Below are 52,500 nucleotides of genomic sequence, written 5' to 3'. Positions count from 1 at the left end.
GTCGTGGAGGTATCGGAAGTGCGAATGCAGACATGAGTAGCGATAAAGAGGGTGAGATGCCCTCTCGCCGAAAGACCAAGGGTTCCTGCGCAAGGCTAATCCGCGCAGGGTGAGCCGGCCCCTAAGACGAGCCCGAAGGGGGTAGTCGATGGGAATGCGGTTAATATTCCGCAGCCTGGTGGTGTGTGACGGATGGTGTGTGTTGTCTGACCTTAACGGATTGGTCAGGCTTCGAAACTGTCCCGGGAAATAGCCCCACCGTATAGACCGTACCCGAAACCGACACAGGTGGTCTGGTAGAGTATACCAAGGCGCTTGAGAGAAGTGTCCTGAAGGAACTCGGCAAATTGCCTCCGTACCTTCGGAAGAAGGAGGCCCCATGTCAGCGCAAGCTCTCATGGGGGGCACAGGCCAGGGGGTAGCGACTGTTTAGCAAAAACACAGGGCTCTGCTAAGTCGGCTTCAAGACGACGTATAGGGCCTGACGCCTGCCCGGTGCCTGAAGGTTAAGTGGAGGGGTGCAAGCTCTGAAATGAAGCCCAGGTAAACGGCGGCCGTAACTATAACGGTCCTAAGGTAGCGAAATTCCTTGTCGGGTAAGTTCCGACCTGCACGAATGGCGTAACGACTTCCCCACTGTCTCCAGGACATGCTCAGCGAAATTGAATTCTCCGTGAAGATGCGGAGTACCCGCGGTTAGACGGAAAGACCCCGTGCACCTTTACTGCAGCTTCAGAGTGGCAGTGGACAAGAACTGTGTAGCATAGGTGGGAGGCTTTGAAGCATTGGCGCCAGCCGGTGTGGAGCCATAGGTGAAATACCACCCTGTTGTTGTCTATTGTCTAACCTCGATCCATGAAACTGGATCAGGGACCCTCTGTGGCGGGTAGTTTGACTGGGGCGGTCGCCTCCTAAAGAGTAACGGAGGCGCGCGAAGGTGGGCTCAGGCCGGTTGGAAACCGGCTGTTAGAGTGCAATGGCATAAGCCCGCCTGACTGCGAGACTGACAAGTCGAGCAGAGACGAAAGTCGGTCATAGTGATCCGGTGGTCCCTCGTGGAAGGGCCATCGCTCAACGGATAAAAGGTACGCCGGGGATAACAGGCTGATAACCCCCAAGAGCTCATATCGACGGGGTTGTTTGGCACCTCGATGTCGGCTCATCACATCCTGGGGCTGGAGCAGGTCCCAAGGGTTTGGCTGTTCGCCAATTAAAGTGGTACGTGAGCTGGGTTCAGAACGTCGCGAGACAGTTTGGTCCCTATCTGCCGTGGGCGTCGAAATTTGAGAGGAGTTGACCCTAGTACGAGAGGACCGGGTTGAACGTACCTCTGGTGTACCTGTCGTCGTGCCAACGGCGCAGCAGGGTAGCTATGTACGGACGGGATAACCGCTGAAAGCATCTAAGCGGGAAGCCTCCCTCGAGATAAGATTTCTCAGGACGGTCGAAGACCACGACCTTGATAGATCGGATGTGGAAGCGCGGTAACGCGTGAAGCTAACCGATACTAATCGTCCTATTCGCGCTTGAGAGCACACACCCCCAACAACAGCGTTGGAACAGGTGATCGACCCTCAACCAGATAACAGTGCATCGATTTGAACCCGTCTCCCCCGCCTTACCCGGCCGGGGAAGACACATGTGCAGGCTCCATTGCCTGGTGGCCATAGCGTCGGTGAACCACCCGATCCCATCCCGAACTCGGACGTGAAACCCCTCTGCGCCAATGGTACTATCGCTCAAGCGATGGAAGAGTAGGTCGCCGCCAGGCATTGCAGCTTCGCACATCCCATGAACCCATTCACTCACTCACCTCGGCGCGGGGTGGAGCAGCCCGGTAGCTCGTCAGGCTCATAACCTGAAGGTCACAGGTTCAAATCCTGTCCCCGCAACCATCTATACCACGACAGCCCCGTCTCCCATGAGACGGGGCTGTCGTGCGTTGCCGCGCCGGCGCCGTGCCATCGAGGCAGGCACGTCAGGCACAAACATCGGTATCGAGGCCGGCACGGCTTACCCGTACACATCGTCGCGCGGCCGAAAGCCGGCACGCCGGACTTGCCGATCACCGACATCGCGCGCATCCTTGTGACGGCTGTCTGATCGGCGAAGTGTCGCGACAGGCGCTAGCCTACCGCCGGCTCAGCCTATCGAGCGCGCCCGCTACGATAGCGGTCGAACCATGCGAGGATCGCTGATGCCTTCGCCGCCGATTGCGAAGGACGCGCGGTGAAGCCGCCATGGCTGGCGCCGGGCACTTTGACCAGCGCCGTCGGCACGCCGCGGATTTGCAGCGCGGCGTAATATTGCTCCGACTCGCTGACCGGCGTGCGATAATCCTCGCTCCCGACCACCACCAGCGTCGGCGTCTTCACGTTGCCGACGAGGCTGAGCGGGGACCGGTTCCAATAGCTCATCGGATCTTCCCATGGCAGCTTGGAGAACCAGTAGCGCGATGTGAACAGCGTCGCATCCATGGTCAGCGCTTCGCTGATCCAGTTGATGACCGGCTTCTGCGTCGCCGCCGCCTTGAAGCGATCGGTCTTGCCGACGATCCATGCGGTCAGCACCCCGCCGCCCGATCCGCCAGTGACGAACAGATTCTCCGGATCGGCGGCGCCATCGGCGATCGCGGCATCGACCGCCGCGATCAGATCGTCATAATCGGCGGACGGATAGTTCTTGTCGATCAGATTGGCGAATTCGGCACCGTACGAGGTCGAGCCGCGCGGGTTGGTCCATAGTACGGCATAGCCGGCAGCGGCATAGAGCTGCACGTCGGTAGCGAAGCTGGGGCCATAAGCGCTGTTCGGCCCGCCATGGATCTCGAGGATCAGCGGCGCGCGGGTGCCCGGCGCGAGCCCAGGCGGCGTCGCCAGCCACGCGTCGATCGCGCGTCCGTCAGGCGCCTTCACCGCGATCTTGCGCACCGGAGCGAGCGCCTTGGCCGCAGTCATCACCGCGTTGAGTTGCGTCAGCCGGCGCGGCTTGCCGCCGCTGCACACCCACACGTCGGCCGGGGCGGACGCGTCGCCGCCGGTATAGGCGATCGTCCCATTCTTCGCGACCGAGAAGTCGCCGCCGGTATAGGGGCGATCGATCCCGCCGCCCTCGACATTGTCGATCAGCGGCTGGACGCGCCCGTCCAGCCCGATCCGCGCGATGCGACGCTGCCCGCGATCGTCGTAGCTAGCGTACAGGCTCCGACCGTCGGCGGCCCAGATCGCGTCCTCGATCCCCCGATCGAGCGGCGCGGTCAGTGAACGTGGGTTCGCTGCGTTGCGATCACCGATGTAAAGCTGCGTATTTTCATAGCTGCGGCGCTTGTCGTCGAACCCCAGCCAGGCAACGCGCGTGCCGTCCGGCGCAACGCGCGGCTGCGCATCGGGGCCGTCGCGGGTCGTGAGCGTCCGCAAGGCGCCGCTGTTCACGTCGACCGCGATCACGTCGGAATTCATGACCTGCCGCTCGGCCTCCGGGCCGCGGATCGCGGCGAAGACGATCTCGCGCCCGTCCGGGGTCCATGACAGCGGTCCGCCATCATCGAACGCGCCGAACGTCAACTGCCGCGCCGCGCCGCCATCGGCCGCGACGACGAACAGGTGGTCGCGGCCGGGTTTGACGTAGCCGGGGCCGTCGTTGCGATAGTTCACGCGGTCGATGACGGTCAGCGGCGGCGCCCATTTCGCGCCCTCCGGCTTGGCCGGCGCCTTGCCCAGCGTCGCCCCGTCGCCTGCGACGGTCGCGACATAGGCGAGGCGGGTGCCATCCGGTGACCATGCCAGCGCCTGCGGATCGCCGGGGAAGCTGGTAACGCGCGCGCTGGCGCCGCTGGCGAGCCAGCGCACGAAGAGCTGCGACCCGTCACCATCGCCCGCGACATAGGCGATCCGCGTGCCGTCGGGCGACCAGCGCGGGCTCGATCCCTGCGTCGCAAACGGCGACTGCCGTCCGCTCGCGACGTCGATCAGCCAGAGTGAGGATTGCATCCGGTCGGTCATGATATCGGCCGAGCGGCGGACATAGACGATCGTGCGCCCGTCAGGGCTGATTTGCGGATCGGCGGCGATCGACAGGCCGAACAGGTCGCCGCCGGTAAAGGCGCGGGTCGGGGCGTCGGCGGGTGCAGCGTTCGGCTGCTGCTGTGCGGCGGAAACGGGTGCCGCGGCGAGCAAGGCGAGGGCAAGGGACAGGCGCAACGGTGATCCTTCCGGATAGCTGTTAGTTGGCGGTTTTCACGATCGTGCCGCGGTGCATGACGAAGTCGACGTGCTCCAGCCGTGTCACGTCATCCAGCGGCGACCCGCGCACCGCGATGATGTCGGCGGTCTTGCCCGGCGCGAGCGTTCCGATATCGTCGCGGCCGAGCAGATCGGCGGCGCCGGTCGTCGCGGCGGCGATCGCCTGTGCCGGCGTCAGTCCGTTCTTCACGAGCAGCGCGAATTCGGTGGCATTGTCGCCGTGTTTCGACACGCCGGTATCGGTGCCGAAGGCGACCTTGACCCCGGCGGCATAGGCGCGGCGGTGGTTCGCAGCCATTGCGGCGGCCGCCTGTTCCGCCTTGGCGATCGTGGCGGGGGGCAGCGCGCCACCGCGCGCCTGCGCCAGCGCAGCGACAGGCGCGATCTCGGTCGGGACCAGATACGCGCCCTTGGCCTTGAACAGCCGGATCGTGTCGTCGTCGAGGAACGTGCCGTGCTCGATCGAATCGACGCCCGCTTCCAGCGCCGCCTTCGTGCCCTCCGCGGCATGGCTGTGCGCGGCGACCTTGCGGCCCAGTGCATGCGCGGTGTCGATGATTGCACGCATCTCCTCGGGTGTCATCGCGCGGCCGAGCCCGCCGCTGACGTTCGACAGCACACCGCCGGTCGCCGCGAACTTGATGACCTTCGCACCCAAACCGACCTGCGCGCGAACCGCGCGGCGGCAATCATCCGGGCCATCGCACAAATTGACCTCATGCGCGTGCACCGCATCGGCAAATTCCTCCGCCAGTCCATTGCCGCCATCGCCATGCCCACCGGTGACGGAGATCATCTCCCCGGCATTGGTGATCGTCGGCCCTTCGACGATGCCGGCGTCGATCGCGTCGCGCAGCGCGCGGATGCCGCGCGGGTCGCCGCCCAGATCGCGGACCGAAGTGAAACCGGCGTCGAGCGTCGTGCGGGCATTGGCGACCGCGGTCATCTCGTCGTCGAAGCGGTCGCGGGTCAGCGCGCCGAGCCGCGCCTTCATCGGATCGCCGCCGATCCCCCACAGATGGACATGCATGTCGACCAGCCCGGGCAGAACGAAGGCGTTGCGCAGGTCCACGAGGCGCGCGCCGGCCTCGGGAGCCACGAAGCCGTCGCGCAGCGCCGCGACCCTGCCATCGCGCACCACGATCGTCGTCGCCCCACGGGGTGCCTGACCGGGGCGATCGAGCAAGGCGCCCGCCTGTATGTAGACCGGCGCGTTCTGCGATTGTTGCGCCACTGCCGGCACCGCCACCGCCACCGCAGCGGCAAGGCCGACGATCAAAGCCTTCGACATGTCCCTGCTCCCCCGTTTGCACGCATCGTCGCGGACAAGCCGCATCAAGGCAAGCGGATTGCAGGAGCACGCCGAGGTCGGGCTATGCGGCCGACAGGACGATTGAATGTCGCGTCGGATCAGGCCTTTGTCGTCGTCAGATGATGCAGGACGATCCCAGAGGTGGTCGCGACGTTCAGCGAGTCGAAGTCTGCCGCCATCGCGATACGCAGGCTGTGCGTCCGTCCGATCAGTTCGCGGGAAAGGCCGGGGCCTTCGGCGCCGAGCAGCATCGCGTTGCGCCGCGCCGGACGCCAGTCGCCAAGCAGTGTCGTGCCGGCGGGACTGAGCGACACCGGCGCGAAGGCGTGGCGATCAAGCAACGCGAGCGCGTCCTCGCCATGACCGAGCCGTGCCGAGGGTACGAGCAACGTGGCGCCGACCGACACGCGAATCGCTTTGCGGTAAAGCGGATCGCAACAATCCGTATCGAGCAGCACGGCGGCCACGCCGAACGCCGCGGCGTTGCGGAAGATGCCGCCGATATTGTCGTGGTTGGCAATGCCGGAAAGCAGCAGGATGTCGTCGTCTTCGTTCAGCCGCGCGAGCAGCGTGTCGGCATCGGTGATCTCCGATCGCGCGCCGATCGCCAGAATGCCGCGATGCATGGCAAAGCCGGCAATCGCATCGAGAACCTTCTGGTCGGCGACGAAGACGGGGACGTCATCCGGTAGCCGGGCGAGCAGCGTGCCGAGCGCTGCGACCCGCTTGGCGGCGATGAGCAGCGAACGTGGTCGAAACAGCGTACTGCCGATCAGTTTTTCGACGACGACCTTGCCCTCGGCGACGAACAGCCCGGCGCGCCCGACGAGATCGCGTTCGCGAATGTCGCGATAGGGTTCGATCCGGAGATCGCCCTCGTCGTGGATCTCGATGAGCAGCGGCATAAGCCTTTGACGGCCCGGCTTTACGGCTGCGGCGGTGCGTCCTGCCGCGGCGCAGTGTCGCCGGTTTGCGCGCGGTTCATGCTTTCCACCTCGGCGGCTGTCTTGAAGTCGAGCAACTCGACCTGGAAGACCAGATCGGCGTTGGCCGGGATCGGCCCTGACGCGCGAGCGCCGTAGCCCAAAGCAGCAGGGATGCAGAAGCGCGCGACCGCGCCGCGCGCCATCGTCTGCAGGCCTTGCGAAAACCCCGGGATCACACCGTCGACCGGCAATGGCGATTGCATCCCCTGGTCGAAAACCGCCCCGGTCTGCGTGAGATAGCCGATATAGTTCACCAGCACGACATCGCCGGCGGTCGGCTTCGCACCGGTGCCGGCACGCAGCGTCGTCGAGCCCAGACCGGCCGCAGACATGGTCGAACACAGCCGCTGTCCGGCGGGAACGACCGGGTTCAGCGGCAACGGGATGATCGCATTGTCGGCCCGCACGGGAGCCGCTGGCGCGGATCGTGGCTTTGGCTGCGGAGGTGTGGCCGCGGTGGCGGAGATCGGCATTGCGAGCACCGGAAGGATCGCAGCGAGGAAAAGATGAGGCGCGTTGCGCGAATGAGGTGACATGCCGCCGCTATAGGCAAGGCGCGCGATCGGCGCCACGTCGTTCGTTGCGTCGGTCGCGCCGCCGGCTCAGGCGGGCCGATGCCCCATCGTCTCCCCCAACCGCACCTGCCGCTCGGGTCGCCAGTCGTCGTTGAACACGATCGCGTCCGGTTGCCACAGCATCACGACGGTCGATCCGAGGAGGAAGCGACCCATTTCATCGCCTTTTTTCAAAGCGATGTTTTCGCTCTCGTACGTCCACTCGGACGGCCGGCCGGTGCGCCGCGGATTGACGACGCCATGCCAGACGGTCGCCATGCTGCCGACGATCGTCGCGCCGACCAGCACCATGACGAACGGGCCATGTTCCTCGGACTCGAAGACGCACACCACGCGTTCGTTGCGCGCGAACAAGTTCGGCACGCCGCGCGCGGTGACCGGGTTCACCGAGAAAAGCTTCCCGGGCACGTAGATCATGCGCGTCAACCGGCCATCGCAGGGCATGTGCAGGCGGTGGTAATCGCTTGGCGACAAATACAAATTGGCGAAGCTGCCATGGCGGAACCGCGCGGCCAGCGTCGCATCGCCGCCCAGCAATTGCGTGGTGGTGAAACGATGGCCCTTGGCTTGCAGCAGGTGATGATCGTCGATCGCGCCGAACTGGCTGATCGTGCCATCCACGGGGCAGACGAAGTCGGCGCGCGCGATCGGACGCAGGCCGGACTTAAGAGGGCGCGTGAAAAAATCGTTGAACGTCTTATAGTTGGCGATGTCCGGCTCGGCGGCTTCGTTCATGTCGACGGCGTAGCGAGCGACGAACCAGCGGATCAGTCGTGTCGTCGCCGCACCGCCTTTCGCTTGCGCGACCCGCCCGGCGAAGGTGGTAAGGCGCTGCTTTGGCAGCAGATATTGGGCCAGAACCTTCAGGCGATCGGACATCGGCACCTCGAAACGACGACGCGCCGTTGTAATGTGATCGCAACCTGTGTCGACCTCACAGACCTCAGCGCTGATATCGCAGCGTTTTATCAAAGCCATCGTTGGTTTTCGTCATCTTGGCGATCTTGCGGAGTTGCGCGCGGACGCTCCGTTCGAAACGACGATCGTCGTTGATGCCGGTCACCCGATGTTCCTCCTGCCCGAGCAACGCCTTGATATGCGAGGCGAAAAGAGCTTTATCGCCGGCGTTTCCGCCCGACAGCAGCGCGCGGCAGACCCATTCCTCGGCCGCCGCGTCGTCATAATCGCCTTGCGCTTCGTAGCCGCGCCGGTCCGCGGCGGCCTGGTCGAGCCGCGCAGCGGCGGCGCGACGTTCGAGCCACGTCCGGACCCGATCGGGGTCCCATGGTGCCGCCGTCACGCTCATCGGTACATCCTTGCCGCCCAAAATAGCGGCCATTATTGCCAGCTGGTCGCGCGCCGGACCGCAGCATCGACGGGAACGTCGTGCAATTGTCGGTAGCGTGCCTCAATGAGGCTGAACAGCCCGAAGGCGAACAGGCCGACACCGACGATCAGGTCGAACGGGCTGGTCAGCCACGACAGCACCCGCGCCATGCCGCCGGCCTCGCTCGCCTGTTCCGCGACGCCGGCGCGCGCGAGCAGATAGCCGCTGATGAGGAACACCAGACCGCGTGCCGCATAGCCGGCGCGGCCGCTCCACTGCACCCACGGATGGCGCGCGACCGACGGGGCGAGGTAGCGCAGGAACGAGCCTTTGACTGCCTTGGTGAGCTGAACGATCCCCAGCACGCCGAGCACCGCCGCGCCGATCAGCACCAGCGCCCAGCCGCCGGGGAGTTGCATGGCGGTGCGGGCGCTTTCCTGCGTGCCGTCGCCCGACAGCGCCGCGCCGCGTATCAGCTGGACCGACTGCCACGCGAGCAGCAGGTGGATCGCGCCGCTGACCCCGGCGCCGACCCGCTCGGCGACGCCTTTGCGGTCGGTGCCGTGACGCTCGATATCGAGCGCTGCGTCGGCCAGACGCCAGATGCCATAAGCGAGCAACCCGGCCGCGATGATGCCGAGCAGGACCTGCCCGCCGCCTCGCCCGAGATATTCGATGGCGCCACTGGGATCCTCGGCCCGCCCGGTGCGCAGGATCAGCAGGGCGATCACGATATAGAGCAGGCCGCGCGTCGCGAAGCCGATGCGGGTCAAGGCCGTCAGGCGCGCGCTGGCGTTCATGCAATCTCCCTTACGTCAGGAGAACAATGACCAGCCGATGTCGTTCCAGCATAGCAACGGCTTGACGGCGTTTGCCCGTTACGGGCGGCGCATCGGCGGCGCGGTGGACTCGCGCTCGATCAGCCGGTGCGCCAGCACCCGCGACCGCTCGCTGCCGGGAAGCGGCGCGCCGGCCCGCATCTCGCGGATCAGCAATTGCAACGCCTCGGCGGCGAGTTGCTGGACGGGCTGGCGGATCGTGGTCAGCGGCGGCCATAAAGTGACTGCCGCGGTCGTGTCGTCGAAGCCGGTGACCGTCAGGTCACCCGGCACGTCGAGGTGTCGGCGATGCGCGACCGAGACGATCGCCGCCGCCATATCGTCGTTGCTCGCGAAGATCGCGGTCGGCGGGGCCGGGCCGTCGAGCAATCGCTCTCCGGCCAGCAGGCCGGAGGCATAGCTGAAGTCGCCCGGCACGACCTGCGCCTCGACACCGCCGGCCGCGTCGATCGCCGCATGGAAGCCGTCGAGCCGGGCGGTGCTGGCCTGTTGGTCGGTATTGCCGACGACGAACCCCAATCGGCGATGCCCCAGACCGATCAGGTGGCGGGTCATGTCATAGGCCGCCTGTCGATCGTCGATCCCGACCGAGATCGCGTCGTCCGCGCGCGCGCCGACCAGCGCGACCGGCACGCGCGCCTCGTGCAGCACCGCGCGAACCCCTGCGCTCTCGCCCAGCGGCGGCGCGAGGATCACCCCGCCGATCCCGGCGCCGAGCAAGCGGTCGATCGCCTCGGGCGAGGGCGCGCCGCCGCTCTCGCCCTTGAGCAGGATCAATTGCGCCGCGCGGCTCGACGCCTCTTCGAACACACCGGCGAGAAAGTCGCTCATGAACGCGGCGCTGGGGTTGGAATAGATCACGCCGATGCGGATCTCGCGCGAGGTGACGAGGCTGCGCGCCATGAGGTTGGGCGTGTAGTTCAACGCCTTGATCGCCTCGTTGATGATCGCGCGCGTTCCCTCGCGCACCCCGGCATCGCCGTTGATGACGCGCGACACCGACATCGGCGAAACGCCGGCATGTTTGGCCACGTCGATGATCGTGACGCCGCGACGTCGCCGGGTGGAATGGGGCAAGCTTTTCCCTGCGTGAGCGGTGGGGATCGTGGAACGCAGCAAGACGTGCCTTGCGCATCCGCGGATCGTCAATATGCAAGTTGTGGGAGGGGGGGGGTGATATTGGGCTAGGGAAATGTCGTCGCGGCGACTTCCCCCTCCCCTTCAGGGGAGGGGTAGGGGTGGGGCCCTGTATCACCGAGAGCTGCGCTTGGGACTCCCCCACCCCAACCCCTCCCCTGAAGAGGAGGGGCTTTGGCCTGATGCCCCTTGCGCACGCAGACTGATAACGCCTACCACCGCATTGGTAACGTTACCTAAGGCGGGGAAGCGGGTTGAGGCGGTTTCGGTCGATACGCTGGACGATCATCGGGCTGTTCGTCGGCGCGATGGTCATCAATTATCTCGCGCGCAGCATCCTGGGGGTCGCGGCGCCCGCGATCATGACCGAACAGGGCATCTCGTCCGAACAATATTCGTGGATCACCGGGGCGTTCCAGTTCGGGATCATGTTTCAGCCGGTCGCGGGATATCTGCTCGACCTGATCGGGTTGAAGGTCGGTTTCACGCTGTTCGTCGCGATCTGGTCGCTCATCACGATGGGGCACGGGCTGGCGACCGGCTGGCTGGGGTTCGCGGGGCTGCGCGGTGCGCTCGGGCTGGTCGAGGGATCGGCGCAGCCCGCCGGGATGAAGGTCGTCGCGGAATGGTTTCCGGCGCGCGAGCGCGGGCTGGCCGGCGGCATCTACCAGATCGGTGCGTCGTTCGGCGCGGTCTTCGCGCCGATGCTGGTGGCATGGGCGGTGTTCCACCACAGCTGGCGTGCCGCCTTCTTCGTCGCCGGCGGGCTGGGGCTGGCGTGGGTTGTCCTGTGGCTGGCGTGGTATGCGCCGCCGCAGCGCCACCGCGCGATCACCGCCGACGAACAGAGGTTGATCGTCGCCGGGCAGGAGCCGGCGCTGGCGCGGCACCGGCGGCGACCGCCGCTGCGCGAGCTGCTCCGCCGCCGCAATTTGTGGACGATCGCCGCGACGCGGTTCCTCGCCGATCCGGTCTGGGGCATGTTGTCGCTGTGGATGCCGCTGTATCTGGTGCAGGCGCGGCATTTCGACCTGACGCAGATCGCGATGTTCGCGTGGTTGCCGTTCCTTGCCGCCGATCTCGGATGTCTGTTCGGCCCGGCGGTGGTGGCGTGGCTGCAACGACGCGGGGTCGACCTGATCGATGCGCGGCGCGGCGCCTTTACGCTGGGCGCGTTGCTGATGACCGGCATGATGTTCGTCGGCACCGCGAGCAGCCCGCTGGCGGCGGTGGCGCTGCTGAGCCTCGGCGGCTTCGCGCATCAGACCTTGTCGGTGACCGTCATCACCATGGCCTCCGACCTGTTCCCGCAGGATCAGGTGGCGACCGCGACGGGGGTTTCGGGCACCGCGGCCAACCTCGGCGTGTTGATCTTCACCTTGGTGCTGGGGTCGATGGTCGACAGCGTCGGCTATCAACCATTCTTCGTCATCCTCGGGCTGCTCGACCTCGTCGGGGCGGCCTTGTTGTGGACCCTGATCCGAAAGCCGGCATGACCCTCCACACTCCCATCCTGCGCGGGTTCAATCCCGACCCGTCGATCGTCCGCGTCGGCGGCGATTATTACATCGCCACCTCGACCTTCGAATGGTTTCCGGGCGTGCAGATCCACCATTCGCGCGATCTGGCGAACTGGTCGCTCGTCGCGCGTCCGTTGAACCGCGCGTCGCAGCTCGACATGCGCGGCAATCCGGATTCGTGCGGGGTGTGGGCGCCCGACCTCAGTCATGCGAACGGCCGCTTTCACCTGATCTACACCGACGTGAAACGCTATGGCCGGACGACCGTCGACGGCGCGCGGGGCGTGTCGTTGCGCGACTTCCACAATTACTGGGTGTGGAGCGACCGCATCGACGGTGAGTGGTCGGATCCGGTACATCTGAACAGCAGCGGCTTCGACCCAGCGCTGTTCCACGACGACGACGGGCGCAGCTGGCTGCTCAACATGCTGTGGGATCACCGACCCGACCGGAAGCGGTTCGGCGGGATCGTCGCACAGGAGATCGACCTGACCGCCGGGCGGTTGATCGGCGCGCGGCGCGTCATCTTCGAGGGGACGCCGCTCGGCTTCACCGAGGGGCCGCATCTCTACAAGCGCAATGGCTGGTATCATCTGCTGGTGGCGGAGGGCGGGACCGAGCGCGGTCACGCGGTGGTGATGGCGCGCGCGCGCAGCCTGTTCGGCCCGTATGAGGTCCATCCCGACGGCCCGGTGCTGACCGCGCGCGACCGGCCCGAGGCGGAGCTGCAACGCACCGGGCACGGCGATCTGGTTGACACGCCTACGGGCGAGACGTGGCTGGCGTATCTGTGCGGTCGGCCGCTGCCGGTCAGCGATCGCTGCGTGCTGGGACGCGAAACCGCGATCCAGCCGATGACATGGGGGGCGGACGACTGGCTGCGCCCGGCCGCGCCGCAAGGCGAGGTGCCCGGACCTGCGCGCGCGACGCCGCCGGTGGTGACGCGAGAGGCGTTCGCCGGCCCCGCGCTGCCCGAGGCGTTCCAGTGGCTGCGCACGCCCCGGCCGGAGCGGCTGTTCAGCCTGACCGCGCGTCCCGGTCATCTGCGGCTGTACGGGCGCGAGACGATCGGCAGCCTCTTCGAACAGGCATTGGTGGCGCGCCGCCAACAGGCGTTCCGCTATCATGCGGAGACGCTGGTCGATTTCGTTCCCGAACATTTCCAGCAGGCCGCGGGGCTGGTCTGCTATTACAACTCGACCAAATTCCACTTCCTGCACCTCACCGCCGACGATGCCGGGCGGCGGCTGTTACAGGTGCTGTCGGTGCTGCCGGTGGGCGAGGGATGCACCACCTTGTCCGCGCCGATCCCTGTCGACGACGGCCCGATCGCGCTACGCGTCGCGGTCGATCATGAAGCGATGCGCTTCGCGTTCCGGGCGGCGGGGGCGGCGGACTGGCAGTGGCTGGACGAGACGTTCGACGCCAGCCTGCTGTCCGACGAGGCGACGCTGGCGGGGTTGCCGAACTTCACGGGCGGCTTCGTGGGGATCGCCTGTCAGGATATGTCGGGAAGCGGGCGACCGGCGGATTTCGGCTATTTCGACTATATCGAGCGCTGAGCAGACCCACAGGCGAAGCGGACGCCGGTCAGCGTACCCCGTCCGCGACACGCGCCCACGCCGCGATCTCCGCATCGTAATGCCGTAGTACGCGCAGGTCCCCCGCGCGCGCCTGCGCCAGATCGACCGCGACGACGCCGTCCCACTCCCATGTCGCATTGCCGTGCAGCGTCACCATCGCCGCTTCGGTCGCGCGTGCGCGCACCAGCCCGCCGCGGTTGAGCACCGTCACCTCCCGATCGAAGGCGATCCGCCCGGTCAGGCACGCCGCATAGGTGGAGGCGGCCATCGCGCTGCCGCAACTGTCGGTCAGCCCGACGCCGCGCTCGAAGGTGCGCACGAACAACGTGTGCGCATCGCGCACCTCGACGAACGAGACGTTGGCGCGATTCGGCAGCCATGACGGCGCGGCCTCGCAGACTTGCCCGATCGCGACCAATTCGCCCTCATCGACCGCGTCGACGAACGTCACGAGATGCGGGTTGGGCATCGCGACCGCGGTGAAGCGCCGCCCGCCGGACAGCATCGCGAGCGGGGCATCGATCAGCCGCGCACCCGCGCCTGTCAGCGGCCATTGCGCGAGGTCGAGCGTCGCCGGGCCGGCCGTCTCCTCTACGGTATAAACATCCGCGGCGAGCGGCTTGGCGTGCGCGACCGCGGCGTGGCTGGTCTTGAGCTTCGCGGTCGCCCGCGCGATCCCGAGCGCCTCGAAGCCGGCGCGCGCCACACAGCGCAGGCCGTTGAGGCAGGTCTCCGCCTCCGATCCGTCGCTGTTGAACATCCGCATCCCGAACGCCGCCTGTGCGTCGCCTGCCGTCAGCACCAGCAGGCCATCGCCGCCGACCGGCCCGCTACGGTCGGCGAGCGCGCGCGCCAGTTGCGCCCATTCCGTCTCCGACAGCGTCAGTGTGCGCCCGTCGACCAGCGGGAAGTCGTTGCCCGAGCCGTGGCATTTGATGAAGCGGATTTCCATCCGCCCTATCTGCTGACGCGCGGCGCGCGCGGCAAGAGGGTCAGCGCAGACCGTAGTGATGGGCGAGCCGATCCAGCGCGAGCGTCAGCACCAGCCTTCCGCTGCGGGTCGGCCAGCCGAGCGCCCGCTCGCTGTCGGGCAGTGTCTCGCCCGCGCACACCACGCGCCACAGCACGTCGGACAGGCCGGGGCCGACCGCGGCGATCGCGGCGTCGAAGCGCCGCTTGGCGGCGAGCTGCGCGACCGCCGGCTCAGCCTGCCCGCCGCCGCCATCGACCCGCGGGGTCCAGCGCATCGTCACCGCCGGGGCGAGTGCGGCACGCTCATAGTCGGCTTGCAACCGCTCGCCGGCCTCGTTCTGGCGGGCGGTCACCAGCTGTCGCGCGGCGAGCCACGCGAGCGGCGATTCGCGGCGGTTGACGGTCACGCGCCGTCCGCCGCCCGTGCCGCGCCGGCCCTGCGCGTCGATCGTCTGCTCCACCAGATCCTGCATCATCTGCTCCGTGCCTGTCGATGCGATCGGGCTGGCAGATGTTGGAGGATGTAGGACAGCGCGTTCAGACGCGGCGGGCACCGGCCGCGCGGATCGCGGACAAGGTCGGCCAACCGTTCACCGCCATCAACAGATCGGCCTCGGCGAGCACGCATTTGAGCACATGCGCGCACCCTGCCGCGCCACCAAGGGCTAATCCGTAGCAATAAGGTCGCCCGAGGCCGACGAAATCGGCACCGAGCGCCACCGCCTTGACGACGTCGGTGCCGGATCGCACCCCGCTGTCGAACAGCACCGGCACCCGCCCCGCCACCGCCTCGGCGACCGCCGGGAGAAGGTCGATCGCCGCAATCCCACCGTTCGCCTGCCGCCCGCCATGGTTGGAGACGTAGATGCCGTCGACCCCGCGATCGATCGCGCGGCGTGCGTCGTCGGGGTGGCAGATGCCCTTGAGAACGATCGGCAACTTCGTCAGCGACCGGAGCCACGCCATGTCGTCCCACGTCAGCACGCGCCCGAACGTCGCCGCCCAGGTCGCGACCGCGGCCTGCGGATCCTCCTCGGGCGGTCGGGGGAGCAGCGCGCGAAACGCTGGATCGGTAAAGTAGTTGGCGAGCACATGGCCGCGCAGTTGCGGGAAATTGCCGGTGTTGAGATCGCGCGGCCGCCAGCCGGTCACCCAGGTGTCGAGCGTCACCACAAGCGCCGCATATCCCGCCGCTTCGGCTCGCGCGACGATGCTGGCGGCGACATCCTCGTTGCGCGAGGTATAGAGTTGAAAAAGCGCCGGAGTTGCGCCGCACGCCGCGCGCACCGCCTCCAGCGGATCGTTGGCGAGCGTCGAGGCGCAGAACGGCACCCCCGTCTCCGCCGCCGCCTGTGCGGCGGCAAGGTCGCCGTGCCCGTCATCGGTGCAGATGCCGTTGACGCCGATCGGCGCCATGAACAGCGGGGAGGGCAGCGCGTGCCCGAACAATGTCGTGGATAAATCGCGGGTTGCGGTATCGACCATCATCCGCGGGACCATGCCCCAATGCGCGAAGGCGGTCGCGTTGACTTCCTGCGTCCGCTCGTCCCCGCAGCCGCCCTGGACATAGTCGCGCACCGAAGCCGGCCAATGCGCCTCCGCCCGCGCGCGCAGGCCGGCGTGATCGACCGGCCATTCGGGCACGATCCCCGAGAGGCCCGCGAAATAGATCGCGTTCTGATAGTCGCCGTAGTGCGGCATGATCCTCTCCGTATGGCGGCGGAGAGTGCCGGGCGGCGGCAGGCTTGTCGATGAGGATGCGACGGGTGGAGCGTTGGAAGGACGGGGAATTCTCAGGTCTGACCCATGCATGTCGCGGGCGATGCGGCGTGGCGTGGGACGAGAGAGACATGGGCCGCTGCCTGCGCAGGGGCGACGGCTGATTGAGGCACCGTCGCCCCTGCGAAGGCAGGGGCCCATGTCTGTGGCCTTCGTCGATCCAGTCGCCCCATGCTCCGACGCGCCTGTGCCCAAAACAAACACGAAAAAGCCGGCGCACTCTCGCGAGCACGCCGGCTGTTCTCACCACATCGGTCGCGTCGGGCTTAAGCCCCCGCGACTTCCGCGGTGTCGACCTTGATGCCCGGGCCCATCGTCGAGCTGACGGCGACCTTGCGGACATACTTGCCCTTCGCGCCCGATGGCTTGGCCTTCACCACCGCGTCGACCAGCGCGTCGAAGTTGCGACGCAGGTCTTCCTGCGCGAACGACGCCTTGCCGATCCCCGAGTGGATGATGCCCGCCTTCTCGACGCGATACTCGACCTGACCGCCCTTGGCCGCCTTGACGGCTTCCGCGACGTTCATGGTCACCGTGCCCAGCTTCGGGTTCGGCATCAGGCCCTTGGGGCCCAGCACCTTGCCGAGGCGACCGACGACGCCCATCATGTCCGGGGTCGCGATGCAGCGATCGAAGTCGATCGTGCCGCCCTGGATGGTTTCCATCAGGTCCTCGGCACCGACGACGTCCGCACCGGCGGCACGCGCCTCGTCGGCCTTCGCACCGCGCGCGAACACGCCGACGCGCACCGTCTTGCCGGTGCCGGCCGGCAACGTGACGACGCCACGGACCATCTGGTCGGCGTGACGCGGATCGACGCCGAGGTTCAGCGCGACCTCGATCGTCTCGTCGAACTTCGCGGTCGCCCCCGACTTCGCCAGCGCGATCGCCTCGTCGACGCCGTGCAGCTTCTCACGATCGATCGTGATGGCCTTCTGCTTCTTGGTCAGCTTCGCCATGATCTCAGCCCTCCACCACTTCGAGGCCCATCGCGCGGGCCGAGCCTTCGATGATCTTGGTCGCCGCGTCGATGTCGTTGGCGTTCAGATCCTTCATCTTCGTCTGCGCGATCTCGGCCAGCTGCGACCGCTTGATCTTGCCCGCCGACACCTTGCCCGGCTCCTTCGAGCCCGACTTCAGGTTCGCCGCCTTCTTGATGAGGAAGGTCGCCGGCGGCGTCTTCGTCACGAACGAAAAGGAGCGGTCGGCATAGACGGTGATGACGGTGGGGAGGGGCGCGCCCTTCTCCATCTCGCCGGTCTGCGCGTTGAACGCCTTGCAGAATTCCATGATGTTCACGCCGCGCTGACCCAGCGCCGGACCGATCGGCGGCGAGGGGTTGGCGGAACCGGCCGGGACCTGCAGCTTGATATAGCCTGTGATCTTCTTTGCCATGCGTCTCACTCTGTTACGGGGCGTGGCGTCGCCGCCAGCGCCCGGTTCAAGTCTAGCGGTTCGTCCGGGCGTCGCCATGGCGACGCCCTCCCGCACGTTCCAGGTCGATGATGACAGGGAAGCGTGGGCCGTTAGCGGATCGTTCCGGAAAGTGCAACCGCCGCGTCGCCGCACCTGTGGCGCTGACGACACAATGGACTAACATTGATTAATCACGATCGGCTTTTTGCTGCCGCAATCGTGCTGGTTGTCGTAGCCACCAACAATGGGTGGGGCGATTCCGCGTACTGGTGCATCTCTCGGCGGCGCGCCGTTGTCGCTGAGTCGCACGCCGACGACCGCGCTTGCCGATCATATCGCGCGCTTCTTCGTGACGATCATCGAGCGGCCTGCGGATGCGATGCTCGACGATTTCCTGCTCCACGAAAACGCTTATGTCCGCGTGCCCGTGCTGGGCGCCTGGGAGACGCTGATCGACGACCGGTGGGTCGGCTATGAAGGGCCGATGCTGTTCGGCGCGCAGGAGCGACGGTTCGCGGTGCGCTGCCGCGGGCCGATCGTCGCGGCAGGCTTCATGATCCGGCCCGGCGCATGGTTCTCGTTCTGCGAGGAGAGCGCCGACCGGATGGCGGACCGGCTGGCGCCGATCGGTGGCGACTGGGGCGCAGCGCTGCGCTGGGCGACCGAGGATATCTACGATCACGAACAGACGTTCGCGCGGCTGGAGCAGGTGGTGCTCGAACGCGTGATCGTGCGCGCCACGCCGACCGATCCGGTCAGCGCCACCTTCGAGCGGATCGCGCGGATCGATCCCGTGCGCCCGGTGGCGGAGATCGCGGCGGAGGTCGGGATGTCGGGGCGGCGGCTCGATCGCACGGTGCGCGCGCATTTCGGGCATCTGCCCAAGACGGTGCTCCGCCGCAGTCGCTTCCTCGACATGGCGGCGGTAATGCGCGGGCTGGCGGTGCCGACCGCCGACGAACTGGCCGAGTTGCGCTTCTATGACGCGTCGCACCTCAATCGCGAGTTCCGGCAGTTCGTCGGCATGACCCCTGCGCAATTCCGTCGATCGCAGACCATGCTGTTCACACCGGGGCTGGAGGTGCGACAGCAACGCAAGCGTGTCGACCTCGCGCCGCATGTGATCGCGGCGCCGTGGCGTGACGAGGCAGGAGCGGGGGAGGCCGGCGGCGCGGGGGCGGGGGTTTAGAGCGTTACCGGACCAAGTTGAACCACCGTCATCGCCCTGCGGGCGACCGCTGCGCGGCGGGGCGCTTTCGGTGTGATGCCGCGTTGCTCGTCGGTCACGATGCTTTTGCATCGCTCCCTCCTCACGCCTCGCACCACACCAAAATCTCCTCCGTGCCGATGATCCAACTTGGTGCGGTAACGCTCTAGGGTGTGATCCATTTAAGCTGAAGCGTCACCCCGGCGAAGGCCGGGGCCCAGTTGGGGGACGCTGATGATGGAGGTAGCGCCTTATTTCGCGGGCCTTCCCAACTGGGCCCCGGCCTTCGCCGGGGTGACGATGGGAAATGGTTCAGGCCGGGTGGATCAAACATCAGCGGCGAAAACGTCATTGCGAGCGTAGCGAAACAATCCAGTGCCGTATCAGAACGCCCTGGATTGCTTCGCTACGCTCGCAATGACGAGAAACGGTGAACCATCGGCTCGAACGGCAATAACCGTCGCCCGGATCAAATCCGGAGCGACGAACGCCGGATTACTTGCTGCGCTCGACCTGTTCGAAATCCAGCTCGACCGGCGTCGCACGGCCGAAGATGCTGACCGAGACCTTGACCTTCGACTTGTCGAAGTCGAGTTCCTCGACCGTCCCGTTGAAGCTGGCGAACGGGCCCTCCAGCACCTTGACCGCATCGCCGATCTCGTAATCGACCTTGACCTTGGTCTTCGGCGCGGCGGCGGCCTCTTCCTTCGAGTTGAGCATCCGCGCCGCCTCGGCATCCGAGATCGGCTGCGGCTTGCCCGACGAGCCGAGGAAGCCGGTGACCTTGGGCGTGTTCTTGACGAGGTGGTAGACGTCGTCGTTCATCGCCAGCTTGGCGAGGACATAGCCCGGCATGAACTTGCGCTCTACCGCGATCTTCTTGCCGCGGCGCGCCTCGGTGACCGTCTCGGTCGGCACCTCGATCTGCTCGACCAGCTGTTCGAGGCCCATGCGCGTGGCCTCCGACATGATCGAATCGCGGACCTTGCCCTCGAAGCCCGAGTAGGCGTGGATGATGTACCAGCGCGCCATCTTTTGGAATTCCGTCCTTACTGCGCCAGGCTCAGCAACGCCTTCACGACGGCGTTGAAGATCGAATCGACCGAGAGGAAGAACAGCGCGAGCACGGTCGTCATGATGACGACCATCACGCCGGTCATCACCGTTTCGCGTCCGGTCGGCCAGACGACCTTCGCGGTCTCGGTCCGCACCTGACGGATGAATTCGATCGGGGTCGTCTTCGCCACGAAATGCGCCTTCGTTGAGCCCTGGCCCGGTTGAGCCTGTAAATGAAGTCCCGGCATAGGATCGCTACCGCTGCCCGGTCCGAAACCGGGAAGCGGTCGGCAAGCCTTCCGCGATGTCGGATATGCCATCGGACATAGGATCGTGCTCGACAAAAGGCAAGCGGGGCAGCTTGCTGTCCGGCCGGCGTGCCGCCGCTGTCCCGACCAGCCGCCGTCGTGACACGAAAAAGGGTCGGGCGCGCGTGGCGCCCGACCCTCTTCACGATCACCGCATGCAGCCCTCAGGCCGCATGCGCGTCCGATCAGTTGCTGTCGGAATCGTCGTTGCTGTCGTTGACGATCGCGATCACGCCGATCGCGGCGATGCCGGCCGCGATGATGGCGCCGAACAGGCCGGCACCGGCCAGCTCGCTCTTCTTGGCCGACGGGGGTCGCGGCGCGCGACTGCGCAACCGACAGGCTGGCGGCCGGGTTGCTGGTCGCGGCGAGCGCCGGGGTGGCGATGAGGCTGAGCGCAGCGGCGCCGGCGAGGATCGAACGCATGGTAGAACTCCCTTGAGTGACTTGAACCCAGTTCGCGCTATGGCGCTGTGCGGCACAACACGCAAGCGGCGTATTGGCTCCGGGTTTACAAAAGGTTTCTGGCAGGAGTGGGGGGACTCGAACCCACGGCCCTCGGTTTTGGAGACCGATGCTCTACCAACTGAGCTACACTCCTGTGTGGGCGCTGCTGTTGAACGGATTGGCAGCGTTCGTCAAGCGATTGCTCGATCGCCGTTCACGCGGCCTGTGTGTGAAGATGACGCATCGCCAGCGCGCGCGCCTCCGCCACCGGAAGCGGACGGCCGAAGTAATAGCCCTGGATGCTGCGACAGCCCAGTTCCTGCACCAGCCGCAACTCGGTTTCGGTTTCGACGCCTTCGGCGGTGGTGGTCATGTCGAGACTGTCGGCCATCGCGACCACCGCGCGGATGATCGCGATCGCCTCGACCCGGCCCGCGGCGGCGGTCTGGACGAAGCTGCGGTCGATCTTGATCGAAGAGAATCGCGTCGAGCTGAGATAGCCGAGCGAGGAATAGCCGGTGCCGAAATCGTCGAGGCTGAGCCCCACGCCCAGCGCCTGGATATCCCCCAGCACCCGCGTCGCGCCGGTGCCTTCGCGCAGGAACACGCTTTCGGTCACCTCCAGCTCGAGCCGGCGCGCGGGCAGGCCGCTGTCCGCCAGCGCCTCGGCGACGATGGTGACGAAGTGCGGATTGTGCAGCTGCTCGGGCGAGACGTTCACCGCGACGTGCACGCCGTCCGGCCATGCCGCGGCTTCGGCGCACGCCGTCCGCACCACCCATTCGCCGATCGACGCGATCAGCCGCGCCTCTTCCGCGATCGGGATGAACTTGGACGGGGGGATCTGTCCGAAGCCCGGGTGCCGCCAGCGCAGCAGCGCCTCGAACCCGCGCAGCGCGCCGGTGCGCGCGTCGACGACCGGTTGATAGTCGAGCGACAATTCCTCGTTCTCGAGCGCGCGGCGCAGCGCCATTTCGAGCACGCGGCGTTCCTCCGCCTCGGCGTGCAATTGCGGTTCGTAGGCGTGGAAGACGCCGCCGCCCCGATCCTTCGAGCGATAGAGCGCGAGGTCGGCGGAGCGGATCAGCGTTTCGGCGCTGCGCCCGTCGCGCGGCGACATCGCGACACCGACCGATGCGCCGATGTACAGCGTGTGCTGATCGACCTCATAGGGACGCGACAGCGTCTCGATGATCGCGCGCGCCAGCCGCTCGACGCGGAGCGGATCGGAGGCGTCGCGCACGACGACCGCGAATTCGTCCCCGCCCAGCCGTCCGACGATCTCGCGATCAGCGAGCAGCGTCGCCAGCCGCTCCGACACCCGGCCGAGCAGCCGGTCGCCGACCGGGTGCCCGAGCGTGTCGTTGACCGCCTTGAAACGATCGAGGTCGATCATCATCAACGCGCAACGCGCCCGCTCGCGCTCGGCATGGGCGACCGCCTCGGCTAGTGCCTCGTTCACCGACAAACGGTTGGGCAGGCCGGTCAGCGTGTCGAACCGCGCCAACCGCTCGATCTTCTCGGCGGAGGCGCGCTCTTCGGTGACGTCCGAGGCGACCCCCCGGAAGCCGCCGAAATGGCCATCGGCATCGCGGCGCGGCGAGGCGGCGATCCGCCACCAGCGTTGCTCGCCCGTCACCGTCACCGGCAGGGTCAGGTCGCGGATCGCCTCACGATTGCGCAGCCGCACCGCAAGGTCGCGGAGCACCGGCGCGACCTGTCCGCTGTCCCAGCCCGCACCGGCCAGCACCTCCAGCAGCGGGCGCCCTTCCAGTGCGCCACGCTCGACACCGCAGGCTGCGGCGAAGCGCGCACTCGGCGCGACGATCCGACGCGACGCGTCGGTCTGCCACAGCCAGTCGGGAGAAGATTCGTCGAAATCGCGCAGCAACAACCCGATCGTGCCGTCCCGGTCGGCCAGCGTCACCCCCGCGGTGTGCAGCATCGCCAGCGCACGCGCGCGATCGAACGTCCCGAGGCACAGCAAGGTGGCGAACAGCAGGTCGGCGACCGCGACCGCGTAATGGCCGGTGACCAGCAGGACGAGCGCCCCGGCCAGCGAGACCGCGCCGATGAACACGAACGTCGCCAGCGGCACCGACACCGATGCCATTGCATAGGCCGCCATCAGCACGGCGAGCACGACATGCATCGCGAGCACGGTGGTGACGTGGAGATGCGCGCCGAATAGCAGCGGCACGACGCACCAGATCAGCGCCATCACCGAGGCTTCGCCGACGGGTGCGCGCAGTGCGGCGAGATCGGCATAGCCGCCGGCCTGGTTCGGGCTCCGCAGCCGCCGGACGGTGGTGACCACCGCGCCGGCGCCGATCGCGACCAGCCAGATCGCCAGCCACAGCGCCGGCACGCAGGATTCGAGCAGCATGACGACCAGCGCGCTGCCGGTCAGATTTGCCGCCAGCAACAATAACGCACGCTGCCGCGCCGCGAGCAGCTGCGCGGCACGAATCCGCCCCCAGAGATCGGGATCGTCGCCGTTGCTCAGCCCGAACAGCGCGGAAAGCGGCGGTTGATGCGCCAGCGGCGAGGCGGAGAAGGTGGTCACCGGACCATCCTACACGCGCGCTGGTTGACGAAGCGTTGCCCGTCACGGGCGGACCGACATTCCCGTTCGCCCGCCCGCGCCACACTCGGTGAGAACGCTTCGAGCGTAATCCATCGAAGCTGAAGTGGGGCCGTCACCCGTCATGCCGGACTCGTTCCGGCATCCACCGTTCCGCGGCGTACAGGCGGTTGCTCTTGCGGGACGGTGGATCCTGGAACCAGTCCGGGGTGACGGCGGGAGATGGTTCAAGCGGGAAGGATCAAACCCTACGACGGGCCCGGTCAGGCCGCCAGATCGTAGGGCTTGATCTCGCCCGCCAGATACAGGTTGCGGGCCTTGGCACGGCTGAGCTTGCCCGAACTGGTGCGCGGCAGCGTGCGCGGCGGGATCAGTTCGACGACGCAGTTCATGCCCGTGACCGATCGCACCCGATCCCGGATCTCGTCGCGCAGCCGGACACGCTCGGCCTCGTCCGAGCTGCGGCATTGCACCAGCACGGCGGGGGTTTCTTCGCCGCCGGGCGCCGTGATCGCGAAAGCGGCGATATCGCCGGCCTTGAAGCCGGGCAGTTGCTCGACCGCCCATTCGATGTCCTGCGGCCAGTGGTTGCGGCCGTTGATGATGATCATGTCCTTGGCGCGGCCGACGATGAAGATATAGCCATCCGACATATACCCCATGTCGCCGGTATCGAGCCAGCCATCGACCAGACAGGCATCGGTCGACGCCTGATCGCGGAAATAGCCGACCATGACGCTCGGGCCGCGGCACCAGACCTTGCCGATCGCGCCGTCCGGCAACGGCATGCCGTCTTCCTCGCGGACCTGGATCTCCATGTCGCGCACCGCCTTGCCGCAGTTCACGATCGCGCGATAACGCTGCGGGCGATCCTCGCCGTGGTGCATCCCCGACAGCTCGGTTTCCTCGACCAGCTCGACCCGAATACCCTCGCCCGGCGGCATCAGCGACACGGCGAGCGTCGCTTCGGCGAGGCCGTAGCTGGGCAGGAAGGCGGTCGCCTGGAAGCCGGCATCCGCGAAGGCGTCGACGAACGCCTGCATCACGTCCGGGCGGATCATGTCCGCGCCATTGCCCGCGACGCGCCAGCGCGACAGGTCGAAGCGGTCCGACGCCTTGGTCTGCGACGAGATGCGGCGCGCGCAAATGTCATAGCCGAAGGTCGGCGAATAGCTGAGCGAGGTGCCTTGGTTGCGGCTGATGAGGTCGAGCCACGACAGCGGGCGGCGCGCGAAATCCTCGGTCTTCAGGTAATCGGTCGACACCTGATTGGCGAGCGGCGACAGGAAGCAGCCGACCAGACCCATGTCGTGATACCACGGCAGCCACGAGATGCAGCGATCGGTCTCGGCGATCTGCATCCCATGTGCATGGGCGGCGAGGTTGCTGAGCAGCGCACGGTGCGTCACCGCGACGCCGTGCGGGAAGCGGGTCGAGCCGCTGGAATATTGCAGGTAGCAGACGTCGTCGGCGCTGGCGGCGGGCAGGTCCGCCGGGGGGGCAGGGTGCGTCGCGAACGCGACCCAGTCGATCCCGGTCACCCCCGATGCCTCGGCGGCAGCACCGGCCATCTGCGCCAGCTCTTCCGGATAGATCAGCAGCTTCGGATCGCAGCTCGCCAGCTGGACCCGCAACTGGTCGATATAGGACTCGCGGCCCCCGAACGAGGTCGGCAGCGGCAACGGCACCGGCCACGCCCCGGCGAGCACCGTCCCGAAGAACAGCGCAGCGAACTCGGCACTCGTCTCGGCGATCAGCGCGACGCGGTCACCCGGCGCTACATCGGCGGCGACCAGCCGCAACGCCGCATCGTGCGCATCGGCGCGAAGCTGCGCGAAGGGGTAGCTACGTACCAGCGTGCCGCGCGCATCGTGGAAGTTGAGCCCGCGCACGCCGGAGGCGGCGTAATCGAGTGCCTCGCCCAGCGTCGCGAAATCCGAGAAGCGGCGCGGCAGCCGGTCCTCGGTCGGGGTGGCCGTCGGCGCAACCGTCGCGGGGGCGGTCATCGTGGCGAGGTCGATCGTCATCCTGTGTTCCTGTCGCACCTGTCATGCGTGCGCAATGGTTGACCGGCAAAAATGGCGGTTTGCCGGAGATGTTAAAATTTTGAGCATTAGAATCCACGGTCAGTGTGGCACAATCAAGGCGTGGCCCTGATACCTTCCTCTGCGACCCGTTCGACCGCGCGCGGATCGCGCCGCGCACCGCCCCCGCTGGACGCCGCGGCGCTGGAGCGGCTGGCGTTGCGCTATGTCGAGCGGTTCGCGACCTCGCGCGGCAAGCTGTGCGATTATCTCACGCGCAAGATCCGTGAGCGCGGCTGGGAAGGGGCGCCGGTCGATCCGCGCGCGGTGGCGGAGCGGATGGCCGACGCCGGCTATGTCGACGACCGGCGTTTCGCCGAGCAGAAAGGCGCGTCGCTGGCACGACGTGGCTATGGTGCGCGACGTGTTGCCGAGACGCTGCGCGCGGCCGGGCTCGACGAGGAAGATCGCGCGCCCGCGGTGGAGGAGGGGCGCGCCGCCGCGCTCGACAGTGCGTTGCGGCTTGCGCGGCGCAAGCGGATCGGGCCGTTCGCCGCGACGCGTGCCGAGCCGCGCGAACGCGAGCGGCATCTGGCCGCGCTGCTGCGCGCCGGGCATGACTCGCGTACCGCACGACGCGTGGTGGACAGCGCGCCGGGCGAGATTCCCGAAATAGACTGACATATCCCGGCTTGCTTTCAATCATGGTGCAGTGCACCGATGTGAACCGGGCATGAAAAGGGGCAGGACGCGACGTGCACGACGGGCCTGGCACATCGAGCGAAGGCGTTGAACTTCACGCCGAAACGACCGGGGGCCTGTCGCCCGCGGTCGCGCTCTCGGGCGTGTTGAAATGGTTCGATGCCACCCGCGGGTTCGGCTTCATCGTCCCCGACGATGCGGCGATGGGCGACGTGCTGCTGCATTTCAGCGTCTTGCAGGCGTACGGCCGCCGCACCCTGCCCGAGGGGACGCGGCTGGAGGGACTGGCCGCGCAGGGGCCGCGCGGGTGGCAGGCGACCGAAATCTCCACGCTCGATCTCGCCGCCGCCGCGGAGACGGTGCGCGACCGCGATCGGGAACGACTGGCGCCCGAACTCGCACCCGACGATGCCGCCGCACAGGCACAGTGGGAAGAGGTCAGCGTCAAATGGTTCAACCGCATCAAGGGCTACGGCTTTCTGGTCGCGCTGGCGCGGCCCGGCGACATCTTCGTCCATATGGAGACGTTGCGCCGCGCCGGGATCGCGGATGTCGAGCCCGAACAGCGGTTGCGCGCTCGGGTAGTGCAGGGGCGCAAGGGGCCGCTGGCGGTCGGTGTCGCGGCGGCCGAGTGAATCGGGGCATTGAACGGGCGCGCGCACGCGGGTAAGCGAGGCGCCACGATGGGCATCAATCTCAACCCCTTCACCTGGTGGAACGGCGCAAGCTGGGGCACCATCCTCTACGGCCTGCGCGGCAAGCGTCAGGTGGGCGAGGATTATCTCGGCAACACCTATTGGGAGGGTGGCCGCGATACCGCCGGCGAGCCGCGCCGCTGGGTGATCTACGCGGGCGCCAACGACGTCAGCCGCGTGCCGCCGGAATGGTATGGCTGGCTTCATCGCCAGGTCGACGGCGTGCCCACCGACGTGCTGCCCGCGCCGCGGCAATGGGAAAAGCCGGCCGTGCCCAATATGACCGGCACCGCCTTCGCCTATCGCCCGCAAGGGGCGCTGGAGAAGGGTGGCCAGCGCGCCGCCGCGACCGGCGATTACGAGGCATGGAGCCCCGACGCGTGAAGCGTCCGCTCGCGATCGGCGGGCTGGTTCTGGTGGCGGCAGCTGGGGTGACCTGGGCGGGGCTGAGCTTCCGCCCGGACCCGCGTGCGCCGTCGCGCGACGCGCCGATCGTGAGCAAGGCGGTGCCGGACACGCTGCCCGACGCCGCGCCGTCCCCCGCCGCCGACGAGGTGCGTGACGATGCGCAGGAGGCTGCCGTCGATGCCGGCACCACGCCGATGGCGCAGCGCGTCGCGGTGCTGAGGCTGCTCAACAAGCGCAACGGCATCAGCCGCGAGCTGACGCTCCGGCCTGGCCAAGCGGGGCGCGTCGGCGACGTGATCGTGCGGCTGCGCGCCTGTGAGCGGACCGCGCCCTGGGAGCCCGAGCAGCTGACCGGTGCGTTCGTCCAGCTCGACGTGCGCGGCGCTGACTCGCACTGGCGCCGCGTCTTTTCGGGCTGGCTCTACAAGGAACGTCCCGCGCTCAACGTCGTCATCCACCCGGTCTATGACGTGTGGACGAGAAGTTGCGCCACCACCTTCCCGGGCACCGCGCCGTCCGCGCCGGCCAGGGTGTCGAGCGCGAAGAAGTCGCCCGCCGCGGCATCCGCTCCGGCTGCCGAAGACGAGGCCGCCGACGAGCCGGTCGAGGAAAGCGCCGCGCCCAGCAATTCCATGTAATCGGCGCGGTCGATCTCCTGCGCGCCGAGCGAGGCGAGGTGGGCGGTCATGAACTGGCAGTCGAGCAGCGAGAAGCCGCCGACGCGCAAGCGGGCGACCAGCGAGGCGATCGCGACCTTCGACGCATTCGTCGCGCGGCTGACCATGCTCTCCCCGAAAAAGGCGCGGCCGACCGCCAGCCCGTAGAGCCCGCCGACCAGCCGGTCGCCGTCCCAGCATTCGACCGAATGGGCGTGCCCCAGCGCGTGGAGGCGCACGAACGCTTCCTCGATCATCGCGTTGATCCATGTGTCCGGACGATCCTCCGCCGCCTCGGCGCACAAGGCGATGATCTGGCCGAACGCCCGATCGACGGTAACGCGGAAGCGGTCGCCGGCGATCACGCGGCGCAGCGAGCGCGACAGATGGAAGCCGTCGAGCGGCAGGATCGCGCGGCGGCGCGGCTCCACCCAATAGATGCTGGCCGCGTCGCGGCTGTCGGCCATCGGGAACACGCCGACCGAATAGGCACCGAGCAACAGCCCCGGGTCGAGTGTCCCCGGACTGGTCAAGCCCGCCGCTGCTCGATCGTTCGCCACAAGTGCGCGAAGGCGGTCGCCGCGACGCTGCGCGGTGCCGCCACGCCGACCGGCACCCGTTGCGCCGTGGCATTCTCCACCGCGCTCGCCATCGGAATCACCGGCCAATCGGCGTTGCGCGCGAGCGCCTCGGCGTGGAGCGCGCGGCGACGATCGACCATTACGTGCACCGGCAGGATCGGCACCTGCCCGCCGAACTCGCGATCGAGCGTCGCGAACGCCTGTTGCGAGAGAGCGGAGGGGACCACCGGCACCACCAGCAAATCGGCGGCGCGCACCACCTGATCGGCGGTTTCGGTCAAGCCGGGCGGGCAATCGAGCACCACGGTGTCGTGATCGCCCAGCTCGGCGATCAGCTTGCGCAGCCGGCGCTTCTTGTCGAGTTCGCGCAGCTGGTGGTTGAGCTCGCGCAGCGAGGCGTCGGCGGGGAGCAGGTCGAGCCGATCGAATGCGGTCGGGGTAATCAGCTTGGTGGGCGACACGCCCTTCGCGAACAGCGCGCCGGCGCGGTCATGGGCGCGGCCATCGCCAAGCGCCCAGGTGGCGGACGCCTGCGGATCGAGGTCCCACAACAATGTGCGCCGCGCCGACAGCGTCGCCGCGCACCACGCCAGATTGATCGCGAGCGTCGTTTTTCCGACGCCCCCCTTCACGCTGTAGATCGCCACCGTCGTCATACGCAGGACGCTACGGTCCGGCCGGACGCAGGGCAAGGAAGATGATGTAGATTGGGAGGCAACCGCCATCGCGGGTCACGTGGCGAAGGACTGTCACACGGCCGACCTGCGACCGCAAACGCGAGGCCGATCCGCTGACGCCCGTCATCCCGGATCAAGTCCGGGACGACAAAAAACGGCAGGCCGATCGTGGCCTGCCCGATCAGAACGTTACGAGTGGCAGACCAGTTCGGGCTTGCCCGGACGGGTCAGCTTGATCTCGCTGGTGGTGCCGGTCATCTTCCAGCCGCCCTCGGCGGTCAGCGGATCGCCGGTCTTCTCGGCCTTCAGCGTCGTCGCGGCGCCGCCCTTTTCGGTGCGGACCACCGCCTGCTTGTCGCCATCGAAGAAGGTGACATAGGCCAGGCTCTGATCCTTGCAGCGCATGGTCTTGTCGGCCTTGATCGCGGGCGGCAGCTCGACCGGCGCGGCATTGGCGAGCGCCGAGGCCATCGGATCGGGGTTGCTGTCCAGCACCTGCGGCGAGGACGGTTCGGAGTTGCAGGCCGACAGCGCCAGCAAAGCGGCGGCTAGCGAGAGGGGGAGGAGCTTCTGCATAATATGCGCCGCTTCGCCCATGAACTTTACTCCGTCAAGTCACGGATTGTTGCGGTGCATCAGAGTCCGGGTCATTCGTGGAATTCATCCATGTCCGGAATGCGTCCGAATGCGATCTTCGTTCCGACCCGATCGAGGCGGCCCCCGTGCATCGCGCCGACCGATACGGCATGGCGGCCGAACCGCTCGTTGATGCGGTCCATCGCGCGACTGAGCGCCAGCCCGCGGGTTTCGCGCGCCAGCGGATCGTCGGCGGGCAGATGCGCGAACAGCGAGTGCTGCTCGCCGACGACCGGTTCGATTTCGGCGAGCGTGACGCCGATCATCCGACAGCCGCTGCGATGCACCATCTCCTGCGCGCGCAGCCGCGGCAGCAGCGTGTCGAGCGCCGCGAGCATCGCGAAACTGTCCTGCGTCGCAGGCAGCTTCGCAGAGGTGCGCCACATGCTCTTGTCGTCCTCGAACCGGGCGTGCAGCACCAGCAATCGCGCACGATACGCCTTGCGACGCAGCCGGCTCGCCGCCTTCAGCGCCAGCCGCCGTGCGGTCAGCCGCACCGCGCCATAGCCGCGCTTGCCGGGTGACAGGACGTGACTGTGCCCGATCGTGCGGCTCTGCGTCGCCTTCTCCGCGAGATCGACGCCGTGGAGCAGATACCAGAGCCGGTCGCCGTTGGTGCCGCCCCACGCATGGCCGGCATCGCGCGGGCGACGTGCGAGCAACTGCTGGATATCGTTGACGCCGTCGCGCGCCAGCCGCCGCTCCATCTTCGCGCCGATCCCGCTGATATCGCGCAGCGACAGCCGGTAGAGCGCCTGCGGCAGATCGGCGGCCTCGAAGACCACCAGCCCATCGGGCTTCTGCAGGTCGGAGGCGAGCTTGGCGAGCAGCCGGTTGGGCGCGATCCCGACCGAGGAGGTCAGGCACGCACCGACCTTCTCGCGGATACCACGCTTGATCCGCACCGCCAGCGCCTCGGCGTGCGCGCGGTCATTCTCGTTGTCGAGCAGGCGACAGGCGACCTCGTCGATCGAACAGACCTTGGTGACCGGGATGTGCCGTTCGATCTCGGCGACGATCGCGTGGTGGAATTCGACATAGCGTTCGTGCCGTGCGGGGGTGACGACCAGCTCGCGGCACCGTTGCTTCGCCTCCCACACCGGCGTGCCGGTCGTGATGCCGAAGCGTTTGGCCTCGATCGACGCCGCGATCGCGACCGTCGTGTCGGTGCCGACCGGCGCGACGATGATCGGCCGCCCGCGCAGGCTGGGCTGCAATTGCTGCTCGACGCTCGCGAAATAGCTGTTCAGGTCGAGGAACAGCCAGCGCAGCGGACGGGGTGGCAGGTCGTGCATGGGCGACTCAATCGCTGAAACATAACGGGAACATGGCAGATCGTCGCGCGATTGGCGAGCGCGATGAAGGCGGGAGAGGGGGGCGGAAAGTTTCAATCGCTTGCGCATCGGCGGGCGCGCCCGCATTGACGCGACCATGCATACCACCACCGATACGCTGGCCCTGATCGGCAACACTCCGCTCGTGCGATTGAAGGGGCCGAGCGAGGCGACCGGCTGCGACATTTTCGGCAAGTGCGAGTTCGCCAATCCGGGCGCGAGCGTGAAGGATCGGGCCGCCCTGTTCATCGTCGCCGACGCCGAGGAACGCGGCGTGCTCGCCCCCGGTGGCACGATCGTCGAGGGCACCGCGGGAAATACCGGCATCGGGCTGGCGCTGGTCGCCAATGCGAAGGGATATCGCACGATCATCGTGATGCCCGATACGCAGTCCAAGGAGAAAATGGACACGTTGCGCGCGCTCGGGGCGGAGCTGGTGACGGTGCCGGCCGCGCCTTATGCGTCGTCGGCGCATTTCGTGCACACATCGCGGCGGATCGCGGAAGAGACGCCGGGCGCGATCTGGGCGAATCAGTTCGACAACATCGCCAACCGCCGCGCGCATATCGTCGGCACCGCCGAGGAGATCTGGACGCAGATGGACGGGCGGATCGACGGCTTCACCTGCGCGGTGGGTACGGGCGGCACCTTCGCGGGGGTCGGACTGGGATTGAAGGCGCATGATCCCGATGTCTGTATCGCGCTCAGCGATCCGCACGGCGCGGCGCTCTACGAATATTATGCGTGCGGCGAGCTGCGCGCCGAAGGCTCGTCGGTCGCCGAAGGAATCGGGCAGGGGCGGATCACCGCCAATCTGGAGGGCGCCCCCGTCGACGCGCAATTCCGCATCCCCGATCAGGAAGGGCTGGACTGGACCGACCGGCTGCTGCGCGAGGAAGGGCTGTGCCTCGGGCTGTCGTCGGGGATCAACGTCGCAGGCGCGGTGCGGCTCGCGCGGCACCTGGGGCCTGGCAAGCGGATCGCGACGATCCTGTGCGACACCGGGTTCCGCTACCTGTCGACGCTCTACGATCCCGCCTGGCTGGCATCGAAGGGATTGGTGCGCGGCGCTGCGTTAACGAATTGATCGACAATCGCGCGACGATCAGTTAGAAATGCGCGACCGATGAAGTCTCCTCCGAAAGACAAGGCCGCCGTCGAACGGCAGCAGGCAGAACAGACCCGGCAGCGCGTGCGTGTCGGGATGATCGGCCTCGCTGCGGTCGTGCTGCTGATCGGGCTGGCGAGCGCGATCTTTTCTTCGGTGAACCAGCAACAACCGGTCAGCGCGACCGGTGCATCGCAACCGGAACTGGTCGCGAACATGAGCGCGCCGGCCTCTGCCCCCACCGCCGCGCCGACCAACGAGCCGCTCGCCGAAATGGGCGTGACCCCCGGCGCCGCGCCGACCCCGTCGGCCGTCGAATCGCCCGCGCCATCGCAACCCGCTGCCGACGCGTCCTCGACCAACGGCATGTTGTGACGACGGTGCCGCGGCCTGCGCCCGCGGCCGGCATCGTGTCGTGTCGCGCCCCGAATCGCGGGCGACCCCCTCATTCCATCCTCCGCTTCGGCCGTCGCTTGCCCGTCGAGGGACGGAATCGTCGTCGGGGAAATTCGGGGACGGCGCGCCGGAATGCGGAAAATCCCGGGTTTGCGATGCCTCACGGCGCCCGCGCGAAGCCGGTTTCGGAGTGGCCCGCGCACGCTCCGCCTTGGATTTGCGCCAAATTCTAAGAGGTCCGCGAACGATCCCCGGATTTCCCCGAATATCCCTTCTCTTCCCCGATCAACCCTGTTACCTATCCCCGACGACATTGGGGGCAGAACCACTGTTGTTTGCTGACGGCAACGTCGGCGCGCGGCGAGGGCTGTGCGCCGGGCAGGATGGTTGTGCGCTCCGGGTGCGAGGTGGGCGTGGTCGACAGGGTGGATTATCAGGGAAAGGGGCTTGGTCTTGTCGATGACAAGGGCCGGGTCGCGATTCCGAACACCCTGCGCGCGACGCTCGCCAAGAATGCCCCGCGCGAGGACGGCAAGGACGGCGGCACCGTCATCATCGCGCCGCACCCTGAACATCGCTGCCTGATCGCCTATGATCCCGGCTTCGTGCCGTTCTGGAAGGCGAAGCTGGAGGCGCTCGACGCCGCGCAGTTCGCGACGAGCGGGCGCACCGATTACAATATCCTCGACCGCGCCGGTGGCGCCGAGCCGCTGCCCTTCGACGGCTCAGGCCGCTTCATCATGCCGACGTTCGAGCGCCGTTACGCCCGCATCCAGGGCGCAGCGGTGTTCCTCGGCGCGTTCAACTGGATCACGATCTGGGCACCCAACGTCCTGATCGAGACGCCGGGCATCGACCCGTTCCTCAAGGAGTATGTCGAGTTCACCTGCGAGGACAAGGGGATCTCCCTGTCATGAGCAGCACCGCCGCCCCGCACATCCCCGTGCTGCTCGACGACGTCGTCGCCGCGCTCGCCCCTGCCCCCGGCGAGTGCCATGTCGACGCGACCTTCGGTGCCGGCGGCTACACCCGCGCGATCCTCGCGACCGGCGCGGCGGTGATCGCGTTCGATCGCGATCCGGATGCGATCGCCAACGGCCGCGCGCTGGAGGAAGAGGCGGCGCTGACGCTCGTGCCGGCCACCTTCTCGGCGCTCGAATCGGAACTGGCGGCGCGCGATGCGGTGCCGGTGGATGGCGTGACGATGGATATCGGCGTGTCGTCGATGCAGCTCGATCAGGCGCAGCGCGGCTTCTCGTTCCAGTCGGACGGGCCGCTCGACATGCGGATGAGCCAGGAAGGTATGTCCGCCGCCGACTTCCTCAACGAGGCCGAGGAAGAGGCGATCGCCGACGTGCTCTATCGCTATGGCGAGGAGCCCAAGTCGCGGCGGATCGCGCGCGCGGTGGTGGCGGCGCGCCCGCTCACCACGACCGCGCAGTTCGCCAACGTGGTCCGTAAGGCGCTCGGCCATCGCCCGCACGACAAGAAGGACCCTGCGACCCGCGCCTTTCAGGCGGTGCGCATCCATATCAACGGCGAGCTGGACGAGCTGACGCAAGGGCTGGAAGCCGCCGAGCGCGTGCTCAAGCCCGGGGGGCGGCTGGCGATCGTGACCTTCCACTCGCTGGAGGATCGCATCGTCAAGCGTTTCCTGCGCGACCGGTCGGGTGCCGCACCCGCCGGCTCGCGGCACATGCCGGTCAGTGCGCCGACGCGCGCACCGACTTTCGAAATCACCGCCCGTGCGATCCGCGCGGGCGAAGCGGAACTGGCCGCGAACCCGCGCGCCCGCTCCGCCACACTTCGCACCGCCCGGCGTACCGGGGCGGCCCCTTGGCGTTTGGAGGCGTAACGATGGCGGCGATATATCGGTTGAGGGGCTTCGGGTGGCTGACCGGCTGCGCGATCGTGGCAATCGGCTTCTACCTCGTCTCGTCGCAGGTCGCGGCGGAGCGCAAGCGGGTCGAGCAGGTCGACCGTCGCATCGCGTCCGCCGAGCGCGACATCCGCGCGCTGGAAACCGAGTTCGACGTGCGCGCCAACCTCGCGCAACTCGAGCGCTGGAACGGCAACACGCTGGCGCTGACCGTGCCGACGGCGCAGCAATTCGTCGCGGACGAGCGTGCGCTGGCGGCATTGTCGCCGGTGCAGGGGCTGCCGGTGCCGGGGCGTGACGTGCAGGTACAGACCGCGCAGCTGATCGTCCCCGCCGCGCCGGTCGCCGCCATCACGCCTGCGGTCGCCACCGCCAGCACCGCCACCGCCGCGCCCGCTGTCGTGAAGGTCGCTGCGGTGCAGGTCGCGGCTGCCAGCGCGCCGATCACGGTCACCAAGGTCGCGGTGCGTGCCGCCGCCGCGCCGGTGAAGGTCGCCAAGGTCGCGATGCTCGATCGCGGGCTGCTCAGCGACAATACGCTGGGCGACCTGCTGAGCGGCGCGCGTGCCGAACGGAGCCGCCTGCGGTGACCACGCTGGTCGCCCGACCCCTTCGTGCCGGCCGCTCGGGCGACCAGCGCCAGCAATTGCTGGCGACGCAACATCTTCGCCTGATGATGCTGATGCTGCTGTTCGCGGCGGCGGTGCTGATCGTGATCGGGCGGCTGGCGATGCTCGGGCTGACCGAGGGTGGCGAGCGCGGCACCGCGCCGGTGCTGGCCGCGCCGCGCGGCGATATCGTCGATCGCAACGGCGCGCCGCTCGCGCGCACGATCGACGCCTGGACGATCGGCGTCCACCCCAAGAAGCTGCTCGGCGATCCGTCGCAGATCGCGCAGAAGCTCGCCGACCTGATGCCCGATCGCGGCGATCAGGCGTGGTTCTATGCGCAGATCACGCGCCCGGTCAGCTTCACCTATCTCAACCGCCGCGCCAGCCCGGCGCTGGTCGAGGCGGTCAATGCGATCGGCGAGCCCGGCATCGTCTTCGAGCGCGAGACGCAGCGGCTGTATCCGCAATCGACGCTCGGCGCGCATGTGCTGGGCTTCATCAGCGGCGGGCACGGGATGAGCGGGATCGAGCGCGCGCTCGACGAACGGCTGACCAATCCCGCGACGATCAACCAGCCGGTGACGCTGTCGATCGACACGCGCGTCCAGGCGGCGATGGAAAGCGAGCTGGGTCGCGCGATGACGACGTTCTCCGCGCGCGGCGGCGGCGGGATCGTGCTCGATGCGCATACCGGCGAGGTGGTGGCGATGGTGTCGCTGCCGACCTTCAACCCGAACCGCGTCGGCATGTCGGGCACCGAGCAGCTTCGCAACATCACCACGCAGAGCGTGTTCGAACTGGGTTCGACCTTCAAGCCGATCACGATGGCGGCGGCGATCGACAATGGTGTCGTCACCTCGATGGAGCGGCGCTTCGACGCGACGCATCCGTTGCAGGTCGGGCGCTTCACGATCCACGACGAGCGCGGCGATCCGAAACGCTGGCTCAACATGGCGGAAACGCTGATCTATTCCTCGAACGTCGCCACCGCGCGCGTCGCCGACGAGGTCGGGCCGGAGCGGATGCAGAAGATGTTCCGCAAGCTCGGCTTCGACACCCGCCCCGATATCGAGATCCGCGAGAAGGGCCGGCCGTTGTGGCCGACCTTCTGGGCGCGCACCACGACGATGACCACCGCGTACGGGCACGGCATCGCGGTGACGCCGCTGCACTTGGCCAACGCCTATGCCGCGCTGGTCAATGGCGGAACGTGGCGTCCGGCGACCTTGCTCAAGGTGCAGCCGGGGCATGAGGTCGCGGGCCGGCGCGTCATCAGCGAGGCGACCAGCGCGCGGATGCGCCAGATGCTGCGGCTGATCGTGCTGCGCGGCACCGGGCGCAAGGGCGATGCGCCGGGCTACCGGGTCGGCGGCAAGACCGGCACCGCCGAGGCGGCGGTCGCGGGCGGCTACGACCGGTCGCGCAACGTCGCGACCTTCGCGGCGGCTTTCCCGATGGACGCGCCGCGCTATGTGGTGGTCGCGATGCTCGACTCGCCGCTCGGTACGAAGGAAACCTTTGGGTGGAAGACCGCCGCGTGGAACGTCGCGCCGGTGGTCGGGCGCACGATCTCGCGCGTCGGCGCGATCCTGGGCGTCACCCCCGACGATCATCACGACATCGACGTGTCGGACATCGTGCCGACCTTGTGGGAGGATCCCGATCGCGCGCCGAAGAGCGGCGGGCAGTGAGGGGCGTGGCATGAAGCTGTCGCAACTGGTCGAGCACGGCGGCGAGCAGGCGATCACGGGATTCGCGATCGATCACCGCAAGGTCGCGCCGGGGACGATCTTCGGCGCGTTCGAAGGTGCGCGGTGTGAACGGCGAGGACTTCATCCCGGCCGCGATCGAGGCCGGCGCGGTCGCGGTCGTCGCGCGGCCCGGCGTGCGCGTCGAAGGGGCGCTCCACATCCGCGACTATAATCCGCGCGAGACCTTCGCGCGGCTGGCGGCACGGTTCTTCGCGCCGTTCCCGGAGACGGCGGTGGCGGTCACCGGCACCAACGGCAAGACCTCGACGGTCGAGATGACGCGGCAATTGTGGCGGATGGCGGGGCATCATGCCGCGTCGATCGGTACGCTGGGCGTCGCCACCGCCGACGAGCGCGTCGTGACCGGGCTGACCACGCCCGATGTCGTCACCTTCCTGTCGAACGTCGCCGGGCTGGCGCGCGAAGGCGTGACGCATGTGGCGTTCGAGGCGTCGAGCCACGGGCTCAGCCAGTATCGCACCGAAGGACTGCCGGTGCGTGCGGCGGCGTTCACCAATCTCAGCCGCGACCATCTCGACTATCACGGCGATATGGCGGCCTATTTCACCGCCAAGCTGCGGCTGTTCGCGCAGGTGCTGGCCGATGGCGGCACTGCGGTGGTGTGGGTCGACGATCCGAACTCCGAACGTGTGATCGATATCGCGCGCGAGCGCGGCAACCGCGTCTTCACGGTCGGCGAACATGGCGACGACCTGCGGCTGATCGCGCGCGATCCGACCTTGCTGGGGCAGGGATTGACAATCCGGGCGGACGGCGTTGACCACCGTGTCACGTTGCCGCTGATCGGCGGGTATCAGGCCGCCAACGCGCTGGTCGCCGCGGGGCTGGTGATTGCGACCGGGGGCGATGTCGCGCAGACGCTCGCCGGGCTGGCGCGGTTGCAGCCGGTGCGCGGGCGGCTGGAGCGCGCCGCGATCACCGCGGGCGGGGTGCCGGTCTATGTCGATTATGCGCACACTCCGGACGCGATCGAGGCGGCGTGCGCAGCGCTGCGCCCGCATGTCGAGGGGCGGCTGATCCTCGTGTTCGGCGCGGGCGGCGACCGCGACGCGGGTAAGCGCGTGCCGATGGGGCAGGTCGCGGTGGCGAGCGCCGACGTGGTAATCGTCACCGATGACAATCCGCGCACCGAAGACGCGGCGACGATCCGCCGCGCGGTCCTCGAAGGTGCGCGCGGCGCGCGCGAGATCGGCGACCGCCGCGCCGCGATCGCCGCGGCGGTCGCGGAGGCGCGCGCGGGGGATATCGTGCTGATCGCGGGTAAGGGACATGAGCAGGGACAGATCGTCGGCGACCTCGTGCTGCCGTTCGACGACGTGACGGTCGCGCGCGAGGTGGCGGCATGAGCCCCGCCCACGCCACCGTTCGTGCTGAGCTTGTCGAAGCACGTGTCGCGCGTGACACGCCCTTCGACAAGCTCAGGGCGAACGGTGGTGTGGCCGCTGTTCCTGCTCGTGCCGCTTCCGCTAGGCCGCGCGCATGACGCTCTGGACCGCCGCCGAGATCGCCGCCGCCACCGGCGGCACTGCTACCGCCGACTTCACCGTCGACGGCGTCGCGTTCGATTCGCGTGAGGTCGGCGACCACGACCTGTTCATCGCGCTGGCCGGACAGGCGACTGACGGCCATCGCTTCCTCGACCAGACGTTCGCGCAAGGGGCGGGCGGCGCGATCGTGTCGCAGCCGACCGCGCACCCGGCGGTGCGCGTCGACGACACGTTCGCCGCGCTCGAGGATCTCGCCCGGGCCGCGCGTGCGCGGGTGGCGGGCAAGGTGATCGGGGTCACCGGCTCGGTCGGCAAGACCTCGACCAAGGAAGCGCTGTTCGCGACGCTCGACCGGGCACCCGGCGTCCGCGCGCATCGCTCGGTGAAGAGCTACAACAATCACACCGGTGTCCCGCTCAGCCTCGCGCGGATGCCCGCCGACACCGACTTTGCGGTGCTGGAGATGGGGATGAACCATCCCGGCGAGCTGGCGCATCTGACCACGCTGGTGCGCCCGCATGTCGCGCTGGTGACCGCGATCGCGCCCGCGCATACCGAATTCTTCCCCGACGAAAGCGCGATCGCGGATGCGAAGGGTGAAATTTTCCGCGGACTGGAGCCCGGCGGGACCGCGATCGTGCCCTTCGACAGCCCGCATCGCGAGCGATTGATCGACGCCGCCAAGCCCTATGCCGGGCGGATCGTCACCTTCGGGCTCAACCGCGAGGCCGATGTCTGCGCCAGCGATGCGATGGTGGTGCGCAGCGGCGGCACCTTCGTCACCGCGCGTGTCGGTGGGCGCGAGCTGAGTTTCACGATCGCGCAGCCCGGGCGGCATTGGGTGTCGAACGCGCTCGCGGTGCTGGCTGTAGCGGATGCGGTGGGTGCCGATCTGGCGCTCGCCGGGCTGGCGCTGGGCGAGCTGGGTGGGCTGCCGGGGCGCGGCGCGCGGCTGACGGTGCGCGTCGGGGACGGCGAGGCGACCGTGATCGACGAGAGCTACAACGCCAATCCCGCATCGATGCGCGCGACGTTGGCGGTGCTCGAGCAGGCCGGTGGCCGGCACGTCGCGGTGCTCGGCGAAATGCGCGAACTGGGCGAGGGGTCGGCGGATTTCCACGCCGGGCTCGCCGACGACGTCGTCGCGGCGCGCGTCGAAGCGGCCGTGCTGGTCGGCGAGGCGATGCGCCCGCTGGCCGCGGCGCTTGAGGGACGGGTCGATTTCGTCCATGTGCCCGATGCCGGCCAGGCGCTCGATCGCGTGCGGGCGCTGATCCGCCCGGGCGACACCTTGCTCGTGAAGGGATCGAACGGCGTCGGCCTGTCGCGGCTGGTCAGCGGCCTTGCCAACGGGATGAGTTGAGTTGCTGTACTGGATCGCCGAACAACTCGGTTTCGCGGGCGGGTTCAACCTGATCCGCTATCAGACGTTTCGCGCCGGTGCGGCAATCGCCACCGCGCTGCTGATCGGGCTCATCATCGGCCCGCGCTTCATCGGCTGGCTGCGCGTCCGGCAAGGCAAGGGGCAGCCGATCCGCGCCGACGGTCCGCAGACGCATCTCGCCAAGCGCGGCACCCCGACGATGGGCGGGCTGATGATCCTCACCAGCCTCGTGCTGTCGGTGCTGATCTGGATGGACCTGCGCAACCCGTTCGTCTGGGCGTGCCTGTTCGTCACGCTTGGCTTCGGCGCGATCGGTTTCCTCGACGATTACGACAAGGTGCGCAAGGCCAGCACCGCGGGCGTCTCCGGCCGCGTGCGGCTGTTGCTGGAATTCGCGATCGCGGGCGTGGCAGCGTGGATCGTGATGCAGGAAAATGGCTCCGGCCTCTATTTCCCGTTCACCAGCCGCTACTTCATCGACCTCGGCTATTTCTACCCGATCTTCGCCGCGTTCACGATCGTCGCGTTCGGCAATGCGGTGAACCTGACCGACGGGCTGGACGGGCTGGCGACGATGCCGGTCATCATCGCCAGCGTCGCGTTCCTGTTGATCGTCTATCTGGCCGGCAACGTGAAATTCGCCGACTATCTCGGCATCCCGCACGTGCCGCGCGCGGGCGAGTTGGCGATCTTCTGCGGCGCGGTGATCGGCGGCGGGCTGGCGTTCCTGTGGTATAATGCCCCTCCGGCGGCGGTGTTCATGGGCGATACCGGCAGCCTCGCGCTGGGCGGCGCGCTCGGTACGATCGCGGTGGTCGCGCATCACGAGATCGTGCTGGGGATCATCGGCGGGCTGTTCGTGGTCGAGGCGCTGTCGGTCATCATCCAGGTGTTCTGGTACAAGCGCACCGGCAAGCGCATCTTCCGCATGGCCCCGATCCACCATCATTTCGAGCAACTGGGGTGGAGCGAGCCGACGGTGGTGATCCGCTTCTGGATCATCTCGCTGGTGCTGGCGCTGGCCGGGCTGTCGACGTTGAAGCTGCGATGATCGTCTCGCGCGCCTGGGCGGGGAAACATTATGCGGTGCTCGGGCTGGCACGCTCGGGCGCCGCGACCGTTCGTACGTTGCTCGCGGGCGGGGCGACGGTGTTGGCGTGGGATAGCGATGTCGCCAAGCGTGATGCCCTGACTCCCTCTCCCCTCCGGGGAGAGGGTTGGGGTGAGGGGTCGGTGCCTCGCAGAGAAGACGGTCTCGGTGAGACCCCTGCCCCTCACCCAACCCTCTCCCCGGAGGGGAGAGGGCTTGAAGTAATTGATCTCGAGACACTCGACCTCGCCACCGTCGACGCGCTCGTCGTCTCGCCCGGCGTGCCGCTCAACACGCACCCGCTCGCCGCGACGGCGCGCGCCGTGGACGTGCCGATCATCGGCGACATCGAGCTGTTCGCGCAGGCCCGCGCCGACCTGCCCGCACACAAGGTCGTCGGGATCACCGGCACCAACGGCAAGTCGACCACGACGGCGCTGGTCCACCACATCCTCGACACCGCCGGCATCCCAACGCTGATGGGCGGTAACATCGGCCTGCCGATCCTCGCGCAGGAACCGCTGCCGGAAGGCGGCGTCTACGTGCTCGAACTGTCGAGCTACCAGATCGACCTGACGCAGACGCTCGACTGCGACGTCGCGGTGCTGCTCAACGTCACCCCCGACCATCTCGATCGCTATGATGGTTTCGAGGCGTACGCCGCCAGCAAGGCGCGGCTGTTCGCGATGCAGTCGCCCGCGCACCTCGCGATCGTCGACTATGAAGCGGAGGCCGAGCATGACGTGCTCGCGAACGCGCCGGAGGGGCTGAACGTCCGCTTCATCGACGGCGTGCCGCTGCCCGGCGAGCAGGCGTGCTGGCCGTCGCTGCAAGGCCCGCACAACGAACAGAATGCCAAGGCCGCGGTCGCGGTCGCCGAGGCGCTGGGCGTCGACGCCGAGACGATCGAGCGCGCGCTCGAAGCTTTCACAGGGCTGCCGCACCGCATGGAGCGGATCGCGACGCTGAACGGCGTGGCGTGGATCAACGACAGCAAGGCGACCAACCCCGAAAGCGCCGCGCCCGCGCTGGCCGCCTTCCCGCGCATCCACTGGATTCTCGGCGGCAAGGTGAAGGGCGACGATCTCGATGCCTGCGTGCCCCACCTCGGCAATGTCGTGCGTGCTTATACGATCGGTGAGGGCGGGCCGCGCTTCGCCGCGGTGCTGCGCGGGCAGGTGCCGGTTGCCGAGGTTGAGACGCTGGAGCGCGCGGTGAAGCTGGCGGCGCAGGAGGCCGAGCGCGGCGACGTGGTGCTGCTGTCGCCCGCCGCCGCCTCGTTCGATCAGTTTCGCGATTTCGAGCAACGGGGCGCGGCCTTCCGCGCGGCGGTGGAGGAGCTGGCATGAGCGCGACCCGAACCGAGCCGGCGCGTCCCGGTGTCTCGCTGCGCAACCGCGGCGGGCGCGGCGATCCGTCGCCGCTGGGGACGTGGTTCTGGGATATCGACCGCGTGCTGCTGCTGCTCGCCTTGTTCCTGATCGCGATCGGGCTGATCGCGGTCGCCGCCGGCTCGCCGGTCAGCGCGACGCGCTATTCGGGCGAGCATCTCCACTTCGCGCCGCTGCATTATTTCTGGCGGCAGGTGATGTGGGTGGCGGTGTCGCTGCCGGTGCTGTTCGGCGTGTCGATGTTGCCGCTGACGATGGCGCGGCGCATGTCGCTGATCGGGGCGGCGGTGTGCGTCGCATTGATGGTGCTGGTGCCGTTCCTCGGGGTCAGCGTCAACGGCGCGCGGCGCTGGGTCGGGTTCGGGTTCGCGCAGTTTCAGCCGTCCGAATTTCTCAAACCGTTCTTCGTCGTGACGGTCGCGTGGCTGCTGTCGTTCAAGTCGCGCGATGCCGAGCTGCCGGTGACCGCGATCACCGCCGCTTTGACCGGATTGATCGCGATGCTGCTGATGCTGCAGCCCGATTTCGGGCAGACCGTGATGTTCTGCGTGATCTGGCTGGCGCTGGTGACGATCGCGGGGACGCCGACCCGGGTGATCTTCGGCTTCCTGTCGATGGTGCCGGTCGCGCTGATCGCGGCCTATCTGTTCTACAGCACCGCGCGCAAGCGGATCGACGCCTTCCTGTTTCCCGGCGTCGAGGGCGAGGGCGCGGCCGATCACTTCCAGACCAATGCCGCGCACAACACGCTGACCTCCGGCGGCTGGTTCGGAACCGGGCCGGGCGCGGGGACGGTCAAATACGGGCTGCCCGAGGCGCATACCGACTATATTTTCTCGGTGATCGGCGAGGAGTTCGGCTTGCTGGCGTGCATGATCGTCGGGCTGGCGTTCCTCGCGATCGTGGTGCGGGTGTTCGTCAAGCTGCTCGACGAACAGGACCCGTTCCGCCTGCTCGCCGCCTCCGGGCTGGCGGTGCAGTTCGGCGCGCAAGCGCTGATCTCGATGGCGGTCAACACCGGGCTGGCGCCGTCGAAGGGGATGACGCTGCCGTTCATCAGCTATGGCGGGTCGTCGATGGTCGCGCTGTCGATGGGGATGGGGCTATTGCTCGCCTTTACGCGCCGCAATCCGTTCCTGCTGCGCAGTCCGTATATCGCGCAGCAACGCTGGAGCGCCGAATGACGCAGGTCCGCGACTTCCGCCCCCGCCACTACGTGCTCGCCGCCGGCGGGACCGGCGGGCATATGGTGCCCGCCGCCGCGCTGGCGGCCGAGCTGATGAAGCGCGGGCACCGCGTCGCTTTGGTCAGCGATGCGCGCGGGGTGCGCTTCCCCGGGCTGTTCGAGGGCGTGCAGACGCATGTCATCCCCGCCGGGCGCTTCGCGGGCGGGCCGCTCGGCTGGGCGAAGGCGGCCCGGCTGATGGTGGAGGGACGCAAGTCCGCGCGCGACCTGTACCGCACCTTCAAGCCCGCGGCGGTGGTCGGCTTCGGCGGCTATCCCGCCTTTCCGGCGCTGTCGGCGGCGTTCGCGGAGAAGATCCCGACCGCGGTCCATGAGCAGAATGCGGTGCTGGGCCGGGTCAACCGGCTGGTGGCGGGGCGCGTCGATGCGATCGCGACCAGCTATGCCGAGACCGAGCGGCTCACCCCGCGGCACCGCGCCAAGGCGCATCTGATCGGCAATCCGGTGCGCGAGAGCGTGCTGGCGTTGCGCGCTAAGCCCTATCCGGTGCCCGACGAGGACGGCATCTTCCGCGTGCTGGTGACCGGGGGCAGCCAGGGCGCGTCGGTGCTGAGCCAGGTGGTGCCCGACGGGTTGGCGCTGTTGCCGGTCGCGTTCCGCCGCCGCTTGCAGGTCACGCATCAGGCGCGGATCGAGGATATCGACGCGGTGCGTGAGAAATACGCCAGCCTCGACATCGCCGCCGATCTCGCCACCTATCTCCCCGATCTGCCCGAGCAATTGGGCTGGTCGCACCTCGTCATCGCCCGCGCGGGGGCGTCGACGATCGCCGAGCTGACCGCCGCCGGGCGTCCCGCGATCCTCGTGCCGCTGCCCTCGGCGACCGACGACCACCAGACCGCAAATGCGCGCGAGATCACCGCCGCGGGCGGCGCGCGCACCATTCAGCAGACCGCCTTCACGCCGACGGAACTCGCCAAGCAGATGCAGAAACTCGGACTTGACCCCGAAGCGCTCGGCAACGCCGCGACGCGCGCGCGTTCGTGCGGTGCGCCCAACGCCGTTACCGATCTCGCCGATCTGGTTGAGAGCCTCGACGCGCCGCGCGCACGTATCAAGGTCGGCAAGGCGCAGACGCGGAAGGCGTTCGCATGAAGGGGGTCGCGACCGACATCGGCACGATTCATTTCGTCGGGATCGGCGGGATCGGCATGTCCGGCATCGCCGAGGTGATGCACAATCTCGGCTACAAGGTGCAGGGCTCCGACGTCGCCGAGGGCTATGTGATCGAGGGATTGCGCGCGCGCGGCATCGCGGTGACGATCGGGCATGACGCCGCCAACGTCGAAGGCGTCGCGGTGGTCGTGACCTCGACCGCGGTGAAGCGCGGCAACCCCGAGGTCGAGGCGGCGCTGCGCAACCGGATCCCGGTTGTGCGCCGCGCCGAAATGCTCGCCGAGCTGATGCGGCTGAAGTCGACGGTCGCGGTCGCGGGGACGCACGGCAAGACCACGACGACCTCGATGGTCGCGGCGCTGTTCGATGCCGGCGGGGTCGATCCGACCGTCATCAACGGCGGGATCATCAACAGCTACGGCTCGAACGCGCGGTTGGGCGCGAGCGACTGGATGGTGGTCGAGGCCGACGAGAGCGACGGCAGCTTCCTGCGGCTCGATGGGACGATCGCGGTCGTCACCAACATCGATCCCGAGCATCTCGACCATTATGGCAACTTCGACCGCGCCAAAGACGCCTATGTCGAGTTCGTCGAGAACGTGCCCTTCTACGGCGCGGCGCTGCTGTGCCTCGACCATCCCGAGGTGCAGGCGTTGATCCCGCGCGTCCGCGACCGGCGGATCGTCACCTATGGCTTTGCGGCGTCGGCGGACGTGCGCGGAGTCAACGTCACGCCCTATCCGGGCGGCAACCGCTTCGAGGCGCAGGTCCGCGCGCGCGACGGCGCGGTGCGCTCGATCGAGGGGATCGACCTGCCGATGCCGGGGCGGCACAACGTCCAGAACGCGCTCGCCGCGATCGGCGTCGCGCTGGAGCTGGGGATCGACGACGCGACGATCCAGAAGGGGTTTGAGCGCTTCTCGGGCGTCAAGCGGCGCTTCACCAAGGTCGGCGAGGTAAGCGGCGCAACGATCATCGACGATTACGGCCACCACCCGGTCGAGATCCGCGCGGTGCTCGCCGCCGCGCGCGAGAGTGCGCAGGGGCGAGTGATCGCGGTCGTGCAGCCGCATCGCTACTCGCGGCTCGGCAATCTGATGGAGGACTTCCGCGGCGCGTTCAACGACGCCGATCAGGTCTATGTCACCCCGGTCTATGCCGCTGGTGAAGCGCCGGTGCCGGGCGTCGATGCCGAGGCGCTGGTCGCGGGGTTGCAGGAGCGTGGGCATCGCCAGGCGGCGGTGGTGGCGGATGCCGCCGCGCTGGCCGACGTGCTGGCGGACGAGGTGCGCGCGGGCGATCAGGTGATCTGCCTCGGTGCGGGCGACATCACCAAATGGGCGGCCGGGCTGGCCGCCGCGATCGGGGAACGCGCATGACCAACTGGTTCGACGCCGCGATCAACTGGCAGAAGCAGCTTCTCGACACCCAGCGCCGCGCGCTGGAGGCCGGTCGCCACGCTAGCGATGCGGGTGCGGCGCTGATCGCGGCGCAGGAGGCGACGCGGCGTGCGGGCGAGGCGAACATGGCGGCGTGGCAGGCGTGGGCGCAATTGTGGCGCGCCGGACCGTGGTGAGCGCGCTTCCCGAGGTCCGCGGGCGGCTGACGCCGCACGCCCCGCTGGCGCCACTCGTCTGGTTCAAGGCGGGTGGGGCGGCGGAGTGGCTGTTCGAGCCCGCCGATGCCGACGATTTGTGCGCGTTCCTCGCGGCGCTCGATCCGGCGGTGCCGGTCATGCCGCTCGGGCTCGGCTCGAACCTGATCGTTCGCGATGGCGGGGTGCCCGGCGTGGTGGTCCGGCTCGGCAAGCCGTTCGCAACCGCCGCCGCGCTCGACGCGGTGACGCTGCGCTGCGGCGGTGGGGCGAGCGGCATCCTCGTATCCTCCACCGCGCGCGACGCCGGGGTGGCGGGGCTGGAGTTCCTGCGCTCGATCCCCGGCACGGTCGGCGGGTTCGTGCGGATGAACGGCGGGGCCTATGGGCGCGAAACCGCCGACGTGCTGGTCGAGGCCGAAGTGGTGCTGCGCTCGGGCGAGCGGCGGACGCTGGCGGCGGGTGCGCTGGGCTATACCTATCGCCATTCCGACCTGCCGGAGGGCGCGGTGGTGATCGCCGCCACCTTCCGCGGCCAGCCCGGCGAACCCGCCGCGATCCAGGCCGAGATGGACCGGATCGCCGCCGCGCGCGAGGCGTCGCAGCCACTGCGCTCGAAAACCGGCGGGTCGACGTTCAAGAATCCCGATGGGCATAAGGCTTGGGCTTTGGTCGATGAAGCCGGGTGTCGCGGGTTGCGGCGGGGGGATGCGCAGGTCAGCGAGAAGCATACGAACTTCCTGCTCAATCTCGGCAGCGCGAGCAGTGCGGATATCGAGGCGTTGGGTGAGGATGTCCGGGCGCGCGTGAAGGCGGCGAGCGGTGTGGAACTGGAATGGGAGATACAGCGGGTGGGTTTGGTGGAGGCGATTAGCCCTCTCCCCTCCGGGGAGAGGGTTGGGAGAGGGGCTCATGTCTCACCGAGCCCGACCTCTCTGCGAGACATCGACCCCTCACCCCAGCCAGCATCGGGTCGATCAGGCTCCCAGCCTGATCTGAACAGCGAGGCGCGCTGTTCACCCGATGCTCCCCAACGGGGAGAGGGAGCATGACCCTCCACATCGCGGTCCTGATGGGCGGCTGGTCGGCCGAGCGCGAGGTATCGCTCTCATCCGGCAACGGTGTCGCCGACGCGCTCGAGTCGCTCGGCCACCGCGTGACGCGCATCGACATGGCGCGCGACGTCGCTGCCAGGCTCGCGGAAACAAACCCCGACCTCGTCTTCAACGCGCTCCACGGCACGCCGGGCGAGGACGGGAGCGTGCAGGGGCTCATGGACCTGATGGGCCTGCGCTATACGCATTCCGGGCTCGCCACCTCGGTGATCGCGATCGACAAGGTGCTGACCAAGCAGGTGCTGGTCCCCGCCGGCATCCCGATGCCCGGCGGGCGGATCGTGAAAAGCGCCGACGTGCACGACGCCGATCCGCTGCCGCGCCCCTATGTGCTGAAACCGGTCAACGAGGGCTCGTCGGTCGGGGTGGCGATCGTCACCGATGCGGGCAATTACGGCAACCCGATCGCGCGCGATGCGACCGGGCCGTGGCAGGAATTCGAGGAACTGCTCGCCGAACCCTATGTACGCGGGCGCGAGCTGACCACCGCTGTGCTCGGCGATCGGGCGCTCGGCGTCACCGAATTGCGACCGAAGTCCGGATGGTACGATTACGACGCCAAATATACCGACGGGATGACCGACCATATCTTTCCGGCCGAGATCCCTGACGAGATCACGCAGGCGTGCATGGCGCTGGCGTTGCAGGCACATCGCGTGCTCGGCTGTCGCGGCACCAGCCGTTCCGACTTCCGCTGGGATGACGAGCGCGGCGTTGACGGGCTGTTCCTGCTCGAAGTGAACACCCAGCCGGGCATGACCCCGCTCAGCCTCGTCCCCGAACAGGCGCGCCATACCGGCATGAGCTATCCCGAGCTGGTGCAGGCGATCGTCGATGAGGCGCTCCGTTCATGAGCCGCACGATCAAGCGCGGCGCGGCACCGCCGGGGCGTCGCCCGACCCCCAACCGTCGCCGCGTGCCCAAGGCGTCGCTCGGCGACCGGCTGCTCGCGAAGATGCCGATCAGCGAGGACGCGCTGCGCAAGGCGGTGACGTGGACGGTGCTGGGCGGGGTCGGCGTCGCGACCTTGTTCGTCGCCAACCTGCTCGGCGTGCCGCAGGCGATCGGCGCTGGCGTCGCTGAGGCGGCGGGACGCGCCGGGCTGCGCGTCGAGCAAGTCGACATCACCGGGCTGAAGCGGATGGACCGCGAGACGGTCTATGCGGTCGCGCTGGAGGATCAGTCGTCGCGCGCGATGCTGCGCGTCGATTTGGAGCGCGTCCGCGACCGGCTGCTTGCCTATGGCTGGATTTCCGACGCCTATGTCGCGCGGCGGTTGCCCGACCGGCTGGTGATCCACATCACCGAGCGCGAGCCGGCGGCGATCTGGCAGGACAAGGGGCAATTGACGCTGATCGACGCGACCGGGCGGCTGCTCGCGCCGGTCGCGCCGACGCACATGCCCGATCTGCCGCTGGTGATCGGCCCCGGCGCGAACCAGCAGGAGCCGGGCTATCAGGCGCTGCTCGCCGCCGCCCCCCGCGCTGCGCCCGCGCATCCGCGCCGCGACCTGGGTCGGCAACCGTCGCTGGGATCTGACCTTCACGACCGGCGAGACGCTGGCGCTGCCGCAGGACGGCGCGCCGCAGGCGCTCATCAAGTTCGCGCAGATGGATGGCGCGGATCCGTTGCTCGGCAAGGGTTGGCTGCGCTTCGACCTGCGCGATCCGGCCAAAATGTATGCGCGTCGCGCGGGGCAGGACAAGCAACAGGTCGCGGACGACGGCCGCAACGACCCGCCTGCCGATGCCGCGGCGGCGACGGGCAACAACGTGATCGGCGACAACGACCGAACGATCGAGGCGCGCGCCGGGGAAGCGCTGCGTTCCGGCGAAGCATGAGGGGGTAGAGCGATGGCGAAGGTGGCACCCGACGGCCTGATTACCGCGCTGGACATCGGATCGTCCAAGGTATCGGCGATGATCGCGCAAAAGGGCGATGGCGGCGAACTCAACGTGCTCGGCACTGGCCAGCGCGAGAGCCGCGGCGTCAAGCGCGGCTATATCGCCGACATGAGCGCCACCGAGGTCGCGGTGCGCGAGGCGGTCGAACAGGCGGAGCGGATCGCCGGCTTCAACATCGAAAACGTCTGGGCGGGCTTCTCGGCGGGCGGGCTGGTCAGCGACGAGGCGTTCATCGAGGCCGAGCTGGGCGGGATGCGCATCGAACAGGCCGATATCGACGCGCTGCTCCACGAAGGGCGGCAGTCGATCGATCCGCAGGGGCGGATGGTGCTCCACGCGCAGCCCGCGCTCTACACGCTCGACGGGCTGACCGGGGTGAAGAAGCCGCTCGGGCTCCATGCCGACCGGCTCGGCGTCCACATCCACGTCATCGCCGCCGACGGCTCGCCGGTGCGCAACCTCGACCTGTGCGTCCGCTCGGCGCATCTGGAGGTCAAGTCGATCATCGCCGCGCCGGTCGCGACCGGGCTCGCCTGCCTCACCAGCGAGGAACGCGATCTGGGCGTCGCGCTCGTCGAGATCGGCGCGGGGATCACCAACGTTTCGCTGTTCGCGGGATCGATGCTGGTCGGGCTCAAGTCGATCCCGTTCGGCGCGGCCGACATCACCGACGATATCGCTTCCGCCTTCGGCACCACGCGCTTGCAGGCCGAGCGGATCAAATGCTTCCACGGCTCGGCCAACGCCTCGCCGCGCGACAATCACGAGATGGTGACGATTCGCGAGCGCACGCAGGAAGAGGATTCCGAAGCGCTCCAGATCACCAAGGCAGCGCTGATCGCGGTGATCCGGCTGCGGCTGGAGCATCTGGTCGGCGAAATCCAGTCGGCGCTCAAGGAATTAAAGTTCGAGGGACCGGTTGGGCGGCAGGTGGTGCTGACCGGTGGCGGCGCCGAGTTGAAGGGGATCGCCGACTATGCGCAGCAGGCGCTGGGGCGGTCGGTGCGGATCGGCCGCCCGCGCGGGCTGACCGGGCTGCCGGAGGCGCATTCCGGTCCCGGTTTCGCGACGCTGGCCGGGCTGGCGTTCTTCGCCGCCAGCGATCCCATCGACCTGCGCGGCCTCGCGCCGACGCAGCAAATGGTCCACCGTCAGAGGGGGTTGCGCGGCTTCTGGAAGCTCGTGCAGGCCGCGAAGGCGAATTATTGACGCGACAACAGGGCGTTTCGCGGTGTTTCCTCTTTCACCGCGCGCCCGCATGTTGCACATCGGTGTAAACGGCCCGTTATGAAATCAGCGACGCGGGCGGACGGAGTAATGTTGCGATGAGCATCGAATTCATCACGCCCGATCTCGACGATCTGACCCCGCGGATCACCGTGATCGGCGTCGGTGGCGCCGGCGGCAACGCGATCGCCAATATGATGCGCGCGGACGTGCAGGGCGTGAACTTCCTCGTCGCGAACACCGACGCGCAGGCGCTCAAGCAGTCCGAGGCGGAGCAGAAGATCCAGCTCGGCGCGAAGATCACGCAGGGGCTGGGCGCGGGCAGCCGTCCCGAGATCGGGCGCGCCGCGGCCGAGGAGACGATCGAGGAGCTGGGCCGGCTGCTCGAGGGCAGCCACATGTGCTTCATCGCCGCGGGCATGGGCGGCGGCACCGGCACCGGCGCGGCCCCGGTGATCGCCAAGACGGCGCGCGACATGGGCATCCTGACGGTCGGCGTCGTGACCAAGCCGTTCAGCTTTGAGGGCAATCGCCGCGCGAAGTCGGCCGATGCGGGCATCGAGGAATTGCAGAAGTTCGTCGACACGCTGATCGTGATCCCGAACCAGAACCTGTTCCTGGTCGCCAACGCCAACACCACGTTCAAGCAGGCCTTCGAAATGGCCGATGAGGTGCTGCAGCAGGGCGGTGCGCGGCATCACCGACCTAATGGTCATGCCCGGCCTCATCAACCTCGACTTCGCCGACGTCCGCTCGGTGATGCAAGAGATGGGCAAGGCAATGATGGGGACCGGCGAGGCGGAAGGTGACGACCGTGCGCTGATCGCCGCGCAGAAGGCGATCGCCAACCCGCTGCTCGACGGCGTGTCGATGCAGGGCGCCAAGGGCGTGATCGTCTCGATCACCGGCGGCGACGACATGCGCCTGCTCGAGGTCGACGAGGCCGCCAACCACATCCGCGAGCTGGTCGATCCGGACGCGAACATCATCTGGGGTTCGGCGTTCAACCCGGAGCTGGAAGGCAAGATCCGCGTCTCGGTGGTCGCGACCGGTATAGAGAGTGTCGGTCAGGCGACGGCCCCCCGCCGCCGCCAGCGCGCCGTCCGAGCCGCCGCGCACGTTCAGCTTCTCCGCGCCGCGTCGCACCGATGCCGCCCCGGCGCCAGCCGCCGCCGCGCCGGCCGCGACCCCCGCGCCGCAGCCGGTCGCTTACGAGCCGACCCCGGCCGTCCCGCCGCAGCAACCGAGCGGGCGCCGCCGCCGGCGCGATGGCCGAGGGCGTGCCGCCGGCCAACGGTGGCGCGAACGTCGATCCCTCGCCGGCGCGCCCGGCCGAGGACGAACTGGTACTGGGGGCGGAGTCGCTGATGGCCCGCCACGCCGCCGGCGGGTGACGCGCAGCGGCGCCGCTTCCTCGCGCCGGGTGCCGAGGAAGAGACGCCCGCCCCCGCACAGCCGCGCGTCAAGCTGGGCGGCACGCTGTTCGAGCGGATGCAGAACGCGACCCGCAATGCCGGTGGCCGCGCGGTCGAGGACGACGGGCGCGAGCCGGGCGATCTGCCGCGCTTCCTGCACCGCCAGAACAACCAGTAACGGCTGCGGCGGCGGCGCGCGGACCGACCGCGCACCGCCGTACAGGCTCGCTTCGTCGCAGCCGGGTCGGCCATGTCATTGCCGGCCCGGTGGCGACACGCTCTATGGCGCGATGACCTTCCGTCCGCCTGCCCTCGTCGCCACCGGGTCCGTGGTGATCGATGCGGGCGACGGTGGCGCCGCGATTTCGACACCTTCTTTTTCCGATCCGTCCTGCTCCGTCGCGGGTGGGCGCGGGGAGCTTTGCGCATGACCCATATCGCTCGATCGCGATCGGGACGTTTTCCGCTCGCCGGGTGCCTCGCGGTGGCGCTTGCCGCGGGTACGATCGTCGGCGCGGGGCACGCAACCGCGCAGGAGGTCGTCGCGACTCCCAACCCCGACGCCGACCGGCTCGCCGATGTCGTGCGTCGGCTCGGCAGTGCGCCGCGCGACCTGTCGGCGCTGATCGAGGCGGGCGACCTGTCGTTCGCGCTCGGCGATGCGACCGCCGCCGCCGCACTCTACAAGCGCGCCGAGGCGGTCGATCCCAACAACGGCCGCGTCAAGGCGGGCATCGCGCGCATCCTCGTCAACGGTGAGCGG

The 52,500-nt window shown here is 68.2% G+C and carries 45 protein-coding genes, 2 tRNA genes, 2 rRNA genes and 5 pseudogenes (1 of these 54 only partly in view); 31 read left to right on the top strand and 23 right to left on the bottom strand.

Features of this window, described 5'->3' with window-relative positions; genetic code table 11:
• From PGN12_00270 to PGN12_00260, 3 genes are all read left to right on the top strand, one after another.
• Positions 1-1,531: ribosomal RNA gene (locus PGN12_00270) — 23S ribosomal RNA — on the top strand (it extends 1,248 nt beyond the left edge of the window).
• A 125-nt stretch (positions 1,532-1,656) separates the two neighbouring features.
• Positions 1,657-1,771 (top strand): 5S ribosomal RNA (rrf, locus tag PGN12_00265).
• 47 nt (positions 1,772-1,818) lie between these two features.
• A tRNA-Met gene (locus PGN12_00260) sits at positions 1,819-1,895 on the top strand.
• Positions 1,896-2,147: 252 nt separating this feature from the next.
• Here the strand turns inward: PGN12_00260 and PGN12_00255 are convergent.
• The 8 genes from PGN12_00255 to PGN12_00220 form a co-directional block, all read right to left on the bottom strand.
• Complete coding sequence (locus tag PGN12_00255) at positions 2,148-4,199, bottom strand: S9 family peptidase (protein MEH3102326.1); 2,052 nt, start codon at positions 4,197-4,199, stop codon at positions 2,148-2,150.
• Positions 4,200-4,221: 22 nt separating this feature from the next.
• The gene (locus tag PGN12_00250; GenBank protein MEH3102325.1) at positions 4,222-5,532 is read right to left on the bottom strand and encodes an amidohydrolase family protein; all 1,311 of its coding nucleotides are present in this window, start codon (positions 5,530-5,532) and stop codon (positions 4,222-4,224) included.
• A 119-nt stretch (positions 5,533-5,651) separates the two neighbouring features.
• Entirely contained in the window at positions 5,652-6,458 is an 807-nt protein-coding gene (locus PGN12_00245; protein MEH3102324.1) for an RNA methyltransferase, read from the bottom strand.
• A 20-nt stretch (positions 6,459-6,478) separates the two neighbouring features.
• The gene (locus PGN12_00240) at positions 6,479-6,946 is read right to left on the bottom strand and encodes an FKBP-type peptidyl-prolyl cis-trans isomerase (GenBank protein ID MEH3102323.1); all 468 of its coding nucleotides are present in this window, start codon (positions 6,944-6,946) and stop codon (positions 6,479-6,481) included.
• A gap of 195 nt (positions 6,947-7,141) precedes the next feature.
• The gene (gene asd / locus PGN12_00235) at positions 7,142-7,993 is read right to left on the bottom strand and encodes an archaetidylserine decarboxylase (GenBank protein ID MEH3102322.1); all 852 of its coding nucleotides are present in this window, start codon (positions 7,991-7,993) and stop codon (positions 7,142-7,144) included.
• A 64-nt stretch (positions 7,994-8,057) separates the two neighbouring features.
• Positions 8,058-8,420, bottom strand: a complete 363-nt coding sequence (locus PGN12_00230) for a hypothetical protein (GenBank protein ID MEH3102321.1) — start codon at positions 8,418-8,420, stop codon at positions 8,058-8,060.
• A gap of 32 nt (positions 8,421-8,452) precedes the next feature.
• On the bottom strand, positions 8,453-9,241 hold the full coding sequence (locus PGN12_00225; protein ID MEH3102320.1) for a DUF1206 domain-containing protein: 789 nt from the start codon (positions 9,239-9,241) through the stop codon (positions 8,453-8,455).
• Between the two features lie 78 nt (positions 9,242-9,319).
• Complete coding sequence (locus tag PGN12_00220; protein ID MEH3102319.1) at positions 9,320-10,357, bottom strand: LacI family DNA-binding transcriptional regulator; 1,038 nt, start codon at positions 10,355-10,357, stop codon at positions 9,320-9,322.
• 314 nt (positions 10,358-10,671) lie between these two features.
• Here PGN12_00220 and PGN12_00215 point away from each other — a divergent pair, with 314 nt between their 5' ends.
• Both PGN12_00215 and PGN12_00210 read left to right on the top strand, forming a co-directional pair.
• Entirely contained in the window at positions 10,672-11,913 is a 1,242-nt protein-coding gene (locus tag PGN12_00215; protein ID MEH3102318.1) for an MFS transporter, read from the top strand.
• A complete protein-coding gene (locus tag PGN12_00210) occupies positions 11,910-13,499 on the top strand; it encodes a glycoside hydrolase family 43 protein (GenBank protein ID MEH3102317.1) in 1,590 nt (529 codons plus the stop codon). The genes PGN12_00215 and PGN12_00210 overlap by 4 nt, the downstream gene beginning before the upstream one ends.
• A gap of 28 nt (positions 13,500-13,527) precedes the next feature.
• Here the strand turns inward: PGN12_00210 and dapF are convergent, their stop codons facing one another.
• From dapF to rplK, 5 genes are all read right to left on the bottom strand, one after another.
• Positions 13,528-14,472 (bottom strand): diaminopimelate epimerase, encoded by a 945-nt coding sequence (gene dapF / locus PGN12_00205; GenBank protein MEH3102316.1) that lies wholly within the window; start codon positions 14,470-14,472, stop codon positions 13,528-13,530.
• Positions 14,473-14,512: 40 nt separating this feature from the next.
• Positions 14,513-14,965: a DUF6456 domain-containing protein gene (locus PGN12_00200; protein ID MEH3102315.1), complete on the bottom strand. Its 453-nt coding sequence runs from the start codon at positions 14,963-14,965 to the stop codon at positions 14,513-14,515.
• A 64-nt stretch (positions 14,966-15,029) separates the two neighbouring features.
• Positions 15,030-16,193: an alpha-hydroxy-acid oxidizing protein gene (locus PGN12_00195; protein MEH3102314.1), complete on the bottom strand. Its 1,164-nt coding sequence runs from the start codon at positions 16,191-16,193 to the stop codon at positions 15,030-15,032.
• Positions 16,194-16,537: 344 nt separating this feature from the next.
• Positions 16,538-17,230, bottom strand: a complete 693-nt coding sequence (gene rplA, locus PGN12_00190; GenBank protein MEH3102313.1) for a 50S ribosomal protein L1 — start codon at positions 17,228-17,230, stop codon at positions 16,538-16,540.
• A gap of 4 nt (positions 17,231-17,234) precedes the next feature.
• A complete protein-coding gene (gene rplK, locus PGN12_00185) occupies positions 17,235-17,666 on the bottom strand; it encodes a 50S ribosomal protein L11 (GenBank protein ID MEH3102312.1) in 432 nt (143 codons plus the stop codon).
• A 313-nt stretch (positions 17,667-17,979) separates the two neighbouring features.
• On the opposite strand from rplK, the gene PGN12_00180 reads away from it, so the two are divergent.
• The gene (locus PGN12_00180; protein MEH3102311.1) at positions 17,980-18,876 is read left to right on the top strand and encodes a helix-turn-helix domain-containing protein; all 897 of its coding nucleotides are present in this window, start codon (positions 17,980-17,982) and stop codon (positions 18,874-18,876) included.
• A 513-nt stretch (positions 18,877-19,389) separates the two neighbouring features.
• On the opposite strand, the gene nusG is transcribed toward PGN12_00180, so the two are convergent.
• The 6 genes from nusG to PGN12_00150 all read right to left on the bottom strand — a co-directional run bounded on the left by nusG (position 19,390) and on the right by PGN12_00150 (position 25,316).
• Complete coding sequence (gene nusG, locus PGN12_00175) at positions 19,390-19,926, bottom strand: transcription termination/antitermination protein NusG (GenBank protein ID MEH3102310.1); 537 nt, start codon at positions 19,924-19,926, stop codon at positions 19,390-19,392.
• A 17-nt stretch (positions 19,927-19,943) separates the two neighbouring features.
• Positions 19,944-20,141, bottom strand: coding sequence for a preprotein translocase subunit SecE (secE, locus tag PGN12_00170; GenBank protein MEH3102309.1), 198 nt, complete (start codon positions 20,139-20,141; stop codon positions 19,944-19,946).
• A 302-nt stretch (positions 20,142-20,443) separates the two neighbouring features.
• A complete protein-coding gene (locus tag PGN12_00165) occupies positions 20,444-20,593 on the bottom strand; it encodes a hypothetical protein (GenBank protein ID MEH3102308.1) in 150 nt (49 codons plus the stop codon).
• Between the two features lie 190 nt (positions 20,594-20,783).
• Positions 20,784-20,859: transfer RNA gene (locus PGN12_00160), tRNA-Trp, on the bottom strand.
• A 60-nt stretch (positions 20,860-20,919) separates the two neighbouring features.
• Entirely contained in the window at positions 20,920-23,271 is a 2,352-nt protein-coding gene (locus PGN12_00155) for an EAL domain-containing protein (GenBank protein ID MEH3102307.1), read from the bottom strand.
• Between the two features lie 281 nt (positions 23,272-23,552).
• Positions 23,553-25,316, bottom strand: coding sequence for a fatty acyl-AMP ligase (locus PGN12_00150; protein MEH3102306.1), 1,764 nt, complete (start codon positions 25,314-25,316; stop codon positions 23,553-23,555).
• A gap of 126 nt (positions 25,317-25,442) precedes the next feature.
• Between PGN12_00150 and PGN12_00145 the strand changes: the two genes are divergently transcribed.
• From PGN12_00145 to PGN12_00130, 4 genes and pseudogenes are all read left to right on the top strand, one after another.
• The gene (locus PGN12_00145; GenBank protein MEH3102305.1) at positions 25,443-25,994 is read left to right on the top strand and encodes a regulatory protein RecX; all 552 of its coding nucleotides are present in this window, start codon (positions 25,443-25,445) and stop codon (positions 25,992-25,994) included.
• 74 nt (positions 25,995-26,068) lie between these two features.
• Positions 26,069-26,650, top strand: a complete 582-nt coding sequence (locus tag PGN12_00140; protein MEH3102304.1) for a cold shock domain-containing protein — start codon at positions 26,069-26,071, stop codon at positions 26,648-26,650.
• A gap of 48 nt (positions 26,651-26,698) precedes the next feature.
• Complete coding sequence (locus tag PGN12_00135; protein ID MEH3102303.1) at positions 26,699-27,094, top strand: NADH:ubiquinone oxidoreductase subunit NDUFA12; 396 nt, start codon at positions 26,699-26,701, stop codon at positions 27,092-27,094.
• A 218-nt stretch (positions 27,095-27,312) separates the two neighbouring features.
• Positions 27,313-27,546: pseudogene (locus PGN12_00130) on the top strand (DUF2155 domain-containing protein).
• Positions 27,547-27,581: 35 nt separating this feature from the next.
• Here PGN12_00130 and aat read toward each other — a convergent pair.
• The 4 genes from aat to PGN12_00110 form a co-directional block, all read right to left on the bottom strand.
• The gene (aat, locus tag PGN12_00125; protein MEH3102302.1) at positions 27,582-28,307 is read right to left on the bottom strand and encodes a leucyl/phenylalanyl-tRNA--protein transferase; all 726 of its coding nucleotides are present in this window, start codon (positions 28,305-28,307) and stop codon (positions 27,582-27,584) included.
• Positions 28,304-29,011, bottom strand: coding sequence for a ParA family protein (locus tag PGN12_00120; protein ID MEH3102301.1), 708 nt, complete (start codon positions 29,009-29,011; stop codon positions 28,304-28,306). The genes aat and PGN12_00120 overlap by 4 nt, the downstream gene beginning before the upstream one ends.
• Positions 29,012-29,221: 210 nt before the next feature.
• Positions 29,222-29,608: a hypothetical protein gene (locus PGN12_00115; protein MEH3102300.1), complete on the bottom strand. Its 387-nt coding sequence runs from the start codon at positions 29,606-29,608 to the stop codon at positions 29,222-29,224.
• A 71-nt stretch (positions 29,609-29,679) separates the two neighbouring features.
• Positions 29,680-30,963 carry a type VI secretion protein ImpB gene (locus tag PGN12_00110; protein ID MEH3102299.1) on the bottom strand — a complete coding sequence of 428 codons (1,284 nt, stop codon included), beginning with the start codon at positions 30,961-30,963 and terminating at the stop codon, positions 29,680-29,682.
• Between the two features lie 136 nt (positions 30,964-31,099).
• Between PGN12_00110 and PGN12_00105 the strand changes: the two genes are divergently transcribed.
• From PGN12_00105 to PGN12_00005, 21 genes and pseudogenes are all read left to right on the top strand, one after another.
• Complete coding sequence (locus PGN12_00105; GenBank protein ID MEH3102298.1) at positions 31,100-32,089, top strand: cysteine synthase A; 990 nt, start codon at positions 31,100-31,102, stop codon at positions 32,087-32,089.
• Between the two features lie 39 nt (positions 32,090-32,128).
• A complete protein-coding gene (locus PGN12_00100) occupies positions 32,129-32,485 on the top strand; it encodes a hypothetical protein (GenBank protein ID MEH3102297.1) in 357 nt (118 codons plus the stop codon).
• A 434-nt stretch (positions 32,486-32,919) separates the two neighbouring features.
• Positions 32,920-33,423: a division/cell wall cluster transcriptional repressor MraZ gene (locus PGN12_00095; protein ID MEH3102296.1), complete on the top strand. Its 504-nt coding sequence runs from the start codon at positions 32,920-32,922 to the stop codon at positions 33,421-33,423.
• Positions 33,420-34,361, top strand: coding sequence for a 16S rRNA (cytosine(1402)-N(4))-methyltransferase RsmH (gene rsmH / locus PGN12_00090; GenBank protein MEH3102295.1), 942 nt, complete (start codon positions 33,420-33,422; stop codon positions 34,359-34,361). The genes PGN12_00095 and rsmH overlap by 4 nt, the downstream gene beginning before the upstream one ends.
• Before the next feature lie 2 nt (positions 34,362-34,363).
• A complete protein-coding gene (locus PGN12_00085; protein MEH3102294.1) occupies positions 34,364-34,975 on the top strand; it encodes a hypothetical protein in 612 nt (203 codons plus the stop codon).
• Positions 34,972-36,687 (top strand): penicillin-binding protein 2, encoded by a 1,716-nt coding sequence (locus tag PGN12_00080; protein MEH3102293.1) that lies wholly within the window; start codon positions 34,972-34,974, stop codon positions 36,685-36,687. The genes PGN12_00085 and PGN12_00080 overlap by 4 nt, the downstream gene beginning before the upstream one ends.
• Before the next feature lie 10 nt (positions 36,688-36,697).
• Positions 36,698-38,114 (top strand): annotated as a pseudogene (locus PGN12_00075) (UDP-N-acetylmuramoyl-L-alanyl-D-glutamate--2,6-diaminopimelate ligase).
• 133 nt (positions 38,115-38,247) lie between these two features.
• Complete coding sequence (locus tag PGN12_00070) at positions 38,248-39,618, top strand: UDP-N-acetylmuramoyl-tripeptide--D-alanyl-D-alanine ligase (protein MEH3102292.1); 1,371 nt, start codon at positions 38,248-38,250, stop codon at positions 39,616-39,618.
• Between the two features lies 1 nt (position 39,619).
• Positions 39,620-40,690 (top strand): phospho-N-acetylmuramoyl-pentapeptide-transferase, encoded by a 1,071-nt coding sequence (gene mraY, locus PGN12_00065; GenBank protein ID MEH3102291.1) that lies wholly within the window; start codon positions 39,620-39,622, stop codon positions 40,688-40,690.
• The gene (gene murD / locus PGN12_00060) at positions 40,687-42,078 is read left to right on the top strand and encodes a UDP-N-acetylmuramoyl-L-alanine--D-glutamate ligase (GenBank protein MEH3102290.1); all 1,392 of its coding nucleotides are present in this window, start codon (positions 40,687-40,689) and stop codon (positions 42,076-42,078) included. Before mraY ends, murD begins: the two co-directional genes overlap by 4 nt.
• Positions 42,075-43,304 carry a putative peptidoglycan glycosyltransferase FtsW gene (locus tag PGN12_00055; GenBank protein MEH3102289.1) on the top strand — a complete coding sequence of 410 codons (1,230 nt, stop codon included), beginning with the start codon at positions 42,075-42,077 and terminating at the stop codon, positions 43,302-43,304. The genes murD and PGN12_00055 overlap by 4 nt, the downstream gene beginning before the upstream one ends.
• A complete protein-coding gene (murG, locus tag PGN12_00050) occupies positions 43,301-44,461 on the top strand; it encodes an undecaprenyldiphospho-muramoylpentapeptide beta-N-acetylglucosaminyltransferase (protein MEH3102288.1) in 1,161 nt (386 codons plus the stop codon). Before PGN12_00055 ends, murG begins: the two co-directional genes overlap by 4 nt.
• Complete coding sequence (gene murC / locus PGN12_00045) at positions 44,458-45,861, top strand: UDP-N-acetylmuramate--L-alanine ligase (GenBank protein ID MEH3102287.1); 1,404 nt, start codon at positions 44,458-44,460, stop codon at positions 45,859-45,861. Before murG ends, murC begins: the two co-directional genes overlap by 4 nt.
• Positions 45,858-46,058: a hypothetical protein gene (locus PGN12_00040; GenBank protein MEH3102286.1), complete on the top strand. Its 201-nt coding sequence runs from the start codon at positions 45,858-45,860 to the stop codon at positions 46,056-46,058. The genes murC and PGN12_00040 overlap by 4 nt, the downstream gene beginning before the upstream one ends.
• A pseudogene (murB, locus tag PGN12_00035) lies at positions 46,055-46,942 on the top strand (UDP-N-acetylmuramate dehydrogenase). The gene PGN12_00040 and the pseudogene murB overlap by 4 nt, the downstream one beginning before the upstream one ends.
• 182 nt (positions 46,943-47,124) lie before the next feature.
• Complete coding sequence (locus PGN12_00030) at positions 47,125-48,045, top strand: D-alanine--D-alanine ligase (protein MEH3102285.1); 921 nt, start codon at positions 47,125-47,127, stop codon at positions 48,043-48,045.
• A gap of 287 nt (positions 48,046-48,332) precedes the next feature.
• Positions 48,333-48,443, top strand: a pseudogene (locus PGN12_00025) (cell division protein FtsQ).
• A 244-nt stretch (positions 48,444-48,687) separates the two neighbouring features.
• Positions 48,688-49,032 (top strand): cell division protein FtsQ/DivIB, encoded by a 345-nt coding sequence (locus PGN12_00020; GenBank protein MEH3102284.1) that lies wholly within the window; start codon positions 48,688-48,690, stop codon positions 49,030-49,032.
• Between the two features lie 12 nt (positions 49,033-49,044).
• Positions 49,045-50,304, top strand: a complete 1,260-nt coding sequence (gene ftsA, locus PGN12_00015; GenBank protein MEH3102283.1) for a cell division protein FtsA — start codon at positions 49,045-49,047, stop codon at positions 50,302-50,304.
• A gap of 116 nt (positions 50,305-50,420) precedes the next feature.
• A pseudogene (ftsZ, locus tag PGN12_00010) lies at positions 50,421-51,915 on the top strand (cell division protein FtsZ).
• 249 nt (positions 51,916-52,164) lie between these two features.
• A partial coding sequence (locus tag PGN12_00005; GenBank protein MEH3102282.1) for a sporulation protein occupies positions 52,165-52,500 on the top strand: 336 nt, incomplete at its 3' end.

It is taken from the genome of Sphingomonas phyllosphaerae, assembly GCA_036946405.1.
GTDB lineage: Bacteria > Pseudomonadota > Alphaproteobacteria > Sphingomonadales > Sphingomonadaceae > Sphingomonas > Sphingomonas phyllosphaerae_D.
Note: the sequence above shows the minus strand (reverse complement) of the source record. Positions and strands in the feature narration are given on the sequence as shown.

Excerpts from the sequence above, each read along its gene's own strand:
- PGN12_00250 (MEH3102325.1), bottom strand. The coding sequence starts at position 5,532 with ATGTCGAAGGCTTTGATCGTCGGCCTTGCCGCTGCGGTGGCGGTGGCG.
- PGN12_00245 (MEH3102324.1), bottom strand. The coding sequence starts at position 6,458 with ATGCCGCTGCTCATCGAGATCCACGACGAGGGCGATCTCCGGATCGAA.
- asd (MEH3102322.1), bottom strand. The coding sequence starts at position 7,993 with ATGTCCGATCGCCTGAAGGTTCTGGCCCAATATCTGCTGCCAAAGCAG.
- PGN12_00230 (MEH3102321.1), bottom strand. The coding sequence starts at position 8,420 with ATGAGCGTGACGGCGGCACCATGGGACCCCGATCGGGTCCGGACGTGG.
- PGN12_00225 (MEH3102320.1), bottom strand. The coding sequence starts at position 9,241 with ATGAACGCCAGCGCGCGCCTGACGGCCTTGACCCGCATCGGCTTCGCG.
- PGN12_00210 (MEH3102317.1), top strand. The coding sequence starts at position 11,910 with ATGACCCTCCACACTCCCATCCTGCGCGGGTTCAATCCCGACCCGTCG.
- dapF (MEH3102316.1), bottom strand. The coding sequence starts at position 14,472 with ATGGAAATCCGCTTCATCAAATGCCACGGCTCGGGCAACGACTTCCCG.
- PGN12_00200 (MEH3102315.1), bottom strand. The coding sequence starts at position 14,965 with ATGCAGGATCTGGTGGAGCAGACGATCGACGCGCAGGGCCGGCGCGGC.
- PGN12_00195 (MEH3102314.1), bottom strand. The coding sequence starts at position 16,193 with ATGCCGCACTACGGCGACTATCAGAACGCGATCTATTTCGCGGGCCTC.
- rplA (MEH3102313.1), bottom strand. The coding sequence starts at position 17,230 with ATGGCGAAGCTGACCAAGAAGCAGAAGGCCATCACGATCGATCGTGAG.
- rplK (MEH3102312.1), bottom strand. The coding sequence starts at position 17,666 with ATGGCAAAGAAGATCACAGGCTATATCAAGCTGCAGGTCCCGGCCGGT.
- nusG (MEH3102310.1), bottom strand. The coding sequence starts at position 19,926 with ATGGCGCGCTGGTACATCATCCACGCCTACTCGGGCTTCGAGGGCAAG.
- PGN12_00150 (MEH3102306.1), bottom strand. The coding sequence starts at position 25,316 with ATGACGATCGACCTCGCCACGATGACCGCCCCCGCGACGGTTGCGCCG.
- PGN12_00135 (MEH3102303.1), top strand. The coding sequence starts at position 26,699 with ATGGGCATCAATCTCAACCCCTTCACCTGGTGGAACGGCGCAAGCTGG.
- PGN12_00120 (MEH3102301.1), bottom strand. The coding sequence starts at position 29,011 with ATGACGACGGTGGCGATCTACAGCGTGAAGGGGGGCGTCGGAAAAACG.
- PGN12_00115 (MEH3102300.1), bottom strand. The coding sequence starts at position 29,608 with ATGCAGAAGCTCCTCCCCCTCTCGCTAGCCGCCGCTTTGCTGGCGCTG.
- PGN12_00110 (MEH3102299.1), bottom strand. The coding sequence starts at position 30,963 with ATGCACGACCTGCCACCCCGTCCGCTGCGCTGGCTGTTCCTCGACCTG.
- PGN12_00105 (MEH3102298.1), top strand. The coding sequence starts at position 31,100 with ATGCATACCACCACCGATACGCTGGCCCTGATCGGCAACACTCCGCTC.
- PGN12_00100 (MEH3102297.1), top strand. The coding sequence starts at position 32,129 with ATGAAGTCTCCTCCGAAAGACAAGGCCGCCGTCGAACGGCAGCAGGCA.
- rsmH (MEH3102295.1), top strand. The coding sequence starts at position 33,420 with ATGAGCAGCACCGCCGCCCCGCACATCCCCGTGCTGCTCGACGACGTC.
- PGN12_00085 (MEH3102294.1), top strand. The coding sequence starts at position 34,364 with ATGGCGGCGATATATCGGTTGAGGGGCTTCGGGTGGCTGACCGGCTGC.
- PGN12_00070 (MEH3102292.1), top strand. The coding sequence starts at position 38,248 with ATGACGCTCTGGACCGCCGCCGAGATCGCCGCCGCCACCGGCGGCACT.
- murD (MEH3102290.1), top strand. The coding sequence starts at position 40,687 with ATGATCGTCTCGCGCGCCTGGGCGGGGAAACATTATGCGGTGCTCGGG.
- PGN12_00055 (MEH3102289.1), top strand. The coding sequence starts at position 42,075 with ATGAGCGCGACCCGAACCGAGCCGGCGCGTCCCGGTGTCTCGCTGCGC.
- murG (MEH3102288.1), top strand. The coding sequence starts at position 43,301 with ATGACGCAGGTCCGCGACTTCCGCCCCCGCCACTACGTGCTCGCCGCC.
- murC (MEH3102287.1), top strand. The coding sequence starts at position 44,458 with ATGAAGGGGGTCGCGACCGACATCGGCACGATTCATTTCGTCGGGATC.
- PGN12_00040 (MEH3102286.1), top strand. The coding sequence starts at position 45,858 with ATGACCAACTGGTTCGACGCCGCGATCAACTGGCAGAAGCAGCTTCTC.
- PGN12_00030 (MEH3102285.1), top strand. The coding sequence starts at position 47,125 with ATGACCCTCCACATCGCGGTCCTGATGGGCGGCTGGTCGGCCGAGCGC.
- ftsA (MEH3102283.1), top strand. The coding sequence starts at position 49,045 with ATGGCGAAGGTGGCACCCGACGGCCTGATTACCGCGCTGGACATCGGA.